Genomic DNA, 44,360 nt, shown 5'->3' on the forward strand with positions numbered 1-44,360 from the left:
AGGCACCGCACCATCGTTATTCTTGAGCACAACTTATGCCTAATCCAACCCGATCCACTTTCTTCGACATCACCAGCGAACAAGGGCTTTTACGCACCTCGATCGCCGCCACCCTGTTCATCGCCACCATCGGCATCGCCTTCGGCCTTGCCTCCGGCTCGTTTTCCATCGTCTTCGACGGCGTATACTCGCTGGTCGACGCCAGCATGAGCGGGCTGTCGCTGGTGGTGGTCAAGCTGATCACTTCGCACACCACCAGCGTGCAGATGTCGCGCAAGCTGCGCGAGCGCTTCACCATGGGTTTCTGGCACCTGGAGCCCATGGTACTGGCACTCAACGGCATTCTGCTCGGCGGCGTGGCCATCTACGCGCTGATCAACGCCGTCAGCAGCCTGCTGCAAGGCGGGCGCCACCTGGAGTTCGGCATTGCCATGGTCTACGCGGCGCTGACGGTGATCACCTGTGTGACCATCGCCGTCATCGAGGCCCGCGCCAACCGCAAACTGAAGTCAGACTTCGTGCGCATGGACGTCAAGGGCTGGGTGATGTCGGCCAGCATCACGGCCGCACTGCTGATTGCCTTCTGTTTTGGTTATGCCGTGCAGGGCACTGCGCTGGAATGGGTATCACCCTATATTGACCCGGCGGTGCTGGCGCTGGTGTGCCTGGTGATCGTGCCGTTGCCGATGTCGGTGGTGCGTCAGGCGCTGTCTGAAATCTTCCTGGTCACCCCTGGCGACCTCAAGCTGCACGTAGATGAGGTGGCCAAGGCCTTCGTCGCCCGCCATGGCCTGCAATCTTACCGCGCCTATGTCGCCAAGGTCGGGCGTTCGCGGGAGATCGAGCTGTATTTCATCGTGCCCAAAACCATGGCGGCGAAGACCATCGATGAATGGGATGCCTGGCGCAACGAGATTGGCGACGCGGTAGGCGGAGAAGGGCCGGACCGCTGGCTGACAGTGGTGTTCACTGGCGACCCGGAATGGGCCGAGTAATTGGTGGGCGCTCTGCGCCCTTTTTCCGAAACCCGTAGCGCAAACGAAAAAGCCCGCGACCATTTCTGGTAGCGGGCTTTCACGTACTGCGTATGGTGGGTCGTGTAGGATTCGAACCTACGACCAATTGGTTAAAAGCCAACTGCTCTACCAACTGAGCTAACGACCCATTTGATGGCGCGTATAATACTGATTTCTAACGAGAATTCAACACCCCATCACGATTTTTTCAAAAATACCGAGTCGGATCTTCGATACCGGCGGCCTTGAAACCATCGGCGCGCAGGCGGCAGCTGTCGCATTTGCCACAGGCGCGGCCGTCATCGTCGGCCTGGTAGCAGGAAACGGTCAGGCTGTAGTCCACACCACGGGCCATACCGGCCTGCACGATCTGCGCCTTGCTCATGTTCTGCAGCGGCGCCTGGATGCGGAAGCCCTGCTCTTCTACGCCAGCCTTGGTCGCCAGGTTGGCCATGCGCTCGAAGGCCTCGACGAACTCGGGTCGGCAATCCGGGTAGCCGGAGTAATCCACGGCGTTGACGCCAATGAAGATGTCGCGCGCTTCCAGTACTTCGGCCCAACCCAGGGCCAGCGAAAGGAACACGGTGTTGCGCGCCGGCACATAAGTGACCGGAATGCCTTCACCCGGGGCTTCCGGCACGTCGATGCTGCTGTCGGTCAATGCAGAACCGCCGATGCCGTCGAGGTTCAGCCCAATCACCTTGTGCTCGACCACACCCAGGTCGCGGGCCACGCGGGCAGCGGCGTTCAGCTCGGCACGATGACGCTGGCCGTAGTCGAAGCTCATGGTGTAGCAGCTGTAGCCTTCGGCCTTGGCCATGGCAACCACGGTGGCCGAATCCAGGCCGCCGGACAACAGGATTACTGCGCGTTTTTCTGTCATGTGTACGTGCTCCTCAATCAACGTCCGGGCTCGTCGTTCCACAGCAGCTTGTGCAGCTGCAGTTGGAAGCGTACAGGCAGGTTGTCAGCAACGATCCAGTCAGCCAGGTCACTGGCGTTCACCTGATGATGGCTGGGTGAGAACAACACCTCACCGGCACGCTCTGCCAGGTTGTACTGGATCAGCTTGGATACCGCCCAGTCATAATCCTCGCGGGAACAGATGACGAACTTGACCTGGTCGTTGCGTGTCAGTTGCTCGATGTTCTCGTAGCGGTTACGGTGCGACTCTTCGGAGCCTGGGGTTTTCAGGTCGACCACACGGCTGACGCGGGTGTCGGTGCCGGCAATATCCAGCGCGCCGCTGGTCTCCAGCGACACCTCGTAACCGGCATCACACAGCCGCTGCAGCAACGGCAAGGCGTTGGGCTGGGCCAGTGGTTCGCCACCGGTGACACAGACGTAGCGCGGTTTGAAGCCGGCCACTTGTTCGAGGATCGAATCAAGGGTGCGTACGGTACCGCCACTGAAGGCATAGGCACTGTCGCAGTACTGGCAACGCAGGGGGCAACCGGTGAGGCGCACAAATACCGTGGGCAGCCCGGCCGTTCGCGTCTCACCCTGCAAAGAGTAAAAGACTTCGGTGATGCGTAATGTGTCTTGCATGCTCGCCACGGGCGTGACAGCTAAACAGGCTGTCCGCCTCCGTCAGGCACTGTCGCGGACTCGACATAGCGTTATCCGCAGCAGCGTGTTTACGAAAAAAGGGCAGTGATTCTAACGAAAAAACCCGCGACTGGCGCGGGTTTCTTTCGAGCGGTACAGCGACAACGCCTAGAGCTTCTGCAGGTCACGCTGGGCCAGTTGAGCGGCAGAGGTGCCGGGGTACTGGGTCACGACCTGCTGAAGGATGCCTTTTACCTTGTCGGTATGGCCCATACGGCGCTCGACATCAGCCAGTTTGTACAGCGAATCTGGCACCTTGCTGTGCTTCGGGTACTTTTGGCTGACCTGGGCAAAGGCCTGGCTGGCGCCTTGCAGGTCACCCTTGGCCAGGTTCACTTCACCCAACCAGTATTGGGCATTACCGGCGTACTGGCTGTTGGGGTACTTGCGCAGGAAGGCGTTGAACGCCTGGCTGGCCTTGTCGAAGTCTTTCTGTTTGATCAGGTCGAAAGCTGCGTCGTAATAGAGCTTCTCTTTCGCCGGATCACCGGGCTGGCTACTGCCGGCCGGTTGTTGCGCAGCAGCACCTGCTGCGGCATCGGGGGCGGCATTGGACGCGCCACCACCGGAGGAATTGTCAGGGGTTGCGGCAGGCGCAGCGCCACTGTTGATGCGACGGTCCAGGTCCTGGTAACGCTCCAGGTTTTCCTGCTTCATGCGGGACACATCGTTTTGCAGCTCTTCGATGATGCCTTGCTGGCGGGAAAGCTGATCCTGCATCTGTTGCAGCTGCATGAACAGCTGGCCCTGTGCAGAGGCAGGGGCCGAAGCCCCTGACCCGGCATAGGCGCCGCTCGTGCCATAACCCGCAGGCGGATAGCTGCCTGCGTTGTCATCTACTACAGGGACCTCAGCCCAGGCCGCAAGCGGCAGGCTGAGTGCGAGGACGGTTACTACACGGCGGCACATACGCATAAGAACTTACTTACGCAGTTCTACGCGACGGTTCTGAGCCCAGGACTGCTCGTCGTTGCCGGTAGCAACTGGACGCTCTTCGCCGTAGGAAACCAGTTCCAGCTGAGCAGGGGAAACGCCCTGCAGAACCAGGTAGCGCTGAACGGCTTTCGCACGACGCTCACCCAGAGCCATGTTGTACTCGCGGGTGCCGCGCTCGTCGGTGTTACCTTCCAGAACAACACGGTTGCCGTTGGCTTTCAGGTCCTTGGCGTGAACGTCCAGAGCGCGCATGGCTTCTGGCTTCAGGTCCGAGCTGTCGTATTCGAAGTAGAAGGTGGTGATTGCGCGCAGGGCGGCTTCTTCGCTCAGGGAGCCGTCAACAGCGCCAGTGTTGGCACCGTAGCCAGCGTTAGGGTCTACAGCAGCGCCTTCGCCTGCGTTATCACCGCCCTTCGAGGAGCAACCTACAGCTACGGCCATGGCCAGAGCCAGCGCAGCAAATTTACCAAACTTCAGCATTTCCATCGTGAAACTCCTAATGAAACCCCAGTGTGTTAAGCAAAATGTATTACGCCGCAATCAGTTCAGGTAAGGGGACCAGGACGGTTCTCTGACTTCGCCTTGAGCGGTAGGAAGTGGGAGCCTCACGCGGCCGTTCAGCGACACGAGCATCAAGACTCCCCGGCCCTGCTGGCGGGTGGCGTAGATTAGCATGGTGCCGTTTGGCGCAACAGTGGGAGACTCATCAAGACTTGTTTCAGACAGAATCTTTACACTTCCGCGTTGCAAGTCCTGTGCCGCCACTTTGAAGTTGGTAAAGCCCTGTTGGCGATGAATCATTACCAGGGTCTTTTCGTCCGCCGAAAGTTTCGGGTTGGCGTTGTAGTTACCTACGAACGTTACGCGCTCGGCACCACCACCACTGACCGACTGTTTATAGATCTGCGGTTTGCCGCCACGGTCGGAAGTGAAGTAGAGGGTGTTGCCATCTTTGCCCCAGAACGGCTCGGTATTGATACCCGGGCCTGCAGTAACACGGCTGATCTGGCGCGAGGCCACGTTCATCACGTAGATGTCCGGGTTGCCGTCCTTGGACAGTACGAACGCCAGGCGCGAACCGTCCGGCGACCAGGCTGGCGCACCGTTCAGGCCTTCGAAGTTGGTCACCTGCTCGCGGCGGCCAGTATCGATGTTCTGCACGAAGATACGTGGGCGCTTCTGCTCGAACGAAACGTAGGCGATACGTTTGCCATCTGGCGCAAAGCGCGGCGACAGGATCGGCTCACGCGATTGCAGCAGGGTCACCGCACGCGCACCGTCGTAGTCCGAACGCTGGAGGGTGTAGCGGGTGTTATTGGTGGAGAAACGCTCGGCCGTCACGTACAGCATGCGCGTAGAGAACGCGCCCTTGATGCCGGTGAGCTTCTCGAACGACTGGTCGGCAATGTAGTGCGCCATATCGCGCAGCTGGTCGGTGCTGCCCGCCACGCTGCCGGTCAGCACTTGCTGCTCGGTGGCGACGTTGAACAGCGCGTACTGCACCTGCAGGCGACCGCCCGACGGCACGATGCTGCCGACCATCACGTACTGTGCACCCAGCGCTTTCCAGTCACGGAAGATCACTTCGCTGGCCTGCGACGGCTGGCTGATCATGTTCTGCCGCGGAATTGGCGAGTAATAGCCAGAGTTGCGCAGGTCGTTGCCGATGATGTCGGCGATGTCTTCAGGCAACACGCTACCGCCCTGCAGACCGAACGGCACTACCGCGATGGGCGTGGCCCGGTCGCTGCCGCTGGTAACCAGGATGTTCTTTTCTTCTGCCACCGCCATGCCTGCCACGCAGCAGAGCATGACCAGCAGTCCTCTCAGACGTTTAATCACAACGCTAGATCCTCAGGTGTAAATGTCATCTTGAACGAACGATATTGGTTGAAATCGCTCGGCTTCATACCCTGCATCTCGGTCAAACGACCAATGTTCTTCACCGCAGCCACCGCCGAACTGTCATACGGGCCGTCACCACTGGACCGGGCCACGCTGACATTGGTGATGGTACCGTCCGGCAACATGTTGATCTGCAGGACCACCGTCATGCCCTTGCGCGCGGAAGGCGGACGTGCCCAGCCCTCGGCCGCGCGCATGCGGATCAGGTCGTCGAAGTCGCCGGCCACCTGGTCACCCTGCTCGTCGGCCAGCGCCTGCTGCCGCTCGGTGGTATCGGACAACAGCTCGGCCAGTGCCTGGGCTTTCTTGTCTTCTGCCGCCTTGCGGGCCGCTTCCTGTGCCTTCTTCTGGGCATCTGCAGCGGCCTTTTTCTTGGCCTCTTCAGCTGCCTTCTTCTTCGCGTCCTCGGCCGCCGCTTTCTTCTTGGCGTCCTCGGCTGCTTTCTTCTTGGCCTCTTCGGCTGCCTTTTTCTTGGCGTCCTCGGCGGCTTTCTTCTTCGCCTCTTCAGCGGCCGCTTTCTTGGCCTCTTCTTCGGCTTTTTTCTTGGCTTCGTCCTCGGCCTTCTTCTTGGCGATGTCGGCCTGCTGTTTCTCGGCAGCTTTCTTCGCCTCGTCGGCCTTCTTGGCTTCGGCAGCTTTCTTGGCCTCGGCAGCCTTGGCGGCTTCAGCGGCCTTGGCAGCATCCTCGGCTTTTTTCGCCTCGGCGGCTTCGCGGGCCTCTTCGGCCTTTTGAGCGGCGTCAGCTTTCTTTTGTTCCGCGGCCTTCACGGCCTCCTGCTCGACCTTCTTCTGTTCCAGCTGCTCGACTTCGGTCTGGCGCGAAGCGGTTTTCTTCGCCTCCCCGGCAATCTTCTGATTGGTCTGGGTGGTTGCCTGGCTCTTGGACTTGAGCTGGTACAGGGTAGCCTGAACGATCGGCTTGGAAGGCGGCAGCTCCGGCGTCATGGCAAAACTGACGAACAGCAGGGCGAACACCAGCACATGCAGGCCGATGGCCCAGACACTGGGCCAGAAGTAGCTTTCCGAGGCGGATGGCTCTCGCTGTTGCATCAGGGCGCCTCGGTAATCAGGCCAACGTTACCGACACCGGCCTTCTGCAACCCGCCCATGGCACCCATGACCGCGCCATAGTCGACAGCCTTGTCGCCACGAATGAACACCTGGGTCTGCTTGCCCTGGTCACGGCCGGCAGCAATGATCTTGGTCACGGCGTCGGTCATGGCCGGCAAGGTCATGGCTTTGTCCATCTGCTTGTCGGTATCGACTTCGCTGCCGAGGTTCCAGTAATAGGTTTTATCGGCCTTGATGGAGATGGTGAGGATCTGGACGTTGTTGTCCTGCGGCAAGGCTTCGCTGGAAACCTTGGGCAGGTCGACCTTCACGCCCTGGTTGAGCATGGGCGCCGTCACCATGAAGATGACCAGCAGCACCAGCATCACGTCGATGTAGGGCACCACGTTCATCTCGGCGACGGGCTTGCGTTTGTGGCGAACTCGGGCCATGGGCTTCTACCTGATTACTCTTCGCTGGTGTGCACTTTGCGGTGCAGGATCGCCTGGAACTCGTCGGCGAAGGTGTAGTAACGGCCGATCAGTACTTCACTGCGCGCGGCGAAACGGTTGTAGGCAATAACAGCCGGGATTGCCGCGAACAGGCCGATGGCGGTAGCGATCAGTGCTTCGGCGATGCCCGGAGCAACGGTAGCCAGGGTGGCCTGCTGGGCGCTGGCCAGGCCGCGGAAGGAGTTCATGATGCCCCACACGGTGCCGAACAGGCCGATGTACGGGCTGGTCGAACCAACGGTGGCCAGGAACGGCAAGCTCTGCTCGAGTTTTTCTTCCTCGCGCGAGATGGCCACGCGCATGGCACGGCCAACACCTTCCATGACGGCGTCCGGGTCAACACCCGGTTGCTGGCGCAGGCGCGAGAACTCCTTGAAACCGGCACGGAACACCTGCTCCACGCCGGAGTCCGGGTCTGGGTTGCTGCCTGCCTGGCGGTACAGCTTGGACAGGTCGATACCCGACCAGAAGCGCTCTTCGAAGGCATCCAGCGCACGACGACCGGCGCGCAGCATGGTGCTGCGCTGGAAGATCATGATCCATGAGGTGACCGAGGCGGCCACCAGGGTCAGCATTACCAGCTGTACCACCACGCTGGCATTGCTGACCAGACTCCACATGGAGGTATGGTCGACGACGTTAGCTTCCACGCTTATTCTCCTGCATTCGATTGATTACCCGAGCCGTCCGCCGCAAAGGCGTCGCGCAGCTGGGGGGGTAGGGCTCGGGGTTTGAAAGTGTCGGCGCGCACGGCAGCCACCAGGAACTGCCCTTCGCAAAGCAGCGTTTCATCCTTTTCCCGCCAGACCTGCTGTACGAAACGCAAGCTGGCGCGATTGAGTTCAAGGACCTGCGCGGTCACCCGCAATTCGTCATCCAGCCGCGCCGGCGCGTGATAGCGCGCTTCGCTGGAATGGACCACGAACAGCAGGTTGTCTTCAGCCAGTTGCGACTGGGAAAAGCCCAGGTGCCGCAGGCGTTCGGTGCGCGCGCGCTCCATGAATTTCAGGTAGTTGACGTAATACACCACGCCGCCCGCATCGGTATCTTCGTAATAGACGCGACACCGATGTGCGAACGGTTCGAGCTGATTTTGCGCGCGCATACTCTAGTGCTTACTCCTCAGCTTGCCAATCCGCTGTGGCAACTGTTTTTTCTTCATTAATGTCTTATTGCCAGCGCACCAGGGGCATGCCAGCGGTAGGACCACAAAAAGTCGCTTTCGATCTGTCATTCATCGCCTGGCTCGGAAAAATCGCCCCCCTCCCCCAAGCGCCCGGGAATATTCAGCCCAAAGTGCAGGTAGGCATGCCGGGTGACCACGCGGCCGCGTGGCGTGCGCATGATGTAGCCCTGCTGAATCAGGTACGGCTCAAGCACATCTTCGATGGTATGACGCTCTTCGCTGATGGCTGCAGCCAGGTTGTCCACGCCCACCGGGCCGCCATCGAACTTCTCGATCATGGTCAGCAGCAGGCGACGGTCCGAATGGTCGAAACCACGCTCGTCGACATCCAGCAGGTTCAGCGCCATGTCAGCCACGGCCTTGGTGATCTGGCCCTTGCCGCGTACCTCGGCATAGTCACGCACGCGGCGCAGCAGGCGGTTGGCGATGCGCGGCGTGCCACGGGCACGGCGGGCGATCTCGTAGGCACCCTGGTCTTCGATGGCCAGGCCAAGGATGTTGGCCGAGCGGCTGACGATGGTGCTCAAATCCTTGTCGTTGTAGAACTCCAGGCGCTGGACGATACCGAAGCGATCACGCAGTGGGTTGGTCAGCATGCCGGCACGGGTAGTAGCCCCCACCAGGGTGAAGGGTGGCAGATCGAGTTTGATAGAACGGGCTGCGGGGCCTTCGCCGATCATGATGTCGAGCTGGAAGTCCTCCATGGCCGGGTACAGCACCTCCTCGACAACAGGCGACAGGCGGTGGATTTCGTCGATGAACAGCACGTCGTGCGGCTCGAGGTTGGTCAGCATGGCTGCCAGGTCGCCGGGGCGCTCGAGAATCGGCCCAGAGGTGCTCTTTACCGACACGCCCATTTCATGGGCGATGATGTTGGCCAGGGTGGTCTTGCCCAGACCGGGCGGCCCGAAGATCAGCGTGTGGTCAAGCGACTCGCCGCGGCCGCGGGCGGCCTGGATGAACAGCGCCATCTGCTCGCGCACCACCGGCTGGCCGATGTACTCGTCCAGGCTCAGCGGGCGAATCGCACGGTCCTGGACTTCTTCGCGGTCGCGGCCACTGGCGGCGATCAGGCGGTCGGCTTCGATCACTTGGAAATCATCCCTTTCAGGCTGCGGCGGATCAGCTCTTCACTGCTCAGGCCGGCCTTGTCCTTGATCGCGGCAATTGCCTTGCTGGCTTCCTGCGGCTTGTAGCCCAGCGAGACCAAGGCACTGACTGCATCGGCCTCGGCACTGGACTCGCTGGCGACCGGTAAAGGCCCATCGGACACCAGGGTGAACATGGCCGGCGAGGTTTCCCAGGCCTTGAAACGGTCCTTGAGCTCGACCAGCAAGCGCTCAGCGGTTTTCTTGCCGACGCCCGGTACGCGCACCAGGGCTGAGGTGTCCTGGGCCTGCACGCAGCGCACCAGTTCATCCACTTCCAGCCCGGACATCAGCGCCAGGGCCAGCTTCGGCCCTACGCCGTTCAGGCGGATCAGCTCGCGGAACAGCTCGCGCTCGCGCTTTTCGGCAAAGCCGTAGAGCAAGTGGGCATCTTCGCGCACGACCAGGTGGGTATGCACCGTGACGGTTTCACCCACTTTGGGCAGACGGTACAGCGTGGTCATGGGAACTTCCAGTTCGTAACCCACGCCGTTGACGTCGATAATCAGGTGAGGCGGTTGTTTTTCCGCCAGGGTGCCGCGCAAACGTCCAATCACGTTCCGATCCTTCCTCTCGGGGAGCCGGTCAAAGACCGCTCAACCCTATCAGCAAATGCAGCGGGTGAATGCATCACCCGAACAAAATGTGTATCAGCGCATGAAGCGCTTACAGACGCAAGCGCCCGCCGCGTCGCCGCGCTGTGGTCAAGCCATGCGGCACCAGGCTGGAGCGGGTGTGGGCGTGGCACAGAGCGATGGCCAAGGCATCGGAAGCGTCGATCTGCGGTTTTTGCGTCAATTTCAGCAGGTGCATGACCATCATCATCACCTGCTCCTTGTTGGCCCCGCCCGTGCCGGCCACGGCCTGCTTGACCTGGGTGGCGCTGTACTCGGCGATCTCCAGGCCGGCCTCGGCGGCGGCGACGATAGCCGCGCCACGTGCCTGGCCAAGCTTGAGCGCCGAATCGGCGTTGCGGGCCATGAACACCCGTTCGATGCCCATGGTCACCGGGCCGTGCTGGGCAATGATTTCACTGACACCACGAAAAACAATCTGCAGCCGCTCGTGCAGCTCACCGCTGCCGGTGCGGATGCAGCCCGACGCCACGTACTCGCAACCACGGGCGGTCTGGCGTACCACGCCATAGCCGGTGATGCGCGAGCCGGGGTCGATACCTAGAATCAGAGTCATAAAGCCCGTCGAAAAAATGATGCATCTCTACAAACTGCGCCGGCCCTTTCGCGGGTAAACCCGCTCCTACAGGTACTGCACCACATTTGAAATGGGCGTAATACCTGTAGGAGCGGGTTTACCCGCGAAAGGGCCGGCACAGGCGCTATCAAACGCTCAGAGTTGGCACAAAATGCCAAATCACCTTAGCCGAGGTTTTCCATGATCTCGTCGGAAATCTGGGCATTGGAATAGACGTTCTGCACGTCGTCCAGGTCTTCGAGCATGTCGATCAGCTTGAGCACCTTTTCGGCACCGTCCTGGTCGAGCTCGGCACTGGTGGTCGGCTGCATGACGATTTCCGCGTCAGCGGCCTTGAAGCCTGCCTCTTCCAAGGCATTACGCACGGCATAGAAGCTGTTGAACGAGGTGAACACGTCGAACGAGCCGTCGTCATTGGCGACCACGTCGTCGGCATCGGCCTCCATTGCCGCTTCCATCAACGCGTCCTCTTCCACGCCCGGGGCAAAGCTGATCTGGCCTTTGCGCTCGAACAGGTAGGCCACCGAACCGTCAGTACCCAGGTTGCCGCCACACTTGGTGAAGGCATGACGCACGGCCGCGGCGGTACGGTTGCGGTTGTCGGTCATGGCTTCGACCATGATCGCCACGCCACCCGGGCCATAACCTTCGTAGCTCAGCTCTTCGACATTGTCGCTTTCATTGGTGCCAGCACCACGGGCCACGGCGCGATCGATGATGTCGCGGCTCATGTTGGCGCCCAACGCCTTGTCCAGGGCCAGGCGAAGACGCGGGTTGGATGCCGGATCCGGGCCACCCTGCTTGGCAGCGACCGTCAGTTCACGGATCCACTTGGTGAAGACCTTGCCTCTCTTGGCATCCTGGCGCTCTTTGCGGTGCTTGATGTTCGCCCACTTGGAATGACCAGCCATAACGACTCCGAATCCTTTGAATCACAAACGGCCCCGCCCCATGACGGGGCGGGACGGGAAAAAACCTGCGTCGAAACGCAAAGGCGCATCCATGTGGATGCGCCCGGGGACTGCTTACTCGACCTTGGTCTGTTCGCGCAGTCGGATGTGCAGTTCGCGCAGGGCCTTGGCGTCGACCATGCCAGGGGCCTGGGTCATGACGCATGCAGCGCTCTGGGTTTTCGGGAACGCGATCACTTCACGGATCGACTGGGCGCCGGTCATCAGCATGACCAGACGGTCCAGACCGAATGCCAGGCCACCGTGAGGCGGTGCCCCGAACTTCAGAGCGTCGAGCAGGAAGCCGAACTTCTCTTCCTGTTCTTCTGCCTCGATACCCAGCAGACGGAATACCGCCTGTTGCATCTCTTTACGGTGGATACGGATCGAACCGCCACCCAGCTCGGTACCGTTCAGCACCATGTCGTAGGCACGGGACAGGGCAGTGGCCGGGTTGGCCTCGAGCTCTTCCGGGGTGCACTTCGGCGCGGTGAACGGGTGGTGCAATGCAGTGAAGCTGCCGTCTTCGTTCTCTTCGAACATCGGGAAGTCGACGACCCACATCGGCGCCCACTCGCAGGTCAGCAGCTCGAAGTCGTGACCCAGACGAATACGCAGCGCACCCAGGGCTTCGCTGACTACCTTGAACTTGTCGGCACCGAAGAACACGATGTCGCCGTCCACGGCACCCACGCGGTCGAGGATGTTGTTGAGGTTGGCCTCAGGGATGTTCTTGACGATCGGCGACTGCAGGCCTTCGACACCCTTGGCGCGCTCATTGACCTTGATGTAGGCCAGGCCCTTGGCACCGTAGATGCCAACGAACTTGGTGTACTCGTCGATTTTGCTGCGCGGCATGCTGGCACCACCTGGCAGACGCAGGGCGGTAACGCGGCACTTCGGATCGTTGGCCGGGCCGGCGAACACCTTGAAGTCGACATCCTTCAGCTGGTCGGCAACGTCGACCAGTTCCAGCGGAATACGCAGGTCTGGCTTGTCGGAGCCGTAGCGGCGCATGGCCTCTTCGAAGGTCATGTGCGGGAATTCGCCGAATTCCAGATCGAGCACTTCCTTGAACAGCTTGCGGATCATGCTTTCGGTCAGGCCCATGATCTCGCTTTCATCGAGGAAACTGGTCTCGATGTCGATCTGGGTGAATTCCGGCTGACGGTCGGCACGCAGGTCTTCGTCACGGAAGCACTTGGCGATCTGGTAGTAACGATCGAAGCCAGCGACCATCAGCAGCTGCTTGAACAGCTGTGGCGATTGCGGCAGGGCGAAGAAGCTACCGGCGTGGGTACGGCTTGGCACCAGGTAGTCGCGGGCGCCTTCCGGGGTGGCACGGGTGAGAATCGGGGTTTCGACGTCGAGGAAGCCGTTTTCGTCGAGGAAGCGACGGATGCTGCTGGTGATGCGCGAGCGCAGGCGCAGCTTGTCGGCCATTTCCGGGCGACGCAGATCGATGAAGCGGTAACGCAGGCGGGTTTCCTCGCCGACGTCGGAGTATTCGTTCAGGGGGAACGGCGGGGTTTCCGCTTCGTTGAGCACGTTCAGCTGGTAGCCGAGGATCTCGATGGCACCGGAAGCCATGTTGGCATTCACTGCACCTTCAGGACGCTTGCGGACCTTGCCGGTGATCTGCACGACGTATTCGCTGCGCACGCGGTCGGCGGCAGCGAAGGTTTCGGCGCGATCCGGGTCGAACACGACCTGGGCCATGCCTTCGCGGTCACGGATGTCGAGGAAGATCACCCCGCCGTGGTCGCGGCGACGATGGACCCAGCCGCAAAGGGTGACTTCCTGGCCGTCCAGGCTCTCGTTCAGTTGGCCGCAATAATGGCTGCGCATCATGATGGTGGTTTCGCTTCTCGTGATTCGTGTATTCGGTGGAGGCCTTGGCCGCCCGGAGGGCTAATACTGCAAGACCCGGTCACAGCATTCAACTCAGTCGGCCTTGTCGCCGCCTGCCAGATTCTTTTTCGCCCCGGTCTTGAAGTCGGTTTCGTACCAACCGTTACCGCTCAGGCGAAAGCCTGGCACCGACAGCAGCTTTTTCAGTGCCGGCGCCTGACAGGCCGGGCAATCGGTCAGCGGCGCGGCGCTGATCTTCTGCAGCACTTCCATGCGGTGCTCGCAGGACGCACATTGATAGTCATAAAGGGGCATGGGTGTCTCTCGTCAACCATAACGCTGGCTGCCGGGGGGCAGCAAAAAGCGGGATTATATATGGTTAGCAAGCACTGCGCAGCCCGCCTGGCGATCAGCGCGCACTTGGCGGGTCCTGCAGCCACGCCACGCAGATTACCCGGATCAGCCCGCTGAAATTGCGCACTCCGCCCTGGCGCAGGTGCACCTCACGGTCCACGTAGGACAACACGGCACTGACCGAACAACGGTTGGCGGCGGCGATGCGCTCTAGGATACCCCAGTAGACAGCCTCCAGGCGCAGACAGGTAGAAAAGCCGTTGAGCCGCACGGAACGTGACACCGGCTGCGTCTGCAACATGTCGAAGTCCGCCTTGAACGGGTCGATGCACTGTTTCCCTGGCCAGTTGCCCTGGCCGGCCATACGCTTGTTCGCTTGCATCATGCGCCACACTTCCTCGTCACAGGTACCAGGTGGCCTATGAAGCGCTGACGGGCGAGCTTAAAGCAGCGGCAAAATGTTCCTTCGCAAATACCAGATTGCCAGGCGGAGCCTGTGGGAGCAGGCAATGCGGTGGATGGCACCGGCTGCGCCGGTGTTCGCGGGCACGCCCGCTCCCACGGGGGTTGCGCAAGCTTTCCCCTTGAGCAACGGTTACTTGTCGTCGAGCAGTACCCGCAGCATCCAGGCGGTTTTCTCGTGAACCTGCATGCGCTGCGTCAGCAGGTCGGCGGTCGGCTCGTCACTGACCTTGTCCACCACAGGGAAAATGCTGCGCGCAGTGCGTACCACGGCCTCCTGCCCCTGAACAAGCTGGCGGATCATCTCGTCTGCCGGGGGGACGCCTTCCTCCTCCTTGATCGACGAGTGCCGTGCATAGAATGCATACGAACCCGGTGCCGGGAAGCCCAAGGCACGGATGCGCTCGGCGATCGAATCGACTGCCAGCGCCAGTTCGTTGTACTGCTCTTCGAACATCAGGTGCAAGGTGCGGAACGACGGGCCGGTGACGTTCCAGTGAAAGTTATGGGTTTTCAGATACAGCACGTAGGTATCCGACAACAGGCGGGACAGCCCATCGACGATGGACTTGCGATCTTCTTCACTGATACCGATATCGATTGCCATGAAGCTCCCCTTTCCACAAGGCTTGAGACTCAAGCGGGTGCCGACCACTGTAGCAACACTTGCCGCATGCCGCATGTGACATGGCGCAATACATTGCCCACTGGGCGGCCTGCGGTTTGAGTAGGCTGCGGCTTTACTGTTAAATAGGCAGTGTGCCACCCGTGCGGACTGTCATTGCCGGGTGCATAGGCTGGCCTGCCACGTGTTCGCGCTCTATATCTCATGCGCACCGTGCTGCCAGCTCTTCCTGTGATCGGCCTTATCAACAGTGAGCCAACCCCATGTTCAAGATCGTCCATCTGGTGACGGGCGTGGCAGCTTTGCTGCTATCGCTCATACCCAGCCTGAAAACCGATGCGACACCCTTCCTGCAACAACCCGACGCGGTCTACCTGGCCCTGCTCGGCCTGCTCAACCTTGTGCTGGCCCCGGTCGTGCCGCTGTATCATCGCGGCGCACGGCAACAACTGCAGCACCTGGCCTGCGCCCTGCTGGTAGTCGCCGTCGTGCTGCAGACCCTGACGCTACTGGCCCGCCCCGAAATGGGCAACCTGGCAGCCCTGGTGTGTGCGGCGCTGGCCGTGGCCGTGCATCTGGCCGTGGGCTTTGCCCGCAGCACGCGCAAGGCACGCGGCACTCAACACGTGGCACAAGATGCCGGCAACCGTGATACCGGCACCGTCAAATGGTTCAACACGTCGAAAGGCTTTGGTTTCATCTCCCGAGACTCGGGCGATGACATCTTCGTGCACTTTCGGGCCATCCGCGGTGAGGGCCACCGCATTCTGGTCGAAGGCCAGCGCGTGGAGTTTTCGGTGATGCACCGCGACAAGGGCCTGCAGGCCGAAGACGTGGTTGCAGTAAACCGCCGTTGACCAACGGCTGACCGGCCGACGCTATCAACGGCAAACCAGCGCCCACAAGGGCCGTGCTGCACCTGAAGGCAGCATCATACCTGTGGGGGCTGGCTTGCCGGCGATAGCAGCCTGGAACAACTCAATAATGAGGAGGCGGGGCCTCTTCCCCTTCGCTGCCATACTGGCCAACCATCTCTTCATGACGCTTGATCAGCTCGGCCATCTGCAATTGCAGCCGCTCGATCACCCGCGCTTGCTCCACCACCACGTCATTCAGCGCCTGGATAGTGTCATCCTGAAACGCCTGACGGGTTTCCAGTTCGACCATCCGCATTTCCAGTGTCATCTCAGGCCTCTTGGTATCCAGCAAGTTGTAGCCCGCGCAGACGCTGGCGAACAGATTGCAGTTGATCATCGGTGTAGCCCACAGGCGCACACTTGCCCCATACCGGTGCCGGCCATGCAGCGTCGTCGCGCTGGCGCACAATCACATGCATGTGCAACTGGCTGACCACGTTGCCCAAGGTAGCCACGTTCATCTTGTCGGCCCCATAGCTGGCTTTCAACGCCTCTGCCAACAAGGTGGTTTCCTGCCACAACTGCTGTTGCTCTGCCGCATCCAGCTCGAACAGCTCACTGATACCAGCGCGCTTGGGCACCAGAATGAACCATGGGTAATTGGCATCCTTGCTCAGCAGCAACTGGCACAGCGGAAACTCTCCCAACACCAGCGAATCCTGCTGCAAACGCGAATCGAGGACGAACACGGCATATCTCCTTCAGGCAATACATCCCGCTTCAGGCGGAAAACAGGGCAGCAAGGATACCTTGCACACTCCCGGTAACACAGCGCTACTTTTCGCACCAAAATGAGGCCACCTGCCCGCCCCTCCCACACTGACCACCCCACAAACGACGCTGGATGAACAAGTTGCGGTAACACTTTGACTCTAAGGGCAACTTTTTAATTTTTAATGATTCTCGATCGTACAAATCACACAAGCAGCCTTCGCCCCGCGTTTACGGGACTTTCCGACCCTCGGTAGCAGGTTTTGTGAAAATTTCATGAACTGTTGCGAATTTTGAGCACGCTTGTTGCATTCCCTTCACGCCAAGTCGGCACGACATCTGCAGTCACAGGTGTACGCGACAAATAACAACAGCGACATGGGTTACCAGGGAGTTTCCTCAACCGGAATCGGCAGTTACAGATTCGTTACGGTGACAGGAATAGCGCTGAGGTTATACGGCCCCTGAACCGGGGCGTGATTTGCGACATGGAAATACTTAAAAGCGACACGGTGAAAAAGTTCCGCAAAGAGTGCTTATAGCCATATCGCCAACAACAGTCTGCGTGCTATACATTTTCGCCGACATAAAAAGAAAGAGCTGCCCCATATAACTAAAAGACTTGGACGCAGCGGTACTCTTCCTAAAAACCAAAGGAGCAAATCACGATGCGCGTGATGAAGTGGAGCATGATCGCCCTGGCCGTTTCGGCGGGGACCTCGCAGTTGGCAATGGCCTCGGCACAGGACGAGTCCAAAGGTTTCATCGAAGACAGCAAGCTGAGCGTCAAGACCCGCATGCTGTATTTCAGCCGTGACTTCCGTAACAACGAAGGCGGCCAGAGCCGTCGCGAAGAAACCGGCCTGGGCTTCGTCGGCACCTTCGAGTCCGGCTTCACCCAAGGCACCGTGGGTGTGGGTGTCGACGCCATCGGCATGCTCGGCCTGAAACTGGACAGCGGCAAGGGCCGTGCCGGTACCGGCCTGTTCCCGACCGGTTCCGACGGCCGTTCGCAGGATGACTACTCCAAGGGCGGCGGCGCGGTCAAATTCCGCATCTCCGACACCGTGCTGAAAGTGGGTGACCAGTTCACCGCGCTGCCGGTCTTCGCCACCGATGACAGCCGCCTGCTGCCAGAAATTGCCCAGGGCACCCTGATCACCAGCAACGAGATCGAAGGGCTGACCCTGCACGCTGGTCACTTCACCAGCCTGACTGCCCAGGAACAAACCAACCGCGACAGCTTCGGCCTGAAGGAAGCCAACGTGGTCGGCGGCACCTACGCCTTCACCGACAACCTCAGCACCAGCCTGTACTACTCGAAGGTTGAAGACTACTGGCGCAAATACTACGCCAACGTCAACTGGGCGCTGCCAATCTCCGACAATCAAGGCCTGGTGTTCGACTTCAACATCTATGACACCAAGAGCGAAGGCTCTGCCGAGTACCGCGCATTCGATGGCGAGAAGCTGGACAACCGCGCGTTCAGCCTGTCGGGCGCCTACAACATCGGCGCTCACACCTTCACCCTGGCCTACCAGAAAGTCACCGGCGACGGCGACTATGGTTATGGTATCGACGGTGGCGGCACCATCTTCCTGGCCAACTCCGTGGCCCGCTCCGACTTCAACGCCGAAGACGAGAAATCCTGGCAGGCTCGCTACGACCTGAACTTTGCCGAATACGGCATTCCAGGCCTGACCTTCATGACCCGTTATGTACGCGGTTCCGACGCCAACGTCGCCGGCACCACCAACGGCAAAGAATGGGAACGTGACGTCGACATCAAGTACGTGCTGCAGGAAGGCCCGGCGAAAGACCTGAGCTTCCGCGTGCGTCAGGCCACCTACCGTTCTTCCGATGGTGTCTACTACGATTCCCCATCGATCGATGAACTGCGCCTGATCGTGGAGTACCCGCTGAGCATCCTGTAAGCCTGGCTTGCAGTGCCCCGCACCTGAAAAAGCCCGGCAATCACGCCGGGCTTTTTCTTGGCTGACAAGTGTCACGCCCTGGGGCATCCTGTACGCCTTCGTTTCCCCCCCGTACAATGCGGGGCTATTTCAACGTCTTAGGCAATCGACACGGCTAACCATGCGCACCAGTCAATATTTGCTCGCCACCCAGAAAGAAACCCCTGCCGACGCAGTGGTCATCAGCCATCAGCTCATGCTGCGTGCTGGCATGATCCGCAAACTGGCCTCCGGCCTGTACACCTGGCTGCCGATGGGCTTGCGGGTAATGCGCAAGGTCGAAGCCGTGGTGCGTGAGGAAATGAACGCCGCCGGCGCCCTGGAAGTGCTGATGCCGAGCATCCAGCCCGCCGAGCTGTGGCAGGAATCCGGTCGCTGGGAGCAATACGGCCCTGAGCTGCTGCGCCTGAAAGACCGCCACCAGCGCGACTTCTGCGTTGGCCCTACCCACGAAGAAGTGATCACCGACCTGGCCCGTAACGAGCTGTCCAGCTATAAACAGCTGCCGCTCAACCTGTACCAGATCCAGACCAAGTTCCGTGACGAGATCCGCCCGCGCTTCGGCCTGATGCGTGGCCGCGAGTTCATCATGAAGGACGCCTACTCGTTCCATGCCGACCAGGCTTCCCTGCAGGAAACCTATGATCGCATGCACCAGGCGTACAGCAATGTGTTCACCCGCCTGGGCCTGGACTTCCGCCCAGTGCAGGCCGACACCGGCTCGATCGGGGGCAGCTACTCGCACGAGTTCCACGTGCTGGCAGAGTCTGGTGAAGATGACGTGATCTTCAGCGACAGCTCCGACTACGCCGCCAACATCGAGAAGGCCGAAGCCATCCCGCGTGAAACCGTGCGCCCTGCCCCTACCGAGGAGCTGCGCCTGGTCGACACCCCGAATGCCAAGACCATTGCCCAGTTGGTGGAAAACCACGGCCTGCCGATCGAAAAGACCGTCAAGACCCTGATCGTACGCGGTGCCGAAGAGGGCAAGCTGATTGCCCTGATCGTCCGTGGCGACCACGAACTGAACGAAATCAAGGCCACAAAGCTGGAACAGGTTGCCGACCCGCTGGTCATGGCCACCGAAGCCGAACTGCGCGACGCCATTGGCGCCGGCGCCGGCTCGCTCGGCCCGCTCAACCTGCCACTGGAAATCATCATCGACCGCTCGGTTGCCCTGATGAGCGACTTCGGCATCGGCGCCAACATCGACGACAAGCACTACTTCGGCGTCAACTGGGAGCGCGACCTGCCGGTGCCACAGGTTGCCGACCTGCGTAACGTGGTCGAAGGCGACCCAAGCCCGGACGGCCAGGGCACCCTGGTTATCAAGCGCGGCATCGAAGTGGGCCACATCTTCCAGCTGGGCACCAAGTACAGCGAGGCGCTGAAGTGCCAGGTGCTGGGCGAGAACGGCAAGCCGGTCGTACTGTCGATGGGTTGCTACGGCATTGGCGTGTCCCGTGTGGTTGCAGCTGCCATCGAGCAGAGCTATGACGACAAGGGCATCATCTGGAACGACGCCCTGGCTCCGTTCCAGATTGCCCTGGTCCCACTGCGCTACGAAACCGACGTGGTCCGCGAAGCAACCGACAAGCTGTATGCCGAACTGACTGCCGCCGGCTATGAAGTGCTGCTGGACGACCGCGACAAGAAAACCAGCCCAGGCATCAAGTTTGCCGACATGGAGCTGATCGGCATCCCACACCGCATCGTCGTCAGCGATCGCGGCCTGGCCGAAGGCAACCTGGAGTACAAGCACCGCACCGAGCAGGACGCCCAGGCGTTGCCGCTCAATGAAGTGCTGACCTTCCTGCAGGCCCGCGTTCGCCGCTGATAACCAATGCACGAGTGATCATGTACAAGCGAAGTACCTTTACCCTTGGGGGCGCCGCACTGTGCGGCGCCCTGCTCGTCAGCGGCTGCGCCAACCAGATGTCCCAGCGCAGCGACCATGAGGAGCGCGTCGAGCGCAAACTGCTCGAGCATACCCTGCAGATCGATGTCGGCGAGCCGAAGGTGATGGAGCTTCCGCAGCGACGTGTGCGCGTGCATGAGCAAAAGCGCTTCGAAGTCACCGAATTCGAAGTGACCCGTCGTTATGACCGCTACACGCCTTACCAACCCTGGCGGGAGATCTACGAGATCCCGCTGGGTGCAGTGGCCGTGGTGGCGGGTGTCGGCGCCAATGTGGTCAACGTCTTCGCCTTGGGTAACCTGCCGCAAAGTATCACCCACGACTGGCTCAGCTATGGCGTGGATGGGCTCAACCCGTTCATGAACGTGCCATCCAACGGCCGCGCCCAGCAGAACCTGGCCGGGATCAGCGAAGTGCAGAAAGGCAAGCGCGAGGAATCCATCAGCCTGCCCTGGAGCGAGCGCCTGGTCGAGGTCAAGGCCGGCAAGATGACCCACGAGCTGACCACCGACCGCAACGGCGTGCTGCGCCTGAACCTGCTCGACAGCCCGTTCTCCGAGCAGAACCTCAACCACGTCGGCACCCTGCACCTGCAAGTACTTGACGAGGACAATGCGGTACGAGGCGATGCCAGCCTGTTGGTCAGCGCCACCCTGCGCAATAAGCTGCTCGAAGCCCATGAGCTGATCTTCGATGACCTCGAAGATGATGATGTCGGCCAGTGGGTGCACCGGGTCAAGCGCCTGTCCGAACTGGGCCTTGAAGAGGAAGCCAGTGAAATGGAACAGAGCCTGATCGAGCTGACCCGCAACGATCCGGAGCTGCAGCAGGAGTTCCTGCAGTCGCTTACCAAGGCCACTGGCCGGTTGGTGGCGGATCCAGGCGTGCATTAATAGAAGGGGCTGCATTGCAGCCCCTTTCATTTGGGCGGAAACAGCTCCAACTGTTCATGCGCGCCCCGCAAGTCACGCAACCTCACCCCTACCCCTAGCAAGCGCACCGGCTTGCCGCCACGGGCGAACGCCTGCCCCAGCAATTGCCGATAACTCTCCAGATCCCGGCCCGCCCCGGCCTGCTCCATGGTGGTCTGGCTGAAGTCATGGAACTTGACCTTGACGAACGGTTTGTCTGGCCGGTAACTGCTGTCCATTCGGGCGATGCGTTCGTTCAGGCTATCCAGCAACTCTGGCAGCCGCGCCAGGCAACTGGCCAGGTCTGGCAGGTCGGTGTCGTAGGTGTTTTCCACACTCACCGACTGGCGTCGGCTGTCGTTATGCACCGCACGCTCATCGATCCCTCGCGCCAGCCCCCACAACCGCTCGCCAAAACTGCCGAACTCACGCACCAATGCCAGCCGTGACCACTCACGCAAATGCAGGCAGGTTTCGATGCCCAGCCGCGTCAGTTTGTCGGCCGTCACCTTACCCACCCCATGCAACCTGGCCACCGGCAAGGCTGCAACGAACGTTTCCACTTCATTTGGGGTAATCACGAACAGCCCATTGGGTTTGCGCCAGTCACTGGCGATCTTGGCCAGAAACTTGTTAGGCGCCACGCCAGCCGACACGGTGATATGCAGGGTGCGGGCAACACGCCGGCGAATATCCTCGGCAATGCGCGTGGCGCTGCCCGAATACCACTGGCTGTCGCTGACATCCAGATAGGCTTCGTCCAGGGACAAAGGCTCGATGAGCTCCGTGTAATCGCGAAAGATCGTGTGGATTTCCCGCGAGGCCTCACGGTAGGCCTCGAAGCGCGGCTTGACGATCAACAGATCGGGGCAAAGCTTCAGCGCATGCCGCGATGACATGGCCGAGCGCACACCATAGGCACGCGCTTCATAGTTGCAGGTGGCGATTACCCCGCGATGGTCGGGCGAGCCCCCCACCGCCATGGGGCGACCGGCCAGGCGCGGGTCGTCACGCATCTCGATCGCAGCGTAGAAACAATCGCAGTCGACGTGGATGATCTTGCGCAAGGACATGGACGACCGTCAGCACTGTAAATTCATACAGATAGTATCGCATGCGCCCTGCTCTGAAAAAGCTCACCTGCCTTGCTACACGATAATCGGCCTGAAAGCCCCGCCGTGACTGAGCTGAACACGGTCATGAAGCGCTAAGGGTTTGAACAAAAAAGGTTTTTCCATAACAATTGCTTGACATCAGTGCGTAAATCCGTAGAATTCGATCTCACAGGCGCGGGATGGAGCAGCCTGGTAGCTCGTCGGGCTCATAACCCGAAGGTCGTCGGTTCAAATCCGGCTCCCGCAACCAGATTCGAGAAAAGGCCACTGCTAACGCAGTGGCCTTTTTCTTTTGCCCGTTAAAAAGCTTTTTCGAAAAAACATCGACAAATCAAAGCCTAGCGCTTGACATATAAACTACACGCTGTAGAATCCGCCCCACTGACGCGGGATGGAGCAGCCTGGTAGCTCGTCGGGCTCATAACCCGAAGGTCGTCGGTTCAAATCCGGCTCCCGCAACCAGATTCAAGAAAAGGCCACTGTTAACACAGTGGCCTTTTTCTTTGCCTGCTGATAAGCATTCGCGAAAAAACGTCGAAAAATCAAAGCCTAGCGCTTGACATACAAACCACACACTGTAGAATCCGCCCCACTGACGCGGGATGGAGCAGCCTGGTAGCTCGTCGGGCTCATAACCCGAAGGTCGTCGGTTCAAATCCGGCTCCCGCAACCATATTCGTCAGAACAAACCCCGCCTGTGTAAAGCAGCGCGGGGTTTGTTGCTTTATACCTCCCTGACTTTCGTCGCCTCGATTTTCCCTCCCCTCATGCCAACCCGCAGGCTTGAGATGTCGTGCCCAGGATGAACTATCTTTAACCCTGCCAAGCCGCTGCAAACGCCTGAGGCCGGAGTAACATTGGATACGTTTTCCTAAGGGACTTTCACTTGGCCGCACCTTTCCTTCACCTCGCGCTGCATGCCCGGGGCAACTCATGACTTCGCACAATCCCGAACCTCCGGTGCCACTCGCTACGGCGCTACCCGGTGCTGTGCAGCGCCTGCCCCTACTCGAACGCCTGAGTCGCTACCGCCAGCCCATAGGCCTGATGGTGACCCTGTTACTGTTCACGATGGCCTTGATTGCCTGCCGCCACCTGCTGAGCGAGCTGGACATCTATGCCTTGCACGATGCCATGCTCAGCGTGCCCACCCAGTCATTGCTGGGCGCCTTGCTGGCGACGGTGATCGGCTTTGTGATCCTGCTGGGCTACGAGTGGTCGGCCAGCCGCTATGCGGGCGTGAAACTGCCAGCACGCAGCCTGGCACTGGGCGGCTTCAGCGCCTTTGCCATCGGCAACGCCATCGGCCTGTCGATGCTCTCTGGCGGCTCGGTTCGCTATCGCCTGTACGCACGGCAAGGGCTTGGTGCTGGCGAAGTCGCACGCATGACCGTGTTTGCCAGCCTGTCACTGGGCTGCGCGCTGCCGCCCCTGGCCGCCTTGGCGACATTGAGCAACCTGCCGGCGGCCTCGACAGCGCTGGGGTTGGCGCCCGGCCTGCTGGCAGCTGTTGCCAGCGCCGTGCTGGTGGTGTCTGCCTTACTGGTAATTGGCTTGTACCGCCGACGCCTGGCCGAGCAACCGGCGGCCAATAACCTGCTCGTTCAACTGGGGCGGCGCACACTTCGCCTGCCGGATGCACGCCTGGCGGCCCTGCAATTGCTGATTACCGCGTTGGATGTGGCAGCGGCTGCCACCGTGCTCTACCTGTTGCTGCCCGAAGCCCCTCCTTTCGGCGCGTTCGTGCTGGTGTACCTGCTGGCCTTGGCTGCGGGCGTGCTCAGCCACGTACCGGGCGGCGTCGGGGTGTTCGAAGCGATCCTGCTGGCGGCCTTTGCCGACCAGCTCGGTGCCGCGCCGCTGGCGGCAGCCTTGCTGCTGTACCGGCTGATCTATGTGGTACTGCCACTGCTGCTGGCCTGCGTGTTGCTGCTGGCCAATGAAGCCCGACGCCTGCTGTTTGCGCAACAGGCCATCAAGGCCGCTTCGGGGCTGGCCGCGCCGATCCTGTCGATCCTGGTGTTCCTGTCCGGCGTGGTGCTGCTGTTTTCCGGTGCCACGCCCGAGATAGATACGCGCCTGGAGCATATGGGCTTCCTGGTGCCACACCGGCTGATCGATGCCTCTCATTTCGGCGCCAGCCTGATCGGTGTGCTCTGCCTGCTGCTGGCCCAAGGCCTGCGCCGGCGCCTGTCCGCCGCCTGGCTACTGACCACCGTGCTGTTGCTGGTCGGCGCCCTGCTGTCGCTGTTGAAGGGCTTTGACTGGGAAGAGGCTTGCCTGCTGACCTTTACCGCCGCCCTGCTCGCGCTGTTCCGCCGCTCGTTCTATCGCCCCAGCCGACTGCTGGAGCTGCCCTTCTCGCCGGTGTTCCTGGTGGCCAGCGCCTGTACGGTGGGCGCATCAGTGTGGCTTCTGCTGTTCGCCTACCAGGATGTGCCTTACAGCCATCAGCTGTGGTGGCAGTTCACCCTCGATGCCGATGCGCCACGGGGCCTGCGCGCCGCCATGGGCAGTGCCTTGCTGCTGGCTGCCGTGGCACTGACGTGGCTGCTGCGTACAGCGCCACCCGTGATCCACCTGCCTGACGAAGAAGAGTTGCAACGCGCCAACCGTATCCTGCAGGCCTCCGACCAGCCCGACGGTGGCCTGGCGCTGACTGGCGACAAGGCGTTGCTGTTCCACCCGCGTGGTAACGCGTTCCTCATGTATGCCCGGCGCGGCCGCAGCCTGGTGGCGTTGTACGACCCGATAGGCCCGGCCCAGGAACGCGCCGAGATGATCTGGCAGTTCCGCGACCTGTGCGACCTGCACCACGCACGCCCCGTGTTCTATCAGGTGCGCGCAGAGAACCTGCCGTTCTACATGGACATCGGCCTGACCGCATTGAAGCTCGGTGAAGAAGCCCGGGTCGACTTGCGCCGCTTCGACCTTGAAGCCAAAGGCAAGGAGATGAAAGACCTGCGCTACACCTGGAACCGCGGCGGACGCGATGGCCTGAGCCTGGAGATCCATGAGCCCGGCCACGCCCCGCTGGCTGAGCTGAAGGAAATTTCCGACGCCTGGCTCGGCGGCAAGAACGTGCGCGAGAAAGGCTTCTCGCTGGGGCGCTTCAGCCCAGACTACCTGCAGCACTTCCGCATAGCCCTGATTCGCTTCCAGGGCCGCCCGGTAGCCTTCGCCAACCTGCTGGAAACCCATGGAAACGAACTGGCCAGCCTCGACCTGATGCGTGCGCACCCCGAAGCGCCAAAGCTGACCATGGAATTCATGATGATCGGCTTGATCCTGCATTACAAAAGCCATGACTACGGGCGTTTCAGCCTGGGCATGGTACCGCTGTCCGGCCTGCAACCAAGGCGCGGCGCACCCTTGACCCAGCGCTTGGGTTCGCTGGTGTTCCGCCGTGGTGAGCAGCTTTACAACTTCCAGGGGCTTCGACGCTTCAAGGACAAGTTCCAGCCGGACTGGGAACCCCGCTACATGGCCGTGCCAGCCGGGCTCGACCCGCTGGTGGCACTGGCCGACACCGCCGCCCTGATTGCAGGCGGCCTGACTGGATTGGTGAAACGCTGATGACCCGACGCTTTTTGTTGTACCTGCTGGTTCCCCTGCTGCTGGCCGCCCTGGGTGGTGCGCTGGCCTTCTGGCTGTGGACGCGCCCGGCCCCCGAGGCGCGCCTGGAACAGTTGAGCATCAATGACACCAGCATCACCCGTGTTACCCCTGGCGTGCACCCCAAGGCCCGGGTGGCCATCGGCGTGCCACAAGACCAGGCACTGACGGGCAAGCAACTGCTCGACCTGAGCCAGGCCGGTGAAGCCCAGTTGGTGCAGGTGATTCTGCCGCCTGGCGACTGCAGCAAGCAGCAACAGGCCATGGACCAGGCGCTGAACCAACTGCAGGAAAAACCGACCTTGGTCGCCGGCATCGGCCCCGGTGCCGTCCAAGCCTGGCGCTGGCTGGCCAGCCAGAACGATGACAAGGCGCGGGCCATTTCCGTGGGCTTCACCCTCGAACAGCCTGACTGCCAGGCACCGCTGCCCAAATCGGCTGCCCATGGCCACTGGAACGTCGCCTGGAACGACAACCCGGATGACGCCAGCGCCGCCTTCGTGCGCGACCAGGCCAACGCCGAAACCAGCATCAGCGACTACGACATCCACTTGCCACAAGTGCTCAAGGCGCAACTGACCCAAGCCCTGGTCGGCCGCGACGGTAACGCACTGGCCATCCCGGTGGTCGAAGTGCCGGCCGGGCAAACCACAGACACGGTTACCTTGTTCCTCTCTGGTGATGGCGGCTGGCGCGATCTGGACCGCGACGTGGCCGGGGAAATGGCCAAGCTGGGTTACCCGGTGGTGGGCATCGACACGCTGCGCTACTACTGGCAGCACAAGACCCCGGAACAAAGCGCCGCCGACCTTTCCGAGCTGATGCATCACTACCGGCAGAAGTGGGGGACCAAGCGCTTCGTCTTGACCGGCTATTCGTTCGGCGCCGACGTGCTGCCGGCGATCTACAACCGCCTGCCCGTCGAGGACCAGCAGCGTATCGACGCGGTGATGCTGCTAGCCTTTGCGCGCAGTGGCAGCTTCGAGATCGAGGTCGAGGGTTGGCTGGGCAAGGAAGGCCAGGAAGCGCCAACCGGGCCGGAAATGGCCAAGCTGCCAGCGTCCAAGGTCGTGTGCGTATATGGCGTCGAGGAAACCGACGAGAGCGGTTGCACGGAAAAGACGGCAGTAGGTGAGCGCCTGAAACTGCCTGGCGGGCACCACTTCGACGAGAACTACCCGGCACTCGCCAAGCGGTTGATTGGCGAGATCGAAACGCGCCAAGGCAAGTCCAGCGTAGCTGAGCAGAACTGACAAGGCTCAGGGCCGCTCTGCGGCCCTGAGCCTGCTGTATAACCCCATTCAGATCTCGACCTGGGTCCCTAGCTCGATCACCCGGTTCAACGGCAGGTTGAAGAAGCGCAAGTTGCCGTTGGCATTCTTCAGCAAGAACGCGAACAGGTTGCCCCGCCAGCGCGACATCCCCTCCAGCCGTGACGCGATCACCGTCTCGCGGCTGAGGAAGTAAGTGGTGCGCATGGGCGTGAAGTCCAGGCCATCCAGATGACACAGCTTCAACGCGGCAGGCACGTCCGGCTCATCCATGAACCCAAAGTGCAGCAATACCCGGAAGAATCCGTCGCCATAGGCTTCCACCTCGAAACGCTCATGTTCCGGCACCCGGGGCCGGTCCTCGCTGACCACAGTCAGCAGCACCACCTGGCTGTGCAGCACCTGGTTGTGCAACATGTTGTGTAACAGCGCATGCGGCACGGCATCGGAGCGTGCAGTCAGAAACACCGCCGTACCCTCGACCCGGTGCGGTGGCTGAATGCGGATGCTGCTGATGAACAATGGCAATGGCAGCGCCCCTTCATCGATGCGCTCGACCAGAATCTGCTTGCCGCGCTTCCAGGTGCTCATCAGCAGGTACAGCACACCACCGGCCAACACCGGGAAGGCACCGCCCTGAGCGATTTTCGGCACGTTGGCGGCGAAGAACAGCCCGTCGACCAGCAGGAAGCCGACCAGAATCGGCACTGCGAGCAGCGGCGGCCACTTCCACAGCAGCAGCATCACCGCTGACACCAGGACGGTGGTGATCAACATGGTACCGGTCACCGCAACCCCGTAGGCAGCCGCAAGGGCACCTGACGACTCGAAACCGATGACCAGCAACACCACGCCCACCATCAGCGTCCAGTTCACCGCACCAATGTAGATCTGCCCCTGCTCGTCGCTTGAGGTGTGCTGAATCTGCATGCGCGGAATATAGCCCAGCTGGATGGCCTGGCGGGTCAGGGAGAAGGCCCCGGAAATCACCGCCTGCGAGGCGATAACCGTGGCCATGGTGGCCAGCCCGACCAACGGCAGCAGCGCCCAGCCCGGCGCCAGCAGATAGAACGGATTGCGCGCGGCCTCCGGGTTTTGCAGCAGCAATGCACCCTGGCCGAAGTAATTGAGCACCAGCGCCGGGAGCACCAGGATGAACCAGGCCCGGGCAATCGGCTTGCGGCCAAAGTGCCCCATGTCGGCGTACAGCGCCTCGGCCCCCGTCAGCGCCAGCACGACCGCGCCGAGAATGGCCACGCCGATGCCAGGGTGCACCACGAAGAAATTGACTGCCCAGGCCGGGTTGAACGCCTTGAGTACTTCCGGGCTCTGCGAGATGCCATGCACACCCAGCGCGCCCAGCGCCAGGAACCAGGTAACCATGATAGGACCAAACAGCTTGCCGATCTTCTCGGTGCCGTGCCGCTGTACCAGGAACAGTGCCACCAGCACCACCAGCGAAATTGGCACCACCCAGTGGTCGATACCGTCGAAGGCCAGGCCCACGCCCTCCACTGCCGACAGCACCGACACCGCCGGGGTGATCATACTGTCGCCATAGAACAGCGAAGCGCCGATCAAGCCACAGATCACCATCAGTGTGCGCAGCCGCGGGTACGCCGCCGTGGCCCGCCGCGCCAGTGCGGTCAGCGCCATGGTGCCGCCCTCCCCCTGGTTATCGGCGCGCAAGATGAACATCACGTACTTGAACGACACCACCCACAGCAGCGACCACAGGATCAGCGAGAGGATCCCCAGCACGCCATCATGGTTGACCGACACCCCGTAGCCGCCGGTAAAGACTTCCTTGAGGGTATACAACGGGCTGGTGCCGATATCGCCATAAACCACCCCGACCGCCGCCACCAGCAGGCCCACCGACCGCGATGCCCCCTGCTTCCCCTCGTGCCCGCTCTCAGCGTGACTGCTTGCCTGAACCATCGACCACTCCCGCAAACGGCCATCACGGCCCTTGGTAATCAATCTGCCACCAGGCCCTGGAAGGTACCCCGGCACAACGGCGCGAAGCATAGCGCAGCGTTCGTCGTATTTCTGCTGGTCAAGCGCCCTTGCGCTCGCTAGAATTGCGCACTTTTTGATCAGAGGCGCCAAAAGCGCCCGTCAAGTTCGCCCCCGATTCCGGCCGGGCGACCTGCATTCAATACCGAGGTTAGTCATGCCCACCACACCCGCCACCCCCAAGGTAGGTTTCGGTTTGGAAGGCCTGGATTGCCCTGATGACTCTCAATCCATACTTGAACGTTGATCTCAACCTATACCGCTCATCCCCTGATCAAGAAGAATCACACGCTGACACAAGCGTCACCTTGTACAACTTAGATGAGCGCCCTATTATCCAGCTACGCCATTGACGCATAGCAGGGACTGCATGATCTTCATCGAGACCCCAGTATTCACCTCCGATCTCAGGAGCACCTGGATGATGAAGAATACCGGGCTTTGCAGGCCTATCTGGCCGAGCATCCCGAAGCCGGTTCTCTCCTGGAGGAAACCGGCGGCCTCAGAAAGATCCGCTGGGCAGCCAAGGGCAAGGGCAAGAGTGGGGGTGTACGAGTGATCTACTACCACGTCACTGCAGCCCACCAGATCCGTATGATTCTGATCTATCGCAAGGGCATCGTGGATACCTTGACAAGCAGTCAGAAAGCGCAGCTTCGCGCACTAAACAAAGGGTGGAAATAATGGAAAAGCATCTCTTCGATCGTCTTGTGGAAAGCATGACTCAGATGGATGAGATCGATCGCGGTGAGCGTCAGCCCTCGCGTGAGTTCCACGTAGACGCACTTCAAGTCAAAAAGATTCGTCAAGCCACTGGCCTTTCCCAGGCTGCGTTTGCCAAACGTATCGATGTCGCAGTAGGAACTCTACGGAATTGGGAACAGGGCCGTCGCGAACCTGAAGGACCAGCTCGTGCCTTGCTTCGAGCGATTCATAACGATCCCGAACATGTACTTGCGGCCTTGAGCTAAGTACACGAAAGCCACCAGGCCCTAGAAGGTACCCCGGCACAACGGCGCGAAGCATAGCGCAGCGTTCGTCGTATTTCTGCTGGTCAAGCGCCCTTGCGCTCGCTAGAATTGCGCACTTTTTGATCAGAGGCGCCAAAAGCGCCCGTCAAGTTCGCCCCCGATTCCGGCCGGGCGACCTGTATTCAATACCGAGGTTAGTCATGTCCACCACGCCCGCCACCCCCAAGGTAGGTTTCGTAAGCCTGGGTTGCCCAAAAGCCCTGGTCGACTCCGAGCGCATCCTGACCCAGCTGCGCATGGAAGGCTATGAAGTCGTACCCACCTACGAGGACGCCGACGTGGTGGTGGTCAACACCTGCGGCTTCATCGACAGCGCCAAGGCCGAATCGCTGGAAGTGATCGGCGAAGCCATCAAGGAAAACGGCAAGGTGATCGTCACCGGCTGCATGGGCGTCGAAGAAGGCAGCATCCGTGACGTGCACCCAAGCGTGCTGTCGGTCACTGGCCCGCAGCAGTACGAGCAGGTAGTCAACGCCGTTCACGAAGTGGTGCCGCCGCGTCAGGACCACAACCCGCTGATCGACCTGGTGCCGCCACAGGGCGTCAAGCTGACCCCGCGCCACTATGCCTACCTGAAGATCTCCGAAGGCTGCAACCACAGCTGCAGCTTCTGCATCATCCCGTCGATGCGCGGCAAGCTGGTCAGCCGCCCGGTGGGTGAAGTGCTGAGCGAGGCCGAGCGCCTGGTCAAGGCCGGGGTGAAGGAAATCCTGGTGATTTCCCAGGACACCAGCGCCTACGGCGTCGACGTCAAGTACAAGACCGACTTCTGGAACGGCCGCCCGGTGAAGACCCGCATGCTCGAGCTGTGCGAAGCACTGAGCAGCCTGGGCGCCTGGGTACGCCTGCACTATGTGTACCCTTACCCGAACGTTGACGACGTGATCCCGCTGATGGCTGCCGGCAAGATCCTGCCGTACCTGGACATCCCGTTCCAGCACGCCAGCCCGAAAGTGCTCAAGTCGATGAAGCGCCCGGCCTTCGAAGACCGCACCCTGGCGCGCATCAAGAACTGGCGCGAGCAATGCCCTGAGCTGGTGATCCGTTCCACCTTCATCGTCGGCTTCCCGGGCGAGACCGAGGAAGACTTCCAGTACCTGCTGGACTGGCTGACCGAAGCCCAGCTCGACCGCGTGGGCTGCTTCCAGTACTCGCCGGTAGAAGGCGCCCCGGCCAACGACCTGGGCCTGGCCGAAGTACCGGACGACGTCAAGCAAGAGCGCTGGGACCGCTTCATGGCCCACCAGCAGGCCATCAGTGCTGCCCGCCTGCAATTGCGCATCGGCAAGGAAATCGACGTGCTGATCGACGAAGTCGAGGAACAAGGTTCGGTTGGCCGCAGCTTCTTCGATGCACCGGAAATCGACGGCAGCGTGTTCATCGATGGCGACCATGGTTTCAAGCCAGGCGACAAAGTGCGTTGCCGTGTGGTGGATGCCGACGAGTACGACATGTGGGCTGAACCCATCTAAAACGGCTGAAGCCTGCAAAGCCCCTGCCCCGGCGTTCTCCATAGGGAATGACCGGCGCAGGGGCTTTTTTGTCAGAACGTGTGAAACAGCATCAGGCCGCCCTCGGCATCCGGGCTGGCATCCGAGAAGCCTTTGACTGCATAGAGTTGGACTTTCCACTGCGGGTTGAGCTTGTGGGTGAGGAACAGGGTAAGCTCCTTGATCTGCGCCCCGGTCGAGACCACTTTCTGCCGCCAATCGTAGGAGGCGCCGGCCGAAGTACCGACCGCCACCGGCAGGGCAAAGCCGAGACTGGCAAATACCGGGTCATCGAAGTCGCTATCGGGCGGGTCACCGAACTTCTTCCAACCCAGCGTCGCGAAACCGGTGACCGGGCCAAAGCCCTTGGCTATGTCGACCTGGGTGGTGTAGTCGTACTGGCCGGTGCCCAGGCACTGGTCTTCATCAGCGGTAGGGAATTTGACCTTGCCGATCAGGTCCAGCATCAGGCCGCCGTCACGACCATCGAGCAGTGCATAAGCGGCGCTGGCAACCGTGTCACCCAACCCGCTTTCCACGTCTCGGCAACCACCGGGCAAGGGGTCACCATTGGGGCCGACTTCGGGGTTGGTGATACGCAACCAAGGCACGGTAACCTTGTAGGTCATGGGGCCGCTCTCATACTTGCCGACCACCGGCACATACCAGATTTCCGAAGTGGTGCCGGTACCATAGTCGCCACTTGAATAATCCATGCCAATGGCGGCACTGAAGGTATCGGCCAGCGCCGACACGCAGGTGCACGAGAGCAAACAGGCGAACAGAGGGAGCGTGGGTCTCATTTGCAACTCAGTACTCTTTCGGGAAGCATGGCCAGACTTACCCAGCCTAGTTGGCTAACGCCCGGATCGCTCTGGATGCTCGACTTTTTCCACCGTCTCTGCCTTTTCCGGCCTCTCCACCTTTTCAACTTTCTCTGGTAACTCCACCTTTTCGACTCTCTCGACCTTTTCGACCTTTTCGACCCGTTCAGGCTTTTCGACTTTTTCGACTTTTTCGACTTTTTCGACTTTTTCGACTTTTTCGACTTTCTCGACCTTCTCGACCTTCTCGACCTTCTCGACCTTCTCGACCTTCTCGACCTTCTCGACCTTCTCGACCTTCTCGACTTTCTCGGGCTTCTCGACCTTGTCTACTTTTTCGACCTTTCCGGTGTTTTCGACTTCGACCTTCTCAACCCGATCGGAGCTACCACTGTTGCTGCGCGTCGATTGCTCCAATGCGTCGAGGTGTACCGACTTTCCCGACTTTTCACCGCTGCCATGGTCACTGGAGCCGTCAACGGCACTGCGCCCACTGTGATCATCGCTGTTTTCATCGCGATCGCTGGCCCCATCGCTTGCGCCATGACCGCTGCTGGAGCCGCCGGAGCTACTTCCGTCATGCTCACCACCGTGCCCCGACTGGCTTCTGTCAGGATTGTCGACACGGTCGTCCTGGAATTCCACGCGGGTTGCCCGCAGCTCGTGAGTTCCATTGAGCACCCCGCTCACCCGCACACGTTGATCAAGCGCCAACGCCGCTGGCTGCCGACCGACAATTACGGTGCCCTGCCCCAATGTCACATTGAGACCTGCAACCACCAACTGCCGAGCTTGTGTACGCTGTACCAGCCCTTCAACCACCGCCTGCTGGACACGACCAGCAAAAGGCAGGCTCGGGTCTGGACGGGTTTGTGCCACTTCAAGCTGGCGCCCGGTCCACTGGCCGCGCACCAGCACCTCACGAGCAGGCGCCACACGGGTACCCAACTTCAACCCTTGAAGGCTGCCAGTGCGATCAACCGCGCCGATGGCGCTGGCCTCCCTCAACCCCGGTGCCCGTTCGATACGGGTCGCCACGACTTCTCCCCGGGCATCGCGCAGGCCGCTGACCCTCACGGGCTCACCCGGGCGCAACCCTTCAGCTACCCGCGCGCCAGCGGCCAGCCGCACGGGTTGCCCCATGACCCGCAGTGGGGCCGAGGCATTGGGCAGCGCCGTCAACGGCCCTTCAAAGACGTTGAGGATCGAAATGCGCCCCGCTTGCAGGCCGCGCTGGGTGGCGAATGCCTCCACCGCCACCACCTGCCCGATCGCCAGGTGACCACTGCTGGCAGGCGCACCGTTCTCACTCACCGGTACGTCCTTGCCATAGTGCACTTCCATGCCATTGACGCAGATCGAGGCGAAGCCGGTGATGGTACCGACGATGCCTGTACCCCCAGTACCACCCGGGCGCAGGATCGGCGTACCGGTACCACCTACATCACCGTGGCGCTGATCAAAGTAGGTGCCGTCCACACCCTCCGCCACCGCGCCTGTGCCGCCTGTACCACCCGGGCGTTGCTGGACTGGGGCACCGGTGCCACCGACGCCGCCATTTTCATTGCGTGCACCGGTGCCGCCCATACCGCCGGGGAACTGCAGGCCTGCGGCACCGGCCATACCCATCTCGTCACGGCTGACACACACCGGCGCTGCGGCCACCTCGGCCGGGGCCATCAGGTTCCCCCCGAAAACCAGGGCAAACATGACAGCACTGAGGTAGCGCACAGGAAGAGTCATGGGCCGGGTGTCTTCGACGGATCGGAATCGGTAGCTTCAGTGTAGAAATAAAGCCCGACAGTGATGCGCTGACGTTGTTCGATACCGGGCTCATCAGCACTCTCCAACGCTGCTGCAAGCCGGCTAAAGGCAAGTAGTGTCTGCATGCCATCCTTGGCTACCACATCTCGCAAATGCTCGACGCTGGCCGGGCTCAAGGCATCGTAGTGCACGCTACGCTCAAAAAATGGCGGGCCTTCGCCGCTGAGGTTGTGCACCGCCGCACAGGCATGGTCATGCAGGTTGTGGCCGAAGTACGCAGCCTTTTCATCAAAACCCTTCTGTGGCACGAATGCATGGGCTTCCAGGTGCACGCAATCCTGCTCATCGAGCCGCACGACGCCCAGGCGCAACCATTCGTCCAGCACCACCCGGCCGCGGATATCGGTGCTGACCTTGGCGACCAGGGCGTCGAATGAGCAATCGCCACCCACACTGGCTAGCCGCGCAAGCGCCCTCGCCTGGCCGGGTGCCGAGCAGAATGGTGGGGTGTTGGTCCATACATTGACCAACTGTGCACCTAGCGTGATGTTATCCGGCAGGGCCGCAATTGCAGTGTCACCCTCATTACGCAGCCGCCGGACATCTTTACGATGTACGCCGGTAAGCAGGCTGATGCGGCTATCGGTTGGCGCGGTGTCGTTCAGGCGAAACTCGCGATGGGCCACATCGACGAACACCTCCTTGAGCAGGTCGGTGAACATCGTGTAGGTAACCCCTTTGCGCAGCATCAGGCGCACCAGCGGGCGCATCACACGCCGCAGCGCTCTCAGCATCGACGGGGGTAAGACAGGCGATTGCATCGAGGGCATTCCTTGACAGAGGCACCCAGTATAAGACGCGGGAATTAATCCCACGCAAACCGCAATCATATCCCGGCATGGACGAGGAAAAAGCTGTCAGCGCTCATTGGAAATGACGTGATAAAGGCAAGACAGGCCAGAACCTGCTCATACAAAACCCGTCCGCTGGGTTTTGTATGGGCCACTTCGGGTCAGCGCCAATCAGCTTCTGCTGTTGTCATCCCCGGCCTCGCCGCCGGCATGAACACCGTGGTCATTACCGGGTTCGCCACCCACATGGTTGCCGTGATCGTCACCAGGTTCACCACCAACATGATTGCCGTGATCATCGCCAGGCTCACCGCCGACATGATTACCATGATCATCCCCGGGTTCCCCACCCACGTGATTGCCATGATCGTCACCCGCTTCAGCATGGTTGCTGCTGCGCCCAGCGTTTGAATTACCGTCGTGGCCACTGCCGCTGTTGCCGGCATGGCCACCACCGTCACCGCCGCTGCCGTGGCCACCACTTCCGCTTCCGCCACCATGGCCACCGCCGCCACCACTTCCACCACCACCGTGGCCACCACCACCGCCGCTTCCACCACCACCGTGGCCACCGCCACTTCCACCACCACCGTGACCACCGCCACCGCCGCTTCCACCGCCACCGTGGCCACCGCCGCCGCCACTTCCACCGCCACCGTGGCCACCGCCACCGCCACCGCCACCGCCATCTTTAGCGTAGGCACTGGAGCCATGAGAAATCGAGTCAGGGATCAAGGCAATGGACATCGACAACACGCCAGCTACAGCAGCCGCGAGTAAAGCCTTCTTGAACAGCAGGTGGATTTGCATAGTCCGTCTCCAGGTCTTCGCCACGAGAACGCCAAATCAGTCAGTAATCTTGCTTCAGATTGAACTTATATTTACGTGGGATTTTTTCCCACGCTTAAGTAATAGACCGTCACTCCCCAGGTCTCAAGCGCTAAGCGAACAAGCCGACCGGTGGTTGGCCTGCTATGTTTTCCCTATCGCCCCAGAGGAACACCGGCATGTCTGCGCTACTGACGCTGCAAACCCCGCGCTTGTGCGACTACAGCGAGCTGGTACAAGTGTGGGAGGACTCGGTACGCGCCACCCACGACTTCCTGCCAGAGGGCTATATCCTGCTGCTGCGCGAACATGTGCTGCGCCGTTATCTCGACGCAGTGATGCTGGTCTGCTGCAAGGACCGCCAGCGCATCTGTGGTTTCGCCGGTGTCGCCAACGGGCGGGTGGACATGCTGTTCGTCGCACCTGGCTACCGTGGCCAAGGGGTAGGCAAGCGCCTGCTGCGCTATGCCATCAGCGAACTGAATGCCGAGTACCTTGACGTCAACGAGCAGAACCCGAAAGCGCTGGGCTTCTACCTGCATGAAGGTTTCGAGGTCATCGGCCGTTCGGAAACCGACGGCCTGGGCCAGCCCTATCCTCTGCTGCACATGAGGCTGATGCGCACAGTGCCTTGAGGCGGCGCCTGAATGTGCCGCGCTATGCGTCCAAAATGGCGCATCTGACACAGATTCCCATCATCTACCGCTTGCAGGCAGGTACAATGGAGGCCTTTCCCTGCCTTGCGAATTGCCCCATGTCCGAACCCGTCCGCCTGTCCAAACGCCTCATCGAGCAGCTCGGCTGCTCCCGCCGCGAGGCCGAGCAGTACATTGAAGGAGGCTGGGTAACGGTCGATGGCGTGGTGGTCGAGCAGCCGCAGTTCAAGGTTGAGCAGCAGCGCGTCGAGCTGCTGCCGGGCGCCCGTGCCGAAACCCTGGAGCCGGTGACCCTGCTGCTGAACCAGCCAGCCGGCATGGACAGTGAAGATGCCCGCGCCAGCATGAACATGGGCAGCCTCAGCGAGGCCCACCGCGAAGGCGTGCGCGCCCTGCACGGGCATTTTGCCCGGCAGGCCTGCGTGGCACCGCTGGAGCGTGGCGCCAGCGGCCTGCAGGTGTTTACCCAGGACTGGCGGGTATCCCGCAAGATCGAGGCCGACCTGCGTCGCCTGGAGCAGGAGTTCATCATTGAAGTGCGCGGCGAAACCACCCCCCAGGCGCTGGAACGCCTGGCGCGTGGGGCCATGCGCAATGACCGCGAGTTGCCCAAGGCCAAGGCCAGCTGGCAGAACGAGACACACCTGCGCATGGTGTTGAAGAACCCACAACCAGGACAGATTTCCGAGCTATGCGCCTACCTGCGCCTGGAGCTTTTAGGCATGCGACGCATTCGCCTGGGTGGTGTGTCGATGGGCAAGCTGCCCTTGGGCCAATGGCGTTACCTGGCTACCTCCGAACGTTTCTAAGCAATACGCCGCGCTGGAATGCGCGGCACCTGAACAGGATTCTGCTGCAATGAACCACAACGACGTCCTGCGCAGCCTGCGCTACATGCTCAAGGTGAACGACGCCAAGATGGCCGAAATCATCGGGCTCTCCGGCCTCGAAGTGCATCCTCTGGTGCTGGCCACCTACCTGAAAAAAGAAGAAGAGGAAGGCTTCGTGCGCTGCCCGGAACGGGTGATGGCGCACTTCCTTGACGGCCTGGTGATCTACCGCCGTGGCAAAGACGAGAGCCGCCCGCAGCAGCCGATCGAGCTGCCGGTAACCAACAACCTGATCCTCAAGAAGCTGCGTGTGGCCTTTGAGCTCAAGGAAGACGACCTGCACGCGATTCTCAAGTCGGTCAACTTCCCGGTCAGCAAACCTGAGCTCAGTGCGCTGTTCCGCAAGGCTGGCCACGACAACTACCGCCCGTGTGGCGACCAGTTGATGCGCAACTTCCTCAAGGGCCTGACCCTGCGCGTGCGCGGCTGAGTGGCCATGCAGCATACGGTTGTCCCGGTCGGCATCGTCCACTCCTGTTTCAAGGAAAAGTTCGCCATTCCGCGCCAGCCGCAACTGGCGCCTGCCGCCCGTGGCGTACTCGAACTGTTGCCGCCGTTCGATCAAGGTGACGCGGTCGAGGGCCTGGAACAGGTCAGCCATGTGTGGCTGCTGTTCCTGTTCCACCAGGCCCTGGAGGAAAAGCCGCGCCTGAAAGTGCGGCCTCCGCGTCTGGGCGGCAACAAGAGCATGGGGGTGTTCGCCACCCGCGCCACCCACCGGCCCAACGGCATCGGCCAGTCGGTGGTACGCCTGGAGGGCGTGGAGCCCGGGCGCCTGCTGCTGTCCGGGATCGACCTGCTCGACGGCACGCCGGTGCTGGATATCAAGCCGTATGTGCCCTATGCCGACAGCATCGCTGGCGCCAGCAACCAGATGGCCAACGCAGCGCCGGTGGCAATTGCCGTGCAGTGGGCCGACAACGCCTTGCTCCAGGCCCGCGAGCATGCGCTGCGCCTGAGCGAGCCGCTGGTGGAGCTAATCGAGCAATGCCTGGCGCAGGACCCACGGCCGGCCTACCAGATACCACCGTCCGAGCGGGTGTACGGGGTGAAGTTCTGGGATGTGCAAGTAAGGTGGCATTACCCGCAGCCGGACGTCATCCGGGTGTTGGAAGTGGTACTGGGCTGAGGGCCACGGGCTTCGCCCGTGTTCGCGGGCAAGCCCGCTCCCACAGTCCAATCGCGCCAGCTTTTAGAAATTGAGCAAGGCCCACACAAGGGACCGCGCAGACACGAAAAAGGCGACCTTTGGTCGCCTTTCTCATTTCAACCAGCTCTCAACGAGCCGGGCCTTCAGCCACGCCCAGGTCGTCCGTCGGGCGGGTATCGATCAGCGGCGCACCACCGGAGTCCAGTTCCGAAGCCAGCTTGTCGTTGTCCATTTCCTTGACCCACTTGGCCACTACCACGGTGGCAACGGCGTTGCCCACCAGGTTGGTCAGGGCGCGGGCTTCGGACATGAAGCGGTCGATGCCGAGGATCAGCGCCAGGCCGGCAACCGGCAGGTGGCCAACAGCCGACAGGGTCGCGGCCAGCACGATGAAGCCCGACCCGGTAACGCCGGCAGCCCCCTTGGAAGCCACCAGCAGCACCAGCAGCAGGGTGATCTGGTGAGTGATGTCCATGGTGGTGTCAGTGGCCTGAGCGATGAACACCGCAGCCATGGTCAGGTAGATCGAGGTACCGTCCAGGTTGAACGAGTAGCCAGTCGGGATAACCAGGCCCACTACCGATTTCTTGGCACCCAGGCGCTCCATCTTGGCCAGCATGCGTGGCAGGGCCGACTCCGAGGACGAAGTACCCAGCACGATCAGCAGTTCTTCACGGATGTAGCGGATCAGCTTGATCACGCTGAAACCGTGGGCGCGGCAGATACCGCCCAGCACCACCAGCACGAACAGCAGGCAGGTGATGTAGAAGCAGGCCATCAGGTAGCCCAGCTGCACCAGCGAACCAACACCATACTGGCCAATGGTGAAGGCCATGGCGCCGAAAGCGCCGATCGGGGCCAGCTTCATGATCATGTTGATGATGTTGAACATGACGTGGGCGAAGCGGTCGATCATGTCCAGCACCGGCTTGCCGTAGCTGCCCAGGCGGTGCAGGGCGAAGCCGAACAGTACCGAGAACATCAGCACTTGCAGGATGTCGCCGTTGGCGAAGGCGCCGACGACCGTGTTGGGGATGACGTTAAGCAGGAAGCCGACGGTCGTCTGCTGCGCGCCGGCGGCGGCGTAGGCAGCCACGCTGCTGGCGTTCAGGGTGCTGACGTCGATGTGCATGCCAGCGCCTGGCTTGACCACGTTGACGACGACGAGGCCGATGATCAGGGCGATGGTGGAGACGATTTCAAAGTACAGCAACGCGTAGCCGCCGGTTTTACCGACCGACTTCATGCTCTGCATACCGGCAATGCCGCTGACCACGGTACAGAAGATGATCGGGGCGATGACCATCTTGATCAGTTTGACGAAGCCGTCACCCAGGGGTTTGAGGGCAACGCCCGTTTCCGGGTAGTAGTGGCCGAGCAGGATGCCGATGGTGATGGCGACCAACACCTGGACATACAGGGATTTGTACAGCGGCTGACGTGTCGTCATGGCTAATTTTCCTCAAGTGTGCCGGTTCACCCTTCCCAGGGTGATGGGGCACCTGAATCGCTAACCCTCCTGCACTTGGAGGGATTTGTCGTTGTGTTCGAGCTGCCTGGGCAGGCCTCTGCGAGGATCAATAGCAAGGGTGGTGCCAAAATGCCCTTGAAGGGTGCAAAGCCCGTATTTACTAGGAATAAATGCCCAACGACAGGGCGATACTCCCGGGACGGATTGGCGGATTTCCGCCCGATGGCGGAATTTGTACAAGGAGGAATGGCGGAAATCCGCCCTTTGTGGATTGCCTGTGCCGGCCCATTCGCGGACTGACCTGCGAACGGGCTGGCACAGGCTAAGAATCAATCCAGGTGGAAGGTGATCCTGAACGCAGCGCCCCCCAGTGGCGAATCGCCAAGGCTCAGCTCGGCGTCATAGCTGTCGACGATATCCTTGACCACTGCCAAGCCGATGCCCTGCCCCGGGTGCTGGCTGTCCAGCCGCTCCCCACGCTCCAGAATGCGTTCACGCTGGTCGACGGGCACGCCCGGCCCGTCGTCCTCGATGCACAAGGTCAGATACCCCGGCGCTTTCATCAGGCTCACCCGCACTTGGCCCAGGCTCAGCCGGTAGGCGTTCTCCAGCAGGTTGCCGAGCATTTCCAGCAACGCGCCCTGCTCCATCGGTACCTGCGCCGCGTCCGGCAACTCCAGCACCACGTCCACACGTTTTTCCCGGTAAACCTTGGCCAAGGTGCTGCACAGGCTGTCGAGCAACGGCCGCAGCAATACGCTGTGGCGGACCAGGCCACTCTTGCGCAGGCTGGCGCGTTGCAGCTGGTAGTCGATCTGCTGGCTCATGCGCTCGATCTGGCTTTGCAGCACCCGCGCCTGCTCGCGCTCGCCGCTGCGCTGCTGCAAGCTTTCACCCACGCCCTGCAGCACCGCCAGCGGCGTCTTCAGGCTGTGCGCCAGGTCGTCCAGCGAATCACGGTAGCGCGTGCGCTGCTCACGCTCACTGCGCAACAGACGGTTGAGCGAGCGGGTAAGGCGCAGCAACTCGCGTGGGTGCTCGCCGCTCAGGCCGTCACGTGCACCGGATTCCACTTCATCCAGTTCGTGGCTGAGGCGTCGCAACGAGCGCAGCCCCCAGGTCAGGCCTGCCCACAACAACACCATGAGCGCCAGCAATGCAGCGCCGAACCCCAGGTAGAGCTTTTCGCGCAGGCCATTGAGGGTGGCCTTGTACTCGCTCACGGGCTGCAGAGCGACAATGCTGTAGGCGGCGCTCTGCCCGCCCAGCAGCTTTATCTCGACGTCGTATACGAAGAACTCTTCGCCATCTGACTGGTGAATGCGGTCGAACTCGTTGCCGCGCCCGTCATAGCGCGGCTGATAGTTGATGTGCCGGTCGGCGGTGGCACGCGACTGCCAGACCAGTTTGCCATCGCGGTCAAAGATATAGCCGAGCAGGCCTGTGTAGGGCAGGTTGTAGCGCTCGTCCGGCAGCAGTGTCGGCATCTGCAACCGGCCATGCTCGATACGCGCAGCGGAAATCAGCGTGGTCACATCCGAGGCCAGACGCTGCTCGATCGATTCCTGCAGAGCCAGGCTGAAGGCCTTCTGCAAGGCCGGCAGCAGCGCCAGCATGAACAGCAGCGCCAACACTGCGGCGGCCAGCATCAGGCGCACCCGCAGCGATCGGATCATCGGCAGCGCTCGGTGAACAGGTAGCCCAGGCCGCGCACCGTGTCGATGGGTTTGAAGCCGCGCTCGCCTTCAAGCTTGCGGCGCAGGCGGCCAACCAGCACTTCGATGACATTGGGGTCGCGCTCTTCGTCTCCTGGGTACAACTGCTCCATCAGGCGATCCTTGGCCACCACCTGCTGGTGATGGCGCATGAGGTATTCGAGGATGCGGTATTCGTAGGCGGTCAGGGGCAAAGCTTGTTCGTCGAGGGTGGCCTGCTTGCGGTTGAGGTCAAGCACCAAGGGGCCAGCGGCGATGGTCGACTGGGTGAAACCACTGGAGCGGCGCAACAGGGCATTGAGCCGTGCTTCAAGCTCCTCGAACTGGAACGGCTTGACCAGGTAGTCGTCGGCACCGGCGGCCAGGCCCTCGACCTTGTCTTGCCAGTTGCCACGGGCTGTGAGGATGAGAATGGGGAAGGTCTTGTCCTGGCTGCGCAGGCGCGTGATCAGCTCCAGGCCGCTGATACCGGGCAGGCCCAGGTCGATGATGGCAAGGTCGAAATGGTACTGCTCGGCCTGGTACAGCGCCTCTTCGGCATCAGCGACCGCCTCGACCACATGGCCGCTTTCGCCCAGGCGGGTGTAGAGGTGATGGCGAAGCAGGGCTTCGTCCTCGACCACCAGCAGTTTCATGTGCAGCTCCTTATGTGTATTGCCTGTACCGGCCCTTTCGCGGGCAAGCCCGCTCCCACAGTAATCGCACAGTCCCTGAAACCTGTGTAGCACCTGCAGAAACCCAAGGCACTGCACAGGTTCTGAGGTTTGTGCAGCACCTGTGGGAGCGGGCGTGCCCGCGAAGAGGCCAGTACAGGATAACGCGGCTCGTCCGTCAGAACTTGTATGAAGCCGCCAGGTAGGTCTGGGCGCTGCTGGTCAGACGCAGGGTGCCGTCCTTCGGCCCGCCATGTGCGCCCACCTCGGTCGCGGCATTGGTGCGCAGGTAACGGTAGCCCAGTTCGACCGAGGCCTTGTCGGTGATGTCCTGGATCACACCGGCCTGCAAGCCGTAGGCATAACCGTAGTCAGTGTCCCGGCTGGCGCCTGGCGAGTCCTGGGTCAGTTTGGTCACACCCAGGCTGCCACCACCGAACAGCTTGGTGGTATCGCCCACCGGCAGGAACAAGTCGTAGCTGCCAAGCAGGTTTTCCTGGCGCAACTTCAGGCCACTGTGGTCGCCAGAGACGTTGTCATAGGTCATGTAGTAGCGGCCCTGGTCGTTGATCTTGCCCAGACGCACACCCCAGGTATCGTCCTTGCCGATGATACCGTCGGCGTTGAGGTGGTCGGTGTTGCGTTGCAGCAGGCCGGACTTGCGGACTTTGTCGCTGGTCTGGCCGTAGGTGAGGCTGGCGAAGTTGTCGTCCGCAGCTTGGGCGGTGGTGATGCCAGCGGCACAGACGGCCATGGCGGCAAGCAGGGTATTGAAGGTTTTCATGGCTGGGTACTCCAGTTGGGTGCGCTGTTTCGGTCTGGAAGCTAGAGTAATCAGGGCACCCTGAACCGCGACTGAACCCTGGCTGAACCCCGGCTGAACGAACCGATAGCAAAACAAGGAGTTGTGAACATGCGAGCCCTGCTGGCCCTGACCCTGATGTGCAGCGCCGCCCTCGCCCAAGCGGCGGTAGTGACCCGTGAAATTCCGTATCAGGACGACGATGGCAACCGCCTCGTCGGCTACTACGCCTACGATGACGCGCTGGACGGCAAACGCCCAGGCATCGTTGTGGTGCATGAATGGTGGGGCCTGAACGACTATGCCAAGCGTCGTGCGAGAGATCTCGCCGCCCTGGGCTACAAGGCACTGGCCATCGACATGTACGGCGATGGCAAGCACACCGAGCATCCGCAGGATGCCCAGGCATTCATGGCCGCAGCGATGAAGGACCCGGCCGCAGCAGCAGCGCGCTTCGACGCGGGCCTGGAGTTGTTGAAAAAGCAGCCGAATGTGAACAAGCATCAACTGGGCGCTGTCGGCTACTGTTTTGGCGGCAAGGTGGTGCTCGATGCCGCACGCCGGGGAGAAAAGCTCGATGGCGTGGTGAGCTTCCATGGCGCACTGGCCACCCAGACCCCGGCAAAACCTGGTGTAGTGCGGGCCGATATCCTGGTCGAGCATGGTGCGGCGGACAGCATGGTCAGCCCACAGCAGGTAGAGGCGTTCAAGGCCGAGATGGATGCGGCCAAGGTCAACTACCAGTTCGTCAGTATTGAAGGGGCCAAGCACGGGTTCACCAACCCCGATGCCGATCGGCTGAGCCATGGTGAACATGGTGGGCCGGACATTGGCTATAACAAGGCAGCGGACGAGCGTTCCTGGGCGGATATGCAGGCGTTCTTCAAGAAGGTGTTCAATTAAAAGATTGCGCAAATCGTTATGGGAGCAACTGTCTTGCTCAATTTCTAAAAGCTGGCGCGATCCCTGGA

At 61.2% G+C, this 44,360-nt stretch carries 43 protein-coding genes, 4 tRNA genes and 1 pseudogene; 18 read left to right on the forward strand and 30 right to left on the reverse strand.

The features are described from left to right. Positions 1-35: 35 nt before the first annotated feature. A complete protein-coding gene (locus ACF8O8_RS04155) occupies positions 36-995 on the forward strand; it encodes a cation diffusion facilitator family transporter (protein WP_010952370.1) in 960 nt (319 codons plus the stop codon). 93 nt (positions 996-1,088) lie between these two features. On the opposite strand, the gene ACF8O8_RS04160 is transcribed toward ACF8O8_RS04155, so the two are convergent. From ACF8O8_RS04160 to ACF8O8_RS04245, 18 genes are all read right to left on the reverse strand, one after another. Continuing rightward, positions 1,089-1,164 (reverse strand) — tRNA-Lys (locus tag ACF8O8_RS04160). Positions 1,165-1,224: 60 nt separating this feature from the next. After that, positions 1,225-1,917, reverse strand: a complete 693-nt coding sequence (gene queC, locus ACF8O8_RS04165; protein ID WP_392509298.1) for a 7-cyano-7-deazaguanine synthase QueC — start codon at positions 1,915-1,917, stop codon at positions 1,225-1,227. After that, the gene (gene queE / locus ACF8O8_RS04170; RefSeq protein WP_003254753.1) at positions 1,917-2,564 is read right to left on the reverse strand and encodes a 7-carboxy-7-deazaguanine synthase QueE; all 648 of its coding nucleotides are present in this window, start codon (positions 2,562-2,564) and stop codon (positions 1,917-1,919) included. The genes queC and queE overlap by 1 nt, the downstream gene beginning before the upstream one ends. A gap of 168 nt (positions 2,565-2,732) precedes the next feature. Continuing rightward, a complete protein-coding gene (gene ybgF / locus ACF8O8_RS04175; protein ID WP_003254754.1) occupies positions 2,733-3,539 on the reverse strand; it encodes a tol-pal system protein YbgF in 807 nt (268 codons plus the stop codon). A gap of 6 nt (positions 3,540-3,545) precedes the next feature. After that, on the reverse strand, positions 3,546-4,046 hold the full coding sequence (pal, locus tag ACF8O8_RS04180; protein WP_003254755.1) for a peptidoglycan-associated lipoprotein Pal: 501 nt from the start codon (positions 4,044-4,046) through the stop codon (positions 3,546-3,548). A gap of 54 nt (positions 4,047-4,100) precedes the next feature. Next, complete coding sequence (gene tolB / locus ACF8O8_RS04185; protein ID WP_012051477.1) at positions 4,101-5,372, reverse strand: Tol-Pal system beta propeller repeat protein TolB; 1,272 nt, start codon at positions 5,370-5,372, stop codon at positions 4,101-4,103. Positions 5,373-5,398: 26 nt separating this feature from the next. Further along, a complete protein-coding gene (tolA, locus tag ACF8O8_RS04190) occupies positions 5,399-6,514 on the reverse strand; it encodes a cell envelope integrity protein TolA (protein WP_340332891.1) in 1,116 nt (371 codons plus the stop codon). Then, positions 6,514-6,966 carry a protein TolR gene (gene tolR / locus ACF8O8_RS04195; RefSeq protein WP_003254760.1) on the reverse strand — a complete coding sequence of 151 codons (453 nt, stop codon included), beginning with the start codon at positions 6,964-6,966 and terminating at the stop codon, positions 6,514-6,516. The genes tolA and tolR overlap by 1 nt, the downstream gene beginning before the upstream one ends. Positions 6,967-6,980: 14 nt before the next feature. Continuing rightward, on the reverse strand, positions 6,981-7,676 hold the full coding sequence (tolQ, locus tag ACF8O8_RS04200) for a protein TolQ (RefSeq protein ID WP_010952367.1): 696 nt from the start codon (positions 7,674-7,676) through the stop codon (positions 6,981-6,983). 2 nt (positions 7,677-7,678) lie between these two features. Further along, a complete protein-coding gene (gene ybgC, locus ACF8O8_RS04205) occupies positions 7,679-8,131 on the reverse strand; it encodes a tol-pal system-associated acyl-CoA thioesterase (RefSeq protein ID WP_003254764.1) in 453 nt (150 codons plus the stop codon). A 125-nt stretch (positions 8,132-8,256) separates the two neighbouring features. Continuing rightward, positions 8,257-9,303, reverse strand: a complete 1,047-nt coding sequence (gene ruvB, locus ACF8O8_RS04210; RefSeq protein ID WP_003254766.1) for a Holliday junction branch migration DNA helicase RuvB — start codon at positions 9,301-9,303, stop codon at positions 8,257-8,259. Next, positions 9,300-9,917, reverse strand: a complete 618-nt coding sequence (gene ruvA, locus ACF8O8_RS04215) for a Holliday junction branch migration protein RuvA (protein WP_003254768.1) — start codon at positions 9,915-9,917, stop codon at positions 9,300-9,302. Before ruvA ends, ruvB begins: the two co-directional genes overlap by 4 nt. 109 nt (positions 9,918-10,026) lie before the next feature. After that, positions 10,027-10,551, reverse strand: a complete 525-nt coding sequence (ruvC, locus tag ACF8O8_RS04220) for a crossover junction endodeoxyribonuclease RuvC (protein ID WP_010952366.1) — start codon at positions 10,549-10,551, stop codon at positions 10,027-10,029. A 185-nt stretch (positions 10,552-10,736) separates the two neighbouring features. Then, on the reverse strand, positions 10,737-11,483 hold the full coding sequence (locus ACF8O8_RS04225) for a YebC/PmpR family DNA-binding transcriptional regulator (RefSeq protein WP_003254770.1): 747 nt from the start codon (positions 11,481-11,483) through the stop codon (positions 10,737-10,739). Between the two features lie 114 nt (positions 11,484-11,597). After that, positions 11,598-13,373 (reverse strand): aspartate--tRNA ligase, encoded by a 1,776-nt coding sequence (gene aspS, locus ACF8O8_RS04230; protein ID WP_004575741.1) that lies wholly within the window; start codon positions 13,371-13,373, stop codon positions 11,598-11,600. Between the two features lie 93 nt (positions 13,374-13,466). Continuing rightward, the gene (locus ACF8O8_RS04235; protein ID WP_003254776.1) at positions 13,467-13,688 is read right to left on the reverse strand and encodes an FmdB family zinc ribbon protein; all 222 of its coding nucleotides are present in this window, start codon (positions 13,686-13,688) and stop codon (positions 13,467-13,469) included. Between the two features lie 94 nt (positions 13,689-13,782). Further along, the gene (locus ACF8O8_RS04240; protein WP_020189844.1) at positions 13,783-14,112 is read right to left on the reverse strand and encodes a ribbon-helix-helix domain-containing protein; all 330 of its coding nucleotides are present in this window, start codon (positions 14,110-14,112) and stop codon (positions 13,783-13,785) included. Positions 14,113-14,322: 210 nt separating this feature from the next. After that, complete coding sequence (locus ACF8O8_RS04245; protein WP_010952363.1) at positions 14,323-14,796, reverse strand: Dps family protein; 474 nt, start codon at positions 14,794-14,796, stop codon at positions 14,323-14,325. 281 nt (positions 14,797-15,077) lie between these two features. On the opposite strand from ACF8O8_RS04245, the gene ACF8O8_RS04250 reads away from it, so the two are divergent. Beyond that, on the forward strand, positions 15,078-15,671 hold the full coding sequence (locus ACF8O8_RS04250; protein ID WP_049587981.1) for a cold-shock protein: 594 nt from the start codon (positions 15,078-15,080) through the stop codon (positions 15,669-15,671). A 121-nt stretch (positions 15,672-15,792) separates the two neighbouring features. On the opposite strand, the gene ACF8O8_RS04255 is transcribed toward ACF8O8_RS04250, so the two are convergent. Both ACF8O8_RS04255 and ACF8O8_RS04260 read right to left on the reverse strand, forming a co-directional pair. Beyond that, entirely contained in the window at positions 15,793-15,999 is a 207-nt protein-coding gene (locus tag ACF8O8_RS04255) for a SlyX family protein (protein ID WP_010952361.1), read from the reverse strand. Between the two features lies 1 nt (position 16,000). Further along, positions 16,001-16,420, reverse strand: a complete 420-nt coding sequence (locus tag ACF8O8_RS04260) for an HIT family protein (RefSeq protein WP_392509294.1) — start codon at positions 16,418-16,420, stop codon at positions 16,001-16,003. Positions 16,421-17,110: 690 nt separating this feature from the next. On the opposite strand from ACF8O8_RS04260, the gene ACF8O8_RS04265 reads away from it, so the two are divergent. From ACF8O8_RS04265 to ACF8O8_RS04275, 3 genes are all read left to right on the forward strand, one after another. Continuing rightward, positions 17,111-18,376, forward strand: a complete 1,266-nt coding sequence (locus tag ACF8O8_RS04265; RefSeq protein ID WP_012051471.1) for an OprD family porin — start codon at positions 17,111-17,113, stop codon at positions 18,374-18,376. Between the two features lie 160 nt (positions 18,377-18,536). Beyond that, a complete protein-coding gene (locus tag ACF8O8_RS04270) occupies positions 18,537-20,252 on the forward strand; it encodes a proline--tRNA ligase (RefSeq protein WP_010952358.1) in 1,716 nt (571 codons plus the stop codon). 20 nt (positions 20,253-20,272) lie between these two features. Beyond that, positions 20,273-21,226: a hypothetical protein gene (locus ACF8O8_RS04275; RefSeq protein ID WP_014589989.1), complete on the forward strand. Its 954-nt coding sequence runs from the start codon at positions 20,273-20,275 to the stop codon at positions 21,224-21,226. A gap of 26 nt (positions 21,227-21,252) precedes the next feature. On the opposite strand, the gene dinB is transcribed toward ACF8O8_RS04275, so the two are convergent. Beyond that, on the reverse strand, positions 21,253-22,311 hold the full coding sequence (gene dinB, locus ACF8O8_RS04280; RefSeq protein ID WP_162490561.1) for a DNA polymerase IV: 1,059 nt from the start codon (positions 22,309-22,311) through the stop codon (positions 21,253-21,255). 221 nt (positions 22,312-22,532) lie between these two features. Between dinB and ACF8O8_RS04285 the strand changes: the two genes are divergently transcribed. From ACF8O8_RS04285 to ACF8O8_RS04305, 5 genes are all read left to right on the forward strand, one after another. Next, a tRNA-Met gene (locus ACF8O8_RS04285) sits at positions 22,533-22,609 on the forward strand. Positions 22,610-22,744: 135 nt separating this feature from the next. After that, positions 22,745-22,821 (forward strand) — tRNA-Met (locus tag ACF8O8_RS04290). Between the two features lie 134 nt (positions 22,822-22,955). Then, positions 22,956-23,032: transfer RNA gene (locus ACF8O8_RS04295), tRNA-Met, on the forward strand. A gap of 260 nt (positions 23,033-23,292) precedes the next feature. Then, positions 23,293-25,935, forward strand: coding sequence for a bifunctional lysylphosphatidylglycerol flippase/synthetase MprF (mprF, locus tag ACF8O8_RS04300; protein ID WP_010952355.1), 2,643 nt, complete (start codon positions 23,293-23,295; stop codon positions 25,933-25,935). Beyond that, a complete protein-coding gene (locus tag ACF8O8_RS04305) occupies positions 25,935-27,227 on the forward strand; it encodes a virulence factor family protein (RefSeq protein ID WP_010952354.1) in 1,293 nt (430 codons plus the stop codon). Before mprF ends, ACF8O8_RS04305 begins: the two co-directional genes overlap by 1 nt. A gap of 48 nt (positions 27,228-27,275) precedes the next feature. On the opposite strand, the gene ACF8O8_RS04310 is transcribed toward ACF8O8_RS04305, so the two are convergent. Further along, positions 27,276-29,186, reverse strand: coding sequence for a potassium transporter Kup (locus ACF8O8_RS04310; protein ID WP_010952353.1), 1,911 nt, complete (start codon positions 29,184-29,186; stop codon positions 27,276-27,278). Positions 29,187-29,634: 448 nt separating this feature from the next. On the opposite strand from ACF8O8_RS04310, the pseudogene ACF8O8_RS04315 reads away from it, so the two are divergent. The 3 genes and pseudogenes from ACF8O8_RS04315 to rimO all read left to right on the forward strand — a co-directional run bounded on the left by ACF8O8_RS04315 (position 29,635) and on the right by rimO (position 31,767). Next, positions 29,635-29,948: pseudogene (locus ACF8O8_RS04315) on the forward strand (hypothetical protein). Continuing rightward, on the forward strand, positions 29,948-30,235 hold the full coding sequence (locus ACF8O8_RS04320) for a DNA-binding transcriptional regulator (protein ID WP_049587986.1): 288 nt from the start codon (positions 29,948-29,950) through the stop codon (positions 30,233-30,235). The pseudogene ACF8O8_RS04315 and the gene ACF8O8_RS04320 overlap by 1 nt, the downstream one beginning before the upstream one ends. Before the next feature lie 200 nt (positions 30,236-30,435). After that, positions 30,436-31,767 (forward strand): 30S ribosomal protein S12 methylthiotransferase RimO, encoded by a 1,332-nt coding sequence (gene rimO, locus ACF8O8_RS04325; protein ID WP_004576169.1) that lies wholly within the window; start codon positions 30,436-30,438, stop codon positions 31,765-31,767. Between the two features lie 71 nt (positions 31,768-31,838). Here rimO and ACF8O8_RS04330 read toward each other — a convergent pair whose 3' ends face one another. From ACF8O8_RS04330 to ACF8O8_RS04345, 4 genes are all read right to left on the reverse strand, one after another. After that, entirely contained in the window at positions 31,839-32,588 is a 750-nt protein-coding gene (locus ACF8O8_RS04330; RefSeq protein ID WP_049587988.1) for a hypothetical protein, read from the reverse strand. A gap of 54 nt (positions 32,589-32,642) precedes the next feature. After that, positions 32,643-34,352, reverse strand: a complete 1,710-nt coding sequence (locus tag ACF8O8_RS04335; protein ID WP_392509295.1) for a DUF5666 domain-containing protein — start codon at positions 34,350-34,352, stop codon at positions 32,643-32,645. Continuing rightward, positions 34,349-35,194, reverse strand: a complete 846-nt coding sequence (locus ACF8O8_RS04340) for a DUF6502 family protein (protein ID WP_392509296.1) — start codon at positions 35,192-35,194, stop codon at positions 34,349-34,351. Before ACF8O8_RS04340 ends, ACF8O8_RS04335 begins: the two co-directional genes overlap by 4 nt. 191 nt (positions 35,195-35,385) lie before the next feature. Beyond that, on the reverse strand, positions 35,386-35,937 hold the full coding sequence (locus ACF8O8_RS04345; protein WP_392509297.1) for a hypothetical protein: 552 nt from the start codon (positions 35,935-35,937) through the stop codon (positions 35,386-35,388). A gap of 294 nt (positions 35,938-36,231) precedes the next feature. On the opposite strand from ACF8O8_RS04345, the gene ACF8O8_RS04350 reads away from it, so the two are divergent. From ACF8O8_RS04350 to tsaA, 4 genes are all read left to right on the forward strand, one after another. Then, positions 36,232-36,687 carry a GNAT family N-acetyltransferase gene (locus ACF8O8_RS04350; RefSeq protein WP_049587991.1) on the forward strand — a complete coding sequence of 152 codons (456 nt, stop codon included), beginning with the start codon at positions 36,232-36,234 and terminating at the stop codon, positions 36,685-36,687. Between the two features lie 119 nt (positions 36,688-36,806). Next, positions 36,807-37,517: an rRNA pseudouridine synthase gene (locus ACF8O8_RS04355; protein WP_010952344.1), complete on the forward strand. Its 711-nt coding sequence runs from the start codon at positions 36,807-36,809 to the stop codon at positions 37,515-37,517. Positions 37,518-37,566: 49 nt separating this feature from the next. Further along, entirely contained in the window at positions 37,567-38,028 is a 462-nt protein-coding gene (locus ACF8O8_RS04360) for a DUF1456 family protein (RefSeq protein ID WP_010952343.1), read from the forward strand. Positions 38,029-38,034: 6 nt separating this feature from the next. Beyond that, on the forward strand, positions 38,035-38,727 hold the full coding sequence (gene tsaA, locus ACF8O8_RS04365) for a tRNA (N6-threonylcarbamoyladenosine(37)-N6)-methyltransferase TrmO (RefSeq protein WP_060489550.1): 693 nt from the start codon (positions 38,035-38,037) through the stop codon (positions 38,725-38,727). A gap of 148 nt (positions 38,728-38,875) precedes the next feature. Here the strand turns inward: tsaA and ACF8O8_RS04370 are convergent, their stop codons facing one another. The 4 genes from ACF8O8_RS04370 to ACF8O8_RS04385 all read right to left on the reverse strand — a co-directional run bounded on the left by ACF8O8_RS04370 (position 38,876) and on the right by ACF8O8_RS04385 (position 43,371). Further along, positions 38,876-40,198, reverse strand: coding sequence for a dicarboxylate/amino acid:cation symporter (locus ACF8O8_RS04370; protein ID WP_010952341.1), 1,323 nt, complete (start codon positions 40,196-40,198; stop codon positions 38,876-38,878). A 350-nt stretch (positions 40,199-40,548) separates the two neighbouring features. Then, complete coding sequence (locus ACF8O8_RS04375) at positions 40,549-41,895, reverse strand: ATP-binding protein (RefSeq protein WP_010952340.1); 1,347 nt, start codon at positions 41,893-41,895, stop codon at positions 40,549-40,551. Beyond that, the gene (locus tag ACF8O8_RS04380; protein ID WP_020189835.1) at positions 41,892-42,569 is read right to left on the reverse strand and encodes a response regulator; all 678 of its coding nucleotides are present in this window, start codon (positions 42,567-42,569) and stop codon (positions 41,892-41,894) included. The genes ACF8O8_RS04375 and ACF8O8_RS04380 overlap by 4 nt, the downstream gene beginning before the upstream one ends. A 196-nt stretch (positions 42,570-42,765) precedes the next feature. Then, positions 42,766-43,371, reverse strand: coding sequence for an outer membrane beta-barrel protein (locus ACF8O8_RS04385; RefSeq protein ID WP_010952338.1), 606 nt, complete (start codon positions 43,369-43,371; stop codon positions 42,766-42,768). A gap of 129 nt (positions 43,372-43,500) precedes the next feature. Between ACF8O8_RS04385 and ACF8O8_RS04390 the strand changes: the two genes are divergently transcribed. Then, positions 43,501-44,292, forward strand: a complete 792-nt coding sequence (locus tag ACF8O8_RS04390) for a dienelactone hydrolase family protein (protein ID WP_180688708.1) — start codon at positions 43,501-43,503, stop codon at positions 44,290-44,292. Positions 44,293-44,360: the final 68 nt, after the last annotated feature.

Source organism: Pseudomonas sp. TYF_14 (assembly GCF_043105275.1).
GTDB classification, from domain to species: domain Bacteria; phylum Pseudomonadota; class Gammaproteobacteria; order Pseudomonadales; family Pseudomonadaceae; genus Aquipseudomonas; species Aquipseudomonas alloputida.

What these genes read in the sequence shown, in the direction of transcription:
- ACF8O8_RS04155 (WP_010952370.1), top strand. Translation starts at nt 36, where the DNA reads ATGCCTAATCCAACCCGATCCACTTTCTTCGACATCACCAGCGAACAA.
- queE (WP_003254753.1), bottom strand. Translation starts at nt 2,564, where the DNA reads ATGCAAGACACATTACGCATCACCGAAGTCTTTTACTCTTTGCAGGGT.
- ybgF (WP_003254754.1), bottom strand. Translation starts at nt 3,539, where the DNA reads ATGCGTATGTGCCGCCGTGTAGTAACCGTCCTCGCACTCAGCCTGCCG.
- pal (WP_003254755.1), bottom strand. Translation starts at nt 4,046, where the DNA reads ATGGAAATGCTGAAGTTTGGTAAATTTGCTGCGCTGGCTCTGGCCATG.
- tolB (WP_012051477.1), bottom strand. Translation starts at nt 5,372, where the DNA reads ATGCTCTGCTGCGTGGCAGGCATGGCGGTGGCAGAAGAAAAGAACATC.
- tolA (WP_340332891.1), bottom strand. Translation starts at nt 6,514, where the DNA reads ATGCAACAGCGAGAGCCATCCGCCTCGGAAAGCTACTTCTGGCCCAGT.
- tolR (WP_003254760.1), bottom strand. Translation starts at nt 6,966, where the DNA reads ATGGCCCGAGTTCGCCACAAACGCAAGCCCGTCGCCGAGATGAACGTG.
- ybgC (WP_003254764.1), bottom strand. Translation starts at nt 8,131, where the DNA reads ATGCGCGCGCAAAATCAGCTCGAACCGTTCGCACATCGGTGTCGCGTC.
- ruvC (WP_010952366.1), bottom strand. Translation starts at nt 10,551, where the DNA reads ATGACTCTGATTCTAGGTATCGACCCCGGCTCGCGCATCACCGGCTAT.
- ACF8O8_RS04225 (WP_003254770.1), bottom strand. Translation starts at nt 11,483, where the DNA reads ATGGCTGGTCATTCCAAGTGGGCGAACATCAAGCACCGCAAAGAGCGC.
- aspS (WP_004575741.1), bottom strand. Translation starts at nt 13,373, where the DNA reads ATGATGCGCAGCCATTATTGCGGCCAACTGAACGAGAGCCTGGACGGC.
- ACF8O8_RS04235 (WP_003254776.1), bottom strand. Translation starts at nt 13,688, where the DNA reads ATGCCCCTTTATGACTATCAATGTGCGTCCTGCGAGCACCGCATGGAA.
- ACF8O8_RS04240 (WP_020189844.1), bottom strand. Translation starts at nt 14,112, where the DNA reads ATGATGCAAGCGAACAAGCGTATGGCCGGCCAGGGCAACTGGCCAGGG.
- ACF8O8_RS04245 (WP_010952363.1), bottom strand. Translation starts at nt 14,796, where the DNA reads ATGGCAATCGATATCGGTATCAGTGAAGAAGATCGCAAGTCCATCGTC.
- ACF8O8_RS04250 (WP_049587981.1), top strand. Translation starts at nt 15,078, where the DNA reads ATGTTCAAGATCGTCCATCTGGTGACGGGCGTGGCAGCTTTGCTGCTA.
- ACF8O8_RS04255 (WP_010952361.1), bottom strand. Translation starts at nt 15,999, where the DNA reads ATGACACTGGAAATGCGGATGGTCGAACTGGAAACCCGTCAGGCGTTT.
- ACF8O8_RS04265 (WP_012051471.1), top strand. Translation starts at nt 17,111, where the DNA reads ATGCGCGTGATGAAGTGGAGCATGATCGCCCTGGCCGTTTCGGCGGGG.
- ACF8O8_RS04270 (WP_010952358.1), top strand. Translation starts at nt 18,537, where the DNA reads ATGCGCACCAGTCAATATTTGCTCGCCACCCAGAAAGAAACCCCTGCC.
- ACF8O8_RS04275 (WP_014589989.1), top strand. Translation starts at nt 20,273, where the DNA reads ATGTACAAGCGAAGTACCTTTACCCTTGGGGGCGCCGCACTGTGCGGC.
- mprF (WP_010952355.1), top strand. Translation starts at nt 23,293, where the DNA reads ATGACTTCGCACAATCCCGAACCTCCGGTGCCACTCGCTACGGCGCTA.
- ACF8O8_RS04305 (WP_010952354.1), top strand. Translation starts at nt 25,935, where the DNA reads ATGACCCGACGCTTTTTGTTGTACCTGCTGGTTCCCCTGCTGCTGGCC.
- ACF8O8_RS04310 (WP_010952353.1), bottom strand. Translation starts at nt 29,186, where the DNA reads ATGGTTCAGGCAAGCAGTCACGCTGAGAGCGGGCACGAGGGGAAGCAG.
- ACF8O8_RS04320 (WP_049587986.1), top strand. Translation starts at nt 29,948, where the DNA reads ATGGAAAAGCATCTCTTCGATCGTCTTGTGGAAAGCATGACTCAGATG.
- rimO (WP_004576169.1), top strand. Translation starts at nt 30,436, where the DNA reads ATGTCCACCACGCCCGCCACCCCCAAGGTAGGTTTCGTAAGCCTGGGT.
- ACF8O8_RS04330 (WP_049587988.1), bottom strand. Translation starts at nt 32,588, where the DNA reads ATGAGACCCACGCTCCCTCTGTTCGCCTGTTTGCTCTCGTGCACCTGC.
- ACF8O8_RS04335 (WP_392509295.1), bottom strand. Translation starts at nt 34,352, where the DNA reads ATGACTCTTCCTGTGCGCTACCTCAGTGCTGTCATGTTTGCCCTGGTT.
- ACF8O8_RS04340 (WP_392509296.1), bottom strand. Translation starts at nt 35,194, where the DNA reads ATGCAATCGCCTGTCTTACCCCCGTCGATGCTGAGAGCGCTGCGGCGT.
- ACF8O8_RS04345 (WP_392509297.1), bottom strand. Translation starts at nt 35,937, where the DNA reads ATGGCTCCAGTGCCTACGCTAAAGATGGCGGTGGCGGTGGCGGTGGCG.
- ACF8O8_RS04350 (WP_049587991.1), top strand. Translation starts at nt 36,232, where the DNA reads ATGTCTGCGCTACTGACGCTGCAAACCCCGCGCTTGTGCGACTACAGC.
- ACF8O8_RS04355 (WP_010952344.1), top strand. Translation starts at nt 36,807, where the DNA reads ATGTCCGAACCCGTCCGCCTGTCCAAACGCCTCATCGAGCAGCTCGGC.
- ACF8O8_RS04360 (WP_010952343.1), top strand. Translation starts at nt 37,567, where the DNA reads ATGAACCACAACGACGTCCTGCGCAGCCTGCGCTACATGCTCAAGGTG.
- tsaA (WP_060489550.1), top strand. Translation starts at nt 38,035, where the DNA reads ATGCAGCATACGGTTGTCCCGGTCGGCATCGTCCACTCCTGTTTCAAG.
- ACF8O8_RS04370 (WP_010952341.1), bottom strand. Translation starts at nt 40,198, where the DNA reads ATGACGACACGTCAGCCGCTGTACAAATCCCTGTATGTCCAGGTGTTG.
- ACF8O8_RS04375 (WP_010952340.1), bottom strand. Translation starts at nt 41,895, where the DNA reads ATGATCCGATCGCTGCGGGTGCGCCTGATGCTGGCCGCCGCAGTGTTG.
- ACF8O8_RS04380 (WP_020189835.1), bottom strand. Translation starts at nt 42,569, where the DNA reads ATGAAACTGCTGGTGGTCGAGGACGAAGCCCTGCTTCGCCATCACCTC.
- ACF8O8_RS04385 (WP_010952338.1), bottom strand. Translation starts at nt 43,371, where the DNA reads ATGAAAACCTTCAATACCCTGCTTGCCGCCATGGCCGTCTGTGCCGCT.
- ACF8O8_RS04390 (WP_180688708.1), top strand. Translation starts at nt 43,501, where the DNA reads ATGCGAGCCCTGCTGGCCCTGACCCTGATGTGCAGCGCCGCCCTCGCC.